Below are 56,652 nucleotides of genomic sequence, written 5' to 3'. Positions count from 1 at the left end.
CCAGGCGCCGGATCGTCCGCAGAAGCTTAGGCGGACTTGCGCAGGTTGCCGAACTTCTGGTTGAACTTTTCAACGCGGCCGGCGGTGTCCATGATCTTCTGCTTGCCGGTGTAGAACGGGTGGCAGGAGGAGCACACTTCCACGTTCAGGGGCTTGCCCATGGTGGACTTGGTGGTGAAGGTGGCGCCGCAGGAGCAGGTGACCTGGATGTCGTTGTATTCGGGGTGGATACCGGGCTTCATGGTGTGTCCTTTCGAGTCTCTTGGCCGGCGGTTGTGACCGGCCCCTGGAAAACGCGGGATTATCCCTGAACTTTCCAGTAGTTGCAAATGTTTTGTCGGGGCGCCGCCGGGCCTCAGCGGCCGCTGCGCATGGCGTCGAAGAACTCGGCGTTGGCCTTGGTGGCCTTGACCTTGTCCAGCAGGAATTCCATCGCTTCCAGGTCGTCCATGTTGTACAGGAGCTTGCGCAGCACCCACATCTTCTGCAGCACGTCGGGCTTCAGCAGCAGTTCCTCGCGGCGGGTGCCGGAGCGGTTCACGTTGATGGCCGGGTAGATGCGCTTCTCGGCCATGCGGCGATCCAGGTGGATTTCCATGTTGCCGGTGCCCTTGAACTCTTCGTAGATCACGTCGTCCATGCGGGAGCCGGTTTCCACCAGGGCGGTGGCGATGATGGTGAGGGAGCCGCCTTCCTCGATGTTGCGGGCGGCGCCGAAGAAGCGCTTGGGCTTCTGCAGGGCGTTGGCGTCCACACCGCCGGTCAGCACCTTGCCGGAGGCGGGCTGCACGGTGTTGTAGGCGCGGGCCAGGCGGGTGATGGAGTCGAGCAGGATGACCACATCCTTCTTGTGTTCCACCAGGCGCTTGGCCTTCTCGATGACCATTTCGGCGACGATGACGTGGCGGGTGGCCGGTTCGTCGAAGGTGGAGGCCACCACTTCGCCGCGCACGGTGCGCTGCATTTCCGTCACTTCTTCCGGACGCTCGTCGATGAGCAGGACGATCAGCTGCACGTCCGGATGGTTGGCGGTGATGGCGTGGGCGATGTGCTGCAGCATCACGGTCTTGCCGGACTTGGGCGGGGCCACCAGCAGGCCGCGCTGGCCCTTGCCGATGGGGGCGATCATGTCGATGACGCGGGAGGTGGTGTTCTCCTCGGCGCGGATCGGCCGCTCCAGGTGCAGGTGGGAGGAGGGGTGCAGGGGCGTCAGGTTCTCGAAGAGAATCTTGCTCTTGCACGCTTCCGGGGACTCGTAGTTGATCTTGTCCACCTTGACCAGGGCGAAGTAGCGTTCTCCGTCCTTGGGGGTGCGGATCTCGCCCTCGATGGTGTCGCCGGTATGCAGGTTGAAGCGGCGGATCTGGGAGGGGGAGACGTAGATGTCGTCGGTACTGGCCAGGTAGGAGGTTTCCGGGGAGCGCAGGAAACCGAAGCCGTCGGGCAACACTTCCAGGACGCCGTCGCCGAAGATGCTCTCGCCCTTCTTCGCATGCTTCTTGAGCAGGGCGAAGATCAACTCCTGCTTGCGCAGCCGGTTGGCGCCCTCGATTTCGTTGGTCGTCGCCATTTCCAGCAATTGGCTGACGTGGAGGTTTTTCAGTTCGGATAGATGCATGGCGTAGGGGGAGTGTCGAGTTTCAGGAAGGGCGGACGGAAGCCGCGTTGAAACGACAGGCAGTGGAAGGCAGACAGAGAAAGTGTCGGGAATCGAAGGTGCGGCGTGCGGGCCGGACCCGGTCAGGGCTGAAACGAAAACGGTCAGGGCGGGGGAGAGCGACGGTGCTTCTTGGCCCGGAGAACCCGGTGTGTTGCAGCCTGAAAGTCCAACCCTTAATCGCGCAGGTTTTTAGTGTTCGTATGCGCTAGGCGCCCTGGTGCGGCGCGGCCGGAACTTTCAGGCAGGCAGCCTAAAGACTTTACAGGTTGCTGTCAATAAAGGCGGTGAGCTGGGACTTGGAGAGGGCGCCGACCTTGGTGGCCTCGACGTTGCCGCCCTTGAACAGCATCAGGGTGGGGATGCCGCGGATGCCGTACTTGGCCGGGGTCTTCTGGTTGTCGTCGATGTTCAGCTTGGCCACCTTGAGCTTGCCGGCGTATTCGGTGGACACCTCGTCCAGGATCGGGGCGATCATCTTGCAGGGACCGCACCATTCGGCCCAGTAGTCCACCAGCACGGGTTGCTCGGACTGAAGAACTTCGGCCTCGAAGCTGTCGTCGGTGACGTAATGGATGTGTTCGCTCATGGAAAAAGCCTCGTTGGGAATCTAAGTCTTTGGAGATTGGGGGAAATGTGTCCGGCGCCGGAAGGGGCGGACAGGTTGGAACGGGCCTATCCTAACGAAAAACCACGGGCATGGGAAGTTGCCGTAAACTTCGTCTCCCGGGAATCCGGCGCCACGGCCCGACTTCAGGCGAAGGCCGGTTGCGTCTGGCAATTCCCGATTCCGCATGCCGATATTATTTCGAGATTCCCATGGCCTACGTCGTCACTGAAAACTGCATCCGCTGCAAGTACACCGATTGCGTCGATGTCTGCCCCGTAGACTGCTTCCGCGAGGGGCCCAACTTCCTCGCCATCGACCCCCAGGAATGCATCGACTGCTCCCTGTGCGTGGCCGAGTGCCCGGCGGAGGCCATCTTCGCCGAGGACGACGTGCCCGTGGAACAGCGGCACATGATCGAACTCAACGCCGAGCTGGCCCGCCAGTGGCCGGCCATCACCCAGCGCCAGCCGGCGCCGGCGGATGCGGACGAGTGGAACGGCAAGCCGGACAAGCTCAAGCTGCTGCAACGCTGAGCCGGGTCCGCCTCGATGTCCGCCCTGCAAATCCTGCCCCTGCCCGCCGGCCCCGGTTTTCTGCCGGCCGTGGCCCAGGGCGTCCTGGCCCTGGGCGCCGAGCGCGGCCTGGGCCTCAACCTGGCGTCCCTGCACGTCTGCGTCCCGGGCCTGCCCCTGGCCTCCCTGTTGCGCCGGGAGCTGGGCAGGGTGGCCGCCCAGCCCCTGCTGCTGCCGGTGTGCGACACCCTGGCCCGCTGGGCCGGGACCCAGGTGCTGCAGCCGGCCCCCCTGCCGGAGAGCGAGCGCCTGCTGCTGCTGCGGGCCGCCCTGGCCGAGCGCCGCTGGTTCGAGGAAGGCGCCCTGTGGGGCGTGGCCGGGGAGATGGCGGCCCTCTTCGACGAACTCACCGAGAATGCCCTGGCCCTGCCGGCGGACGAAGCCGCCTTCGTCGCCGAGCTGGAGGCGGCCTACGCCATCCGCCACAGCGTGCCCCTGGCCTTCGAGGCCCGGGTGGTGCATGAACTGTGGCGGGTCCTGGCCGGCCTGGGCCGGCCCGACGGCCCAGGCGCCTACGCCCTGCAACTGGCCCGCCTCGCCGAGGCTGCCGCGGCGCCCCTGGTGGCGGTGCTGGACGGTCCGCCGGAAACGGCCCTGAAGCCGGCGGAAAAGGCCTTCTACCAGCGCTACGCCGAGCGTCAGCCGGTGTTCCTCTACTACCCCATGCCGCGGCAGCAGGATGAAGCGCCTCTGATGCGCACCCTGGCCGCCGCCTGGCCCTTGCCCGATCCGGCTCAGGAGATGGCGCCCCTGCTGGAACGGGCCCACGCCCTGCCGGCCCGGGTACCCGCCAGCCCCCTGGCCGAGCGCCTGCAGATACTCGCCGCCCGGGGTCGGGAACAGGAGGCCCGGGGCGCTGCCGCCCTGGTGCTGCAATGGCTGCAGGAGGGCAAGCGGCGCATCGCCCTGATCGCCCAGGACCGCCTGGTGGCGCGCCGGGTGCGGGCCCTGCTGGAGCGGCGCGAGGTGCTGGTGGCGGATGAGACCGGCTGGAAGCTGTCCACCTCCCGGGCCGGCGCCGTCCTCGACGGCCTCCTGGAGACCGTGGCCGGCGCCGCCTATTACAAGGACGTGCTGGACCTCTTGAAGTCCCCCTTCCTCTGCGACGACCTGCGGGACAACGCCCGCAAGGGTGCCGTCTTCGCCCTGGAGCAGGCGGTGCGCCGGGGCGGCGTCAAGGCCGGCCTGGCCGGCATGCGCCGGGTGCTGCAGGCCGTGGATCAGCCCACCGCCGCCCAGGAGCGGGCCCTGGCCCTGCTCGATCGTCTGGAAGCGGCCCTCAAGCTGCTGGCCAGCCGCGATGCCACCCTGCCCGACTGGATCGCCCGCCTGGAAAAGGCGGTGGACGCCCTGGGCGCCCGCCAGCGCCTGCTCAAGGATGCCGCCGGGGCGGTGATCCTGGACCTGCTGGCCCAGCGCCGGGAGGAACTGGCGGAGAGCCGGGACCGCTTCCCCTTCCACGTTTTCCGCGACTGGCTCAACCGGGAGCTGGAAAGCGAAGTCTTCCGCGACCTCTCCATCGACAGTCCGGTGCTCATGACCCACCTGGCCGCCACCCGCCTGCGGCCCTTCGAGGCCGCCGTGTTGCTGGGCGGCGATGCGGGGCGCCTCAAGCCCGCCGAGCCGGCTGCCGCCTTCTTCAACCAGAGCGTGCGCCAGGAACTGGGCCTGCCCACCCGGGCCGTGGCCCAGGAACGCCTGCGTGCCGACCTGGCCCTGCTCCTGGCCAGCGTGCCCCAGGTGGCGGTGACCTGGCAGGAGGAACGGGACGGGGAACCCCAGTTGTTAGCGCCGGAGCTGGACCGCCTCGCCGCCCTGCACCGCTTCGCCTGGGGGAGCAGCCTGCAGGGCGCCGTGGCCGCCCTGGCCGATCCGCCGGAAGGCGACGAGGCCCGTCCCGGCCCCACCCGGCGGCCGGCGCCGGTGCTGGCGCCGGAGGCGGTGCCCCTCAAGTATTCGGTCAGCGCCTACACCGCCCTGGTGGGCTGCCCCTACCGCTTCTTCGCCCGCCACGTGCTGCGCCTCAACGAGCTGGACGAGGTCAGCGAGGAAATGGAAAAGCGGGACTACGGCCTGCTGGTGCACGAAGTGCTGGAACGTTTCCATAAACAATACCCGGTGCTGACCCCGGTGCCCGAGGCCGAAGCCCTGGCGGCCCTGCAGGCGCTCACCCGGGAGGTCTTCGCCCGGGCCCTGGCCGACAACTACCTGGCCCTGGGCTGGCGCCTGCGCTGGGAAAAGCGCCTCGCCGCCTATCTCGTCTGGCAGCGCCAGCGGGAGGCCGAGGGCTGGTACTGGCACGACGCCGAAACCAAGCAGAGTCGCCTCTTCCCCCTGGCCGACGGGGCCCAGGTGGAACTGCACGGCCGCATCGACCGCACCGATACCGGCCCCGACGGCTATTCCCTGCTCGACTACAAGACCCGCAGCCGCCAGGCCATCAAGTCCGGCCTGGAAGAGGACCTGCAGCTGGCCGCCTACGCCGCCCTGGTGGGCGAGGACGCGGAAGAGGCCGCCTACGTGGTGCTGGACGACGACAAGGTGGAAGCCCTCTCCGCCAGCGACGACCTGCAGGCCGACGCCCAGGCCCAGGCCGCGCGCCTGGTGCGGACGGTGCAGGCCATGCGGGCCGGCGCCTCCCTGCCGGCCCACGGCGTCGCCGCCCTGTGCACCTATTGCGAAATGTCTGGCCTGTGCCGCTACGAACATGTGGATGACATGAACGACGGCGTGAATGCCAGTGCCCCGGGGGAGCCCCGCCATGACTGATCCCCGCCAACTGGTGCTGGACGCCCTGGACCCCCGCCGTTCGGTGGTGGTGGAAGCCTGCGCCGGCAGCGGCAAGACCTGGCTGCTGGCTTCCCGCATCGTGCGTCTGCTGCTGGAGGGCGCCGCCCCCGGCGACATCCTGGCTATCACCTTCACCCGCAAGGCGGCCCGGGAAATCGAGGAGCGGGTCATGGGCTGGCTGCGGGACCTGGCGGCCATGCCCGATGCCGAGGCCACTGTTTTCCTTGCCGAGCGCGGCATGACAGCGGACGCCGGCCTGCTGCGCCGGGCCCGGGGCCTCTACGAGCGGGTGGCGGACGCCCAGCCGCCCCTCTCGGTGTACACCTTCCACGGCTGGTTCCTCCAGCTCATCGCCGCCGCGCCCCTGGTCTCCGGCCTGGCCGGCAGCAGCCTGGTGGAATCCACCGGGCGCCTGCTGGAAGAGCTGTGGCAGAACTTCGCCGCCGAACTGCAGGTCGATCCCGAAGGCGAACTGGCCGGCCATTTCACCGCCCTGCTGCAGGGCGCCGGCCTGGACAGCACCCGCAGCCTGCTGATGCGCCTGGTGGCCCGCCGCGCCGAATGGCTGGCCTATACGGGAGGCACCGAAAACGGCGTCGCCCATGCCCTGGAGCGGCTGCAACAGCTGCTCGGCGTCGGCGAACCGGGGGAGGGCCTGGAGGCCTTCTTCGCCCCGGGCTGGGAGGCCGACTACCACGCCTACCTGGGCTTTCTCGAACAGAGCGAAACCAAGACCGACCAGGCCCTGGTGGCGCCCCTGCGCGCCGCCCTGCAGCCGGGCGCGGCGCCGGAAGCGGCCTTCGCGGCCCTGGGCAGTGTGTTGCTGACCCAGACCGGCACCCTGCGCTCGCGCAAGCCCTCCGGCGCCCTCGACAAGCGCTTCGGCAGCGACGGCGCTGCCCGCTTCCTCGACCTGCACCAGCGTCTCGGCCAGTCCCTCCTGGCCACCCGGGAAGTGCTGCGGGCCGAACAGATTCTCGAGTTCAACCGCCACGGCCTCAGCCTGGGCGCCGCCTTCCTCGAGCGCCTGGAAAAGCACAAGCAGGCCCGCCGGCTGATCGACTTCGTAGACGCGGAATGGCAGGTGCTGCAACTGCTGCAGGACGAGGGCCACGCCGCCTTCCTGCAGGCCCGCCTGGACGCCCGCTACAAGCACATCCTGCTGGACGAGTTCCAGGACACCAACCCCCTGCAATGGCAGATCCTCCTGGCCTGGCTCGATGCCTATACCCATGGCGACGGTGGCGAGGCGCCCCGCCTGTTCCTGGTGGGGGACCCCAAGCAGTCCATCTACCGTTTCCGCCAGGCCGAGCCCCGGCTTTTCGCCACGGCGGCGGATTTCCTCGAACACAACTTCGGCGCCCGCCGCCTGGCCCAGGACGCCACCCGGCGCAACGCCCGGTCGGTGGTGGAGGTGGTCAATGCCCTCTTCAGTGTCGAGCCCGCCTTCACCGGCTTTCGCCCCCAGAGTTCCCTGGCCGGGCAGTTGCCGGGCCGGGTGGAGCTGCTGCCCCTGGTGAGCCTGGCGGAAGAGGAGGAGCAAAGCGCCGGCACCGCCCTGCGCGATCCCCTCACCACCCCGGCGACGGAAGCCAGGGACCCGCGGCGGGACGAGGAGGCGGCCCGCCTGGCAGCACGTCTGCAGCAGTTCATGGCCACGCTGCGGGTCAAGGAAGGGGAGGGCGAACGCCCGGCCCGCTGGGGCGACGTCATGCTGCTGGTGCGCAAGCGCACCCAGCTGGCCGCCTACGAGCGGGCCCTCAAGGCCGCCGGCATCCCCTATCTGGCGGCCTCCCGGGGCGGCCTGCTGCAGACCCTGGAAGCCCGGGACATCGCCGCCCTGTTTGAATTCCTGGTACTGCCCTCCGCCGACCTGGCCCTGGCCCAGGTGCTGCGCACACCCCTCTTCGCCGTGGGCGACGAGGACCTGCTGCAACTGGCCGCCGCCGGCCCCGGCCCCTGGTGGGAACGCCTCATGGGCCTGGCCAACCGGGGCGAGGCGAGGCCGCGCCTGGCCCGGGCCTTCGCCCTGCTGGACGGCTGGCTGAAGGCTGCCGACGTGCTGCCGGCCCACGATCTGCTGGACCGGGTCTTTCACCAGGGCGAGCTGCTGGCCCGCTACCGGGAAGCCGTACCGGCGGCCCTCTGGCCCGGGGTGGAAGCCAATCTGCTGGCCCTGCTGCAACTGGCCCTGGACCTGGACGGCGGCCGCTACCCCAGCCTGCCCCGCTTCATCGACGAGCTGTCCCGCCTGCGCGATGCGGATGCCGACGAGGCACCGGACGAGGGCATCGTCGAAGGTGACAGCAACGACGGCCAGGGCCGGGTGCGCATCCTCACCATCCACGCCGCCAAGGGCCTGGAAGCGCCCGTCGTCTGGCTGCTCGACGCCAATGCCGAGGGCGGCGGTCCCGCCGACGCCTGGAGCCTGCTGGTGGACTGGCCGCCGCAAGCGCCCCGGCCCGAGCACCTTTCCCTCTACGGCATCAAGGCCGACCGGGGGGCGGCCCGGGAGCCCCTGTTCGAGGGCGAGGCGAAGCTGGCGGAGCGGGAGGAACTGAACCTGCTCTACGTCGCCGTCACCCGGGCCAAGCAGGTGTTCGTCGCCAGCGGCAGCGCGCCGAAGAAGGGCGACTCTCCCGAGAACAGTCCCTACCAGCGCCTGGCCCGGGCCCTGGCTGCCCTGGGGGCGACGGCGGACGAGGCCGGCACCCTGGCCTACGGCGATCTTTCCCTGGATGCCATGGCCGGGAGTCAGGCGGGAAGCCAGTCTTCGCCGGGTCTGCCTGAACAATGGCGTCCTGCGCCGTTCCTGGCGGTGGAGCCCGTGGGCGAGCGGCGCCTGGGGCCGGGGGAGGACGCCCTCTTCGGCATCCTCCTCCACGGCTGCCTCGAGCGCCTTACCGCCGGCCTTGCCCTGGAGCCTGACTGGTGGCGCAAGGTGGGCGGCGCCACAGCCAGCGAAGCCGGCGGCGAGGAAGCCGAGGCCGCCGCCCGGCGCCTGATGGCCCGGCCCGAGCTGGCCTTCCTGCTCGACCCGTCCCTGGTGGCCCGCAACGAGGCCGAGATCAGCAACGCCGAAGGCCAGGTGAAGCGGGTCGATCGTCTGGTGGAAACGCCGGAGGCGGTGTGGGTGGTGGATTACAAGAGTTCCCGCGCCGACACCAAGCGCCTGGCCGAGTACCGCCGCCAGGTGGCGGAGTACCGGGAACTGCTGACGCCCCTCTATGGGCAGAAGCCCGTACGCGCCGCCCTGGTATTCGGCGACGGCACCCTGCTGGAGGTGCAAGAAATGCTGTCCGATTTGGGGTAAACGCCACTTTCCCTATTGCAGGGGATGAACTAACATCCGATCACTAATCCGGGTCCGGCCCTCCCCAGGTGCCGGAGACAATGAGACAGCGACGACAGCGAACATAAGCGACAAGGGGAACAGACATGCATGTGCGGGATATTCTGGCGATCAAGGGAACGGTGCTGTTCACGGCCATGCCCCAGCAGACCCTGGACAACGCCGTGGCCGCCATGGCCGAAAACGACGTGGGCTCCCTGGTGGTCATGGGCGGCGGCAAGATGGTCGGCATGCTGACCTTCCGCGAAGTGCTGAAGGCGGTGCACCGGCACAAGGGCAACCTGGCCAGCGTCAAGGTCGAGGACGTGATGCTCTCCGCGCCCATCACGGCCAGCCCCGATATGGAAACCAACGAGCTGCGCCACCTGCTCATCGAAAACCACCAGCGCTACGTGCCGGTGATGGACGGCACCACCCTGATGGGCGTGCTCTCCTTCCTCGACGTGGCCAAGTCCGTACTCGAGGAACAGAACTTCGAGAACAAGATGCTGAAGAACTACATCAAGAACTGGCCGGACGAGGAAGGCTCCGCCTGATCCGCCGCCGTAGCCTCCATGCCAAGCTGCCCGCCGCGCCTTCCAGGTCCGGCGGGCAGCGGCGTTTACGGCCCGGGAAAAGCCCGGGAGGTGCTCCGGAGCGCGGCCTGAGGAGCCTTTGCCGGGGCTGGCGGCGGGGCCGTGGCGATGGCCGCCGGGGGCCGGGTGAGGCGATGAATCGGCAGGGTCTAGGGGATTTCCCCCGGGCCCCGGCTGTCCCACTACCAAGGGGGTGAAACTCGGGTTACAATGATTTCAAACGGTCGTTTGAACCGTCAATAAGAAAACCCACAAGACCCTTGGCCACTGCCATAGGAGGAGACCAAACCATGGAAAAGATCTGGCTGCGGAGTTACCCGCAAGGCGTGCCGGAGTTTGTCGACGTCAACGAATTCAAGTCCCTGGGCCAGCTTTTCGAGCAGAGCTGTGCCCAGTACCGGGACCGGGTGGCCTACATCAATATGGGCGTGGGCATCACCTACGGCGAGCTGGACCGGCTCTCCCGGGACTTCGCCGCCTATCTGCAGGACGTGCTGAAGCTGCCCCAGGGCGCCCGCGTCGCCCTGATGATGCCCAACCTGCTGCAGTATCCGGTGTGCATGTTCGGCGCCCTGCGGGCCGGCTACGTGGTGGTGAACTGCAACCCCCTCTATACCCACCGGGAACTGGAACACCAGCTGAAGGATTCCGGCGCCGAAGCCATCGTCATCGTCGAGAACTTCGCCCACACCCTGGAGCAGGCCCTGCCCCTGGTGCCGGGCCTGAAGCACGTCATCGTCACCTCCCTCGGCGACATGCTGGGCCTGGTCAAAGGCACCGTGGTCAATCTGGTGGTGCGCCACGTGAAAAAGATGGTGCCGGCCTGGAAGCTGCCGCGCCACGTCAAGTTCAAGGCCGCCATGGCCCGGGGCAAGGGTGCCACCCTGCGTCCGGTGCAGGTGGGCCACGAGGACATCGCCTACCTGCAATACACCGGCGGCACCACCGGCGTGGCCAAGGGCGCCATGCTGCTCCACCGCAACATCATCGCCAACCTGCAGCAGGCCCACGCCTGGATCGAGCCTTTCCTGCACAAGGACCAGCAACTCATCATCACCGCCCTGCCGCTGTACCACATCTTCTCCCTGACGGCGAACTGCCTGACCTTCCTCAAGATCGGCGCCACCAATGTGCTGATCACCAATCCCCGGGACATTCCGGGCTTCGTCAAGGAACTGGCCCAGTACAAGTTCACCGTCATCACCGGGGTGAACACCCTGTTCAACGCCCTGCTCAACAACCCGGACTTCGCCAAGCTGGATTTCTCGGCCCTGCGCGCGGCCCTGGGGGGTGGCATGGCGGTGCAGAAGTCCGTGGCCCAGAAATGGCGCCAGGTCACCGGCAAACCCCTGATTGAAGCCTACGGCCTGACCGAGACCTCGCCGGCGGCCACCATCAATCCCCTGGACCTGGGCGAATTCAACGGCGCCATCGGCCTGCCCATCTCCTCCACCGAGATCGTCATCCGCGACGACCTGGGCAACGACCTGCCGGTGGGCCAGGCCGGCGAAATCTGCATCCGCGGCCCCCAGGTGATGAAGGGCTACTGGCTGCGCCCGGATGAAACCGCCACGGTGTTCTACGCCGACGGCTTCCTGCGCACCGGCGACGTGGGTGTCATGGACGAGAAGGGCTTCGTGCGCATCGTGGACCGCAAGAAGGACATGATCCTGGTGTCCGGCTTCAATGTGTATCCCAACGAGGTGGAGGCCGTGGTGGCCATGCATCCGGCGGTCATGGAAGTGGCCGCGGTGGGTGTGCCGAGCGAGCATTCGGGCGAGGCGGTGAAGATTTTCGTGGTGCTCAAGGACAAGTCGGTGACCAAGGAGCAGCTCATCGCCCACTGCAAGGAGAACCTCACCGGCTACAAGGTGCCCCATCTGGTGGAGTTCCGCGACGACCTGCCCAAGACCAACGTGGGCAAGATCCTGCGCCGGGCGCTGAAGGAAGCGGCCTGATCCGCCGCACCTGGTCCCATGAAAAAGGCCCCGCATGCGGGGCCTTTTGTTTTGGCCTTGGCGCCGGGATCAGACCACGCCCTGGGCCAGCATGGCATCGGCTACCTTGACGAAGCCGGCGATGTTGGCGCCGGCCACGTAGTTGATGCTGCCCTGCTGGCCCCGGCCGCTGCCGTGGCCGACGCAGGCGGCGTGGATGGAGAGCATGATCTGCTTCAGGCGCTGGTCCACCTCGTCCCGGGTCCAGGACAGGCGCAGGGCGTTCTGGCTCATTTCCAGGCCGGAGACGGCGACCCCGCCCGCATTGGAGGCCTTGCCCGGGGCGTAGAGGATGCCGGCCTCGAGGAAGGCATGGACCGCTTCCAGGGTGGAGGGCATGTTGGCGCCCTCGGCGACGCAGCGCACGCCGTTCTGCAGCAGGGTGCGGGCGTCGTTGCCGTCCAGCTCGTTCTGGGTGGCGCAGGGCAGGGCCACGTCGCAGGGAATGGACCAGGGCCGCTGGCCCGGCAGGAAGGTGAGGCCGAACTGGCGGGCGTAGTCCTCGACCCGGCCCCGCTGCACTTCCTTGATGTGGTGCAGGGCCGACCACTTCTCTTCGGTCATGCCGTCCGGGTCGTGCACGGTGCCGCCGGAGTCGGAAACGCTGATGACCTTGGCCCCCAGGCGCATGGCCTTCTGGGCGGCGAACTGGGCCACGTTGCCGGAGCCGGAGACGGTGACGCGCAGGCCTTCCAGGCCCATGTTGCGGGTGGCCAGCATGTTCTCGACGAAGTAGATGGTGCCGTAGCCGGTGGCTTCGGGGCGGATCAGGCTGCCGCCGTAGTCCAGGCCCTTGCCGGTGAGGACGGAGGAAAACTCCCCTTCCAGCTTCTTGTACATGCCGAACATGTAGCCCACCTCCCGGCCGCCGACCCCGATGTCGCCGGCCGGTACGTCGATGTCGGCGCCGATGTGCTTGTGCAGTTCGGCCATGAAGGCCTGGCAGAAGCGCATCACCTCCAGGTCGCTCTTGCCCTTGGGGTCGAAGTCGGCGCCGCCCTTGCCGCCGCCCATGGGCAGGGTGGTGAGGGAGTTCTTGAACACCTGCTCAAAGGCCAGGAACTTGAGGATGGAGAGATTGACCGAGGGGTGAAAGCGGATGCCGCCCTTGTAGGGGCCGATGGCCGAACTCATCTGGATGCGGTAGCCCCGATTGACCTGGACCTGGCCGGCATCGTCCACCCAGGGCACGCGGAACATGATGGCCCGTTCCGGCTCGACGATGCGTTCCAGCAGGCCCAGGCGGCGGTAGCGGGGATTTTCCTGGAGGAAGGGCCACAGGGTTTCCAGGACCTCCTTCACGGCCTGGAGAAACTCCGGCTGTTGCGGGTCCCGGAGCTGCAGGCGGGCAAGAAAGGAATCCAGGGTGTCGTTCATGGCGTGCTTTCGGAAGATGAAAAAACGCCGGGGATTATGCACCAATTTGGTGCACGTAGACGCCAAAAGCTCGGAATGCCCCTGGCCAGCAGGGCGCCGGGGTTTTCCTGTCGGGGCCAGGCAGCCGCATTTTCCTGCCAGCGCTGCGACCTTCCGCCGCCGCCTCGTTTTAAGACGGATCATGTTATTTCCCCGGCCGGATGGGGAGCATAGGGGCCCCTAGAGAAACCGGAGTGAACACATGAACAAGAAACCCCTCGTGACCGTCCTTTGCCTGCTGGCCCTGGCGGCGCCCCTGTCATCCAGCCTGGCGGCGGACCACAGCCATCACCACCACGGCGCCGCCACGCCGACCCTGCAGCTCAACCAGGGCCAGAAGTGGGCCACCGATGCGCCCCTGCGGGACGGCATGAGCCGCATCCAGGCTGCCATGGAGCCCCGTCTGGCGGAAATCCACGGCAACCGCCTGAACCGGGCCGGCTACGCCAAGCTGGCGGCGGGTCTGGAGCGGGAGGTGGGCGGCATCGTTGCCGCCTGCAAACTGGCGCCGGAAGCCGACGCCATGCTGCATCTGGTGCTGGCCGACCTGGGTGCTGGCATCGAGGCCATGGCCGGCAAGAGCAAGGGCGGCGATCCCCGCCGCGGCGCCGCCAAGGTGCTCGGCGCCCTGGAGGATTACGGCCGCTATTTCGACCACCCGGGCTGGAAGCCCATGGCCCACTGAGGCCGGTGCTTCAGGCCTCGAGGCTGCGCAACAGTTCCCGGCCCCAGGGCCAGTCGCCGAGGCCGCTGTCGGCATTGATGTGGCCGCAGTAGCCCGCGTCCACGAAGCGGCTGCCCCACAGGGCGGCGCACTGGGCGGCGAAGATGAGGTGGCCGTAGGGATCGTCCCGGCTGGCCACCACCAGGCTGGGAAAGGGCAGGGTGCTGCGGGCCAGGGGCGAGAAACCCCTGGCCTCGGCCGGAAAGGCCGGCCCCTGGGGGTCGGGGGGCGCCACCAGCAGGGCGCCTTGTACCGGTAGGCGGCTTTCTTCCGCCCAGCGGCTCACCAGCAGGCAGCCCAGGCTGTGGGCCACCAGGATGGGCGGGCTGGGTGCCGCCGCCACGGCCGCTTCCAGGGCATGGCGCCAGTCTATGTAATGGGGCGCCTCCCAGGATTGCTGCTCGACCCGGCGGAAACGGGGCTCGGCAGCCTGCCAGCGGCTCTGCCAATGGTCGGGCCCGGAGTTGCCGAAGCCGGGCACGATGAGGACGGGATGGGCATTGCTCATGGGCGCTTCCTGCCGTGCCCGGACAGCCGAACGCCCCGGCGGGCCGGGGCGTTCGGGAGCATCCGGGGTCAGACTTCCAGGTGCTGGTAGAGGGCGGTGGACAGGTAGCGTTCGCCGAAGGAGGGGATCACCACCACGGTCAGCTTGCCCTTGTTTTCCGGTTTCCTGGCGATTTCCAGGGCGGCCCACACCGCGGCGCCGGAGGAAATGCCCACCAGCAGGCCTTCTTCCGTGGCCAGGCGGCGGGCGGTGGCGAAGGCGTCGTCGTTCTTGACCCGTACCACGCCGTCGTAAACCTGGGTGTTGAGCACGGCGGGCACGAAGCCGGCGCCGATGCCCTGGATGGGGTGGGGGCCCTTGGCGCCGCCGGAGAGCACCGGGGAGGCATCGGGCTCCACGGCGAAGACCTGGACGCCGGGTTTGCGGGCCTTCAGCACTTCGCCGACGCCGGTGACGGTGCCGCCGGTGCCGACGCCGGCGACGAAAATATCCACCTGGCCGTCGGTGTCGGCCCAGATTTCCTCAGCGGTGGTGTTGCGATGCACTTCCGGGTTGGCCGGGTTCTCGAACTGCTGGGGAATGAAATAGCGGGAGTCGCTCTCGGCCAGCTCCTGGGCTTTCTTGATGGCGCCGCCCATGCCTTCGGGGCCGGGGGTGAGGATCAGCTCGGCGCCGTAGGCCTTGAGCAGCAGCTTGCGCTCCCGGCTCATGGTTTCGGGCATGACGAAGGCCGCCTTGATGCCGCGGGCGGCACAGACCATGGCCAGGCCGATGCCGGTGTTGCCGGAGGTGGGTTCCAGCACGATGGTGTCGGGCTTGATCTTGCCGGCGGCCTGGGCCGCGTCGATCATGGCCACGGCGATCCGGTCCTTGACGCTGTGGGCCGGGTTGAAATATTCCAGCTTCAGGGCCACGGTGCCCTCGATGCCGGCAGCGACGCGGTTGAGTTGGACCAGGGGGGTCTTGCCCACCAGCTGGGTCACATCCTTGGCGATTTTCATGGAATTTCCTTTGGGCGGTATGCGGAGAATGGCGCCAATCTAAACCATGGCGCCCGGCGAACAAAGATCAGGTGGGACTAAAGAGATAACGTCTGGTTATTTCGACCGCCCCGGCACCTCCGGGTTTTGATGCAGGTGAAAGACAAGCCGCGAGGGGGTGGTAGATGCTACGCTGCATCCAACGAAATTCCCGGACCCCGCTCAAACCATGCGCCCACGCCAGTTCCCCGCTTTTCCCTCCTGCGTCGCCGGAGACCGTGCCATGCCCTATGCCCTCCGCTCCCTGATCGGCCTTTGCATCGGCGTCGTCTTCAGCCTGTTCCTTTCCGTCTTCCTGGCGCCCCATGCCCACGCCCAGAGCCTGTCGCCGGACCAGCCGGTGCACGACGTGGCCCGCCTGGGCACGGCCGCCGAGATGCAGGCCCTGCTCAAGCGCCAGCCTAGCCTCAAGGACGCCCGCACCGACATGGGCTCCACCCCCCTGCACCTGGCCGCCACCAATCCGGACAGCGGCGTGGTCAAAGCCCTGCTGGCCGCCGGCGCCGACGTCAATGCCCGGGACGGGGAGGGCGCCACGCCCCTGCACCTGGCGGCCTACGCCGACAAGTCGGCCAACGCCACCCTGCTGCTGCAGGCCGGCGCCGACGTCAATGCGGTGACCAGCAACGGCCGCACGGTCACCAGCATGGGCCGCAAGACCATGGCCAACGAGGCGGTGGGCATCATTTCCCTGTGGATGCTCAAAGGCTGCAAGCCGGGGAAAGCCGGATGCTGAACCGCCGCCTGCTGCTGTGCCTGGCCCTGCTGGCCCCGGCCCTGCCCCTGCATGCCCAGGAGGGCGGGGCACCGGTGATCGAGATTTTCCACGAATCCGCCTGCCGTCCCTGCGGTGAATGGGAAGCCCAGTTGCGCGCCAACGGCTTTACCGTGCGCCGCAACGAAGTGGTGAGCGTGGCCTCCACCCGCCGCTGGCTGGCGGTGCCGGAGAATTTCGCCTCCTTCGTCACTGCCCGCACCGGCGGCTACATCATCGAGGGGCCGGTGCCGCCGGCCCTGATCCGCCAGCTGCTCAAGGAAAAGCCCGTGGCCCTGGGTCTGGCCCGGGCCGGCACGCCGGCGCCCGCCGGCCAGAGCGAGCTGATGTTCTGGGGCGGCCGTTCCGCCCCCTTCCCGGCGGCGCCCTGAGCCGCCGTTCCCGGGCCGGCGGTGGCCGGGCGGCGCCTTCTTGAGGTAGGCTGCGCCTTTTTTGCGACCTGGCAGCTTCCGTGATTTCCTATCAGCCTCCCCCCGATGCAGGCCTCGACCTGCTCTACGAAGACGGCGCCCTGGTGGTGGTCAACAAGCCGGCCGGCCTGCTTTCCGTGCCCGGCCGCGGCGAGGACAAGGCGGACTGCCTGGTGTCCCGGGTGCAGGCGGTCTTTGCCGACGCCATGATCGCCCACCGGCTGGACATGGACACTTCCGGCCTGCTGGTGCTGGCCCGGGGGCCGGCCATGCAGAAAAAGCTGTTCGAGATGTTCCGCGAGCGCAAGGTGAGCAAGCGCTACCAGGCGGTGGTGGCCGGCGTGCTGCAGGACAAGGAAGGGGCGGTGGATCTGCCCCTGATCGTGGACTGGCCCAACCGGCCCCGGCAGAAAGTGGATTTCCAGGAGGGCAAGCCTTCCCTGACCCGTTTTCGCCGCCTGGCCGCCGATGCCGCCGGGGACTGTTCCCGGGTGGAGCTGGAGCCAGTGACCGGCCGCACCCATCAGCTGCGGGTACACATGGCGGCCATCGGCCATCCCATCCTGGGGGACGAGTTGTATGCCGGGCCGGCCCAGGCGCGGGCCGAACGTCTGCTGCTGCACGCCTCCCGCCTCGAATTCCGCCATCCCATCACCGACGAGGCCCTCCGCTTCGAGTCGCCGCCGCCCTTCTGAAACCGGTGTCTTCCACGCCTCGGCCGTCCTTGCCGGGGAGGGCGCCGGGCGGGCCTGTGATAAACTCCGAAACCTTTCCAGCACAAGGTTTCTGCGCCCATGTCCGGCAATACTATCGGCACCCTGTTCACGGTCACTTCCTTCGGCGAATCCCACGGCCCGGCCATCGGCTGCGTCGTCGATGGCTGCCCTCCCGGGCTGGAGCTGACTGAGGCCGACATCCAGGCCGAACTGGACCGGCGCAAGCCCGGCACCTCCCGCCACGTCACCCAGCGGCGGGAGCCGGATACGGTGGAGATTCTTTCCGGCGTCTTCGAGGGCAAGACCACCGGCACGCCCATCGGCCTCCTGATCCGCAACCAGGACCAGCGCAGCAAGGACTACGGCAACATCGCCAGCACCTTCCGTCCCGGCCATGCCGATTACGGCTACACCCAGAAGTACGGCTTCCGCGACTACCGCGGCGGCGGTCGTTCCTCCGCCCGGGAAACCGCGGTGCGCGTGGCCGCCGGCGCCATTGCCCGCAAGTGGCTGCAGCAGCGCTACGGCATCAGCATCCGGGGCTGGATGAGCCAGCTGGGCCCCATCGAGATTCCCTTCGCGGACGCCGCCGCCATCGACGGCAATGCCTTCTTCGCCCCCAACGCCGCCATCGTGCCGGAGCTGGAGGCCTACATGGACGCCCTGCGCAAGTCCCTGGATTCGGTCGGCGCCAAGATCACCGTCACCGCCACCGGTGTGCCGCCGGGCTGGGGCGAGCCGGTCTATGACCGCCTGGATGCGGAAATCGCCTACGCCATGATGGGCATCAACGCCGTCAAGGGCGTGGAGATCGGCGCCGGTTTCGCCAGCATCGCCCAGAAGGGCAGCGAGCACGGCGACGAGATGACTCCGGCGGGCTTCCTCTCCAACCACGCCGGCGGCGTCCTCGGTGGCATTTCCACCGGTCAGGACATCGTGGTGAACATGGCCATCAAGCCCACCTCTTCCATTGCCCAGCCGCGCCAGTCCGTGGATGTGCAGGGCAACCCGGTGCAGGTGGCCACCGAAGGCCGCCACGACCCCTGCGTCGGCATCCGCGCCACGCCCATCGCCGAGGCCATGCTGGCCCTGGTGCTGATGGACCATGCCCTGCGCCACCGCGCCCAGTGCGGCGATGTGGTCTGCGCCACGCCCCGCCTGCCGGCCGCTCCCGGCCGCGGCTGATCGGTCCCCTGTCAGGCCCCGCGGCGAAGGCATGAGCCCGGGGCCTTGCATCCGGTAAAATCGCCGGATGCACCCATCCCTGCCGTACTGGCGCCTCTCCGGCTACTACTTCTTCCATTTCGCCTTCGTCGGCGTCTTCCAGCCCTATTTCGGGCTCTATCTCCAGTCCCTGGGCCTTTCCTCCTGGGAAATCGGCCTGATCCTGAGCCAGATGGCCCTCATGCGCCTGTGCTCCCCTGCCGTCTGGGGCTGGCTGGCGGACCACCTGCACGTGCGCATTCCCCTGGTGCGGCTGGCGGCCGGGGTCAGCGTGGTGGTCTTCAACCTGTTCTTCTTCGCCCAGACCCTGGTGCCCCTGCTCGGCGCCATGGCCCTGCTGGCCTTCTTCTGGTCGGCGGCCCTGCCCCTCATGGAAACCGTGGTCTTCGACCATCTCCACGCCGAACCGGCCCGCTACAGCCGGGTGCGCATCTGGGGCTCCATCGGCTACATCGTCACCGTGCTGGCCACCGGCGCCCTGCTCGATTACCTGCCGCCGGCCAGTGTGCTGTGGATGTCCTTCGCCCTCATGGGCGGCATCCTGGCCTTTGCCCTGCTGGTGCCGGAGAGCCCGACGCCGCCCCAGCACGTGGCGACGCCGCCCGTGTCCACCATCCTGGCCCAGCCCCGGGTGCGGGCCCTGCTGGGGGCCTGTTTTCTCATGTCGGCGGCCCATGGCGCCCTCTACCTGTTCTATTCCATCTACCTGGCCGACCACGGCTACAGCAAGATCCTGGTGGGCAGCCTGTGGTTTCTCGGTGTGATCGCCGAGATCGGCGTCTTCTTTTTCATGGCCCGCCTGCTGCGCCGCTTCTCCCTGCGCCAGGTGCTGCTGGCCAGCTTTGCCGCCGCCGTGCTGCGTTTCCTGCTCATCGGCTGGGGCGTGGATTCCCTGCCGGTCCTGCTCGGCGCCCAGCTGTTGCACGGCCTCACCTTCGGCGCCTACCATGCGGCGGCCATCGCCGCCATCAACCGCTGGTTTCCGGGGCGCTGCCAGGCCCGGGGTCAGGCCCTCTATTCCAGTCTCTCCTTCGGTGCCGGCGGCCTCCTCGGCGGCCTGGTCAGCGGCTGGACCTGGGACGGCCTGGGCAATGCCGCCACCTTCGGCATCGGCGCCCTGTTTGCCGTCTGCGGCCTGGTCCTGGTGGCCGGCTGGGTGCGGGACGAGTCAGCCCCGGCGGCCCCGGTGCGTTGAGTATTCACTTTCTTCCGGATTGATTGCGCCATGAACCTGCGTCCCTGGCTTCTTGCCTCCGCCGTCCTCCTCTTTACCGCCTGCCAGACGGTGCCCCTGACCGGGCGCAGCCAGCTGCTGCTGCTCGGCGAAGGGGAGGAGGTGCGGATGGGGTTGCGTTCCTACGAGGACATTCTGAAAAAGGAAAAGATTTCCGATGATCCGGCCCTCAATGCCCAGCTGCAGCGGGTGGGCAAGCGCATTGCCGCTGCCACGGGCAAGAACTACCAGTGGGAATTCAAGGTGGTGGAGAACGACAAGGCCATCAATGCCTTCTGCCTGCCCGGCGGCAAGGTGGCCGTCTATACGGGCATCCTGCCCCTGACCCGGGACGATGCGGGCCTGGCGGCGGTGGTCGGCCACGAGGTGGCCCACGCCATTGCCCGCCACGGGGGCGAACGCATGAGCCAGCAGATGCTGGTGGCCGGGCTGACGGCTGCGGTGGTGGTTTCCGCCAGCGACTCACGCAAGGCCAATATGTACGCCGGCCTGCTCGGCGCGGGGGCGGCGGTGGGCTACCTGCTGCCCTATTCGCGCCTGCAGGAATCGGAAGCGGACCGCATGGGCCTGATCTACATGGCCAAGGCCGGCTACGACCCCCATGCGGCCTTGGCCCTGTGGCAGCGCATGGCCGAGGAGAGCAAGCGGGAAGGCAAGCCGCCTGAGTTTCTTTCCACCCACCCGGCGGACAGCACCCGCATCCGCCAGATCCAGCAGTGGCTGCCCGAGGCCATGGGCTACTACGTGCCCCGCAGCGAAGCGGCCCCGGAGGCCGCGTCCGGAGCGGAGCGGGAAAAGGCGGGAGAGCCGGCGAAGGATGCCGCCAGGGAAGGCGCCGAGAAACCGGCAAAACGACGGAAATGAGACAGGGGTTTCCAGTCCCCCAGGCCCCGGGCGGCCCTGAAAACGCCTTTTTGCGATAAAATTTCCACCCTTTTCCCAAGGCCGGAACAAAAATGCCGCAAACCCTCTACGACAAGCTCTGGCAGAACCATGTGGTACATGAAGAAGCCGATGGCACTGCGCTGATTTACATTGACCGCCACCTGGTCCATGAAGTGACCAGCCCCCAGGCTTTCGAGGGTCTGAAGCTGGCCGGCCGCAAGCCCTGGCGCGTCTCCTCCATCGTCGCCACCGCCGACCACAACACCCCCACGGACCACTGGGAAGAGGGCATCAAGGACCCCATTTCCCGCCAGCAGGTGGAAACCCTGGACGCCAACATCCGTGAAGTGGGCGCTCTCGCCTACTGGCCCTTCAAGGACATGCGGCAGGGCATCGTGCATGTGGTGGGCCCGGAAAACGGCGCCACCCTGCCCGGCATGACCGTGGTCTGCGGCGATTCCCACACCTCCACCCACGGCGCCTTCGCCTGCATGGCCCACGGCATCGGCACCTCCGAGGTGGAGCACGTGATGGCCACCCAGTGCCTGATCCAGAAGAAGTCCAAGTCCATGCTGATCCGCGTCGAGGGCAAGCTGGGCAAGGGCGTCACCGGCAAGGACGTGGCCCTGGCCATCATCGGCAAGATCGGCACCGCCGGTGGTACCGGCTATGCCATCGAATTCGGCGGCTCCGCCATCCGCGGCCTCTCCATGGAAGGCCGCATGACCCTGTGCAACATGGCCATCGAGGCCGGCGCCCGCATGGGTTTCGTGGCGGTGGACGACACCACCATCAATTACCTGAAGGACCGCCCCTTCTCGCCCAAGGGCGAGACCTGGGACAAGGCGGTGGCCTACTGGCGCACCCTGAAGTCCGACGAAGGCGCCTGCTTCGACTGCACCGTCGATCTGAAGGCCGAGGAAATCCAGCCCCAGGTGACCTGGGGTACCTCCCCCGAAATGGTGGTGCCCATCGGCGCCACCGTGCCGGACCCGGCCAAGGAAGCCGATCCGGTGAAGCGCGAAGGCATGGAGCGGGCCCTGCAGTACATGGGCCTGACGCCCAATCTGGAAATCAAGAAGATCGCTATCGACAAGGTCTTCATCGGTTCCTGTACCAATTCCCGCATCGAGGACCTGCGCGAAGCCGCCGCCGTGGTGCGCGGCCGCCAGAAGGCTGCCAACGTCAAGCTGGCCCTGGTGGTGCCGGGCTCCGGTCTGGTCAAGCGCCAGGCCGAGGCCGAAGGCCTGGACAAGATTTTCGTTGCCGCCGGCTTCGAGTGGCGCGAGCCGGGCTGCTCCATGTGTCTGGCCATGAATGCCGACCGGCTGGAGCCGGGCGAGCGTTGCGCCTCCACCTCCAATCGCAATTTCGAAGGCCGTCAGGGCCCCGGTGGCCGTACCCACCTGGTGAGTCCGGCCATGGCCGCTGCCGCCGGCATCGCCGGTCATTTCGCCGACGTGCGTGACATTCTCTGAAGACCGAGGAGATTAGAGCCATGAAGAAACTGACCCTGATTCTCGCAGCCCTGGCTTTCCTGTCCGCCGGCTGCAACACCGTGCGCGGTATCGGCCAGGACATCGAAAAGGGTGGCGAGGCCATCCAGAAGGCGACCAAATAATGCAGGCATTCACCAAACTCGACGGCCTGGTGGCCCCCCTCGACCGTAACAACGTCGATACCGATGCCATCATCCCCAAGCAGTTCCTCAAGTCCATCAAGCGTTCCGGCTTCGGTCCCAACGCTTTCGACGAGTGGCGCTACATGGATCATGGCGAGCCGGGCATGGACAATTCCAAGCGGCCCCTGAATCCGAACTTCGTGCTCAACCAGCAACGCTACCAGGGCGCCTCCGTGCTGCTGACCCGCAGCAACTTCGGCTGCGGCTCCTCCCGCGAGCACGCCCCCTGGGCCCTGCTGGACTACGGCTTCCGCGTGGTCATCGCCGAATCCTTCGCCGACATCTTCTTCAACAACTGCTTCAAGAACGGCATCCTGCCCATCGTCCTGCCCAAGGCCGAGATCGATGCCCTGTTCGGCCTCACCGAATACACCCCGGGCTTCAAGCTGGTGGTGGATCTGGAGCAGCAGAAGGTGGTGCGCCCCGACGGTCACGCCATTCCCTTCGAAGTGGATGCCTTCCGTCGCGAATGTCTGCTCAACGGCTGGGACGACATCGGCCTGACCCTGCGCCATGCCGACAAGATCAAGGCCTTCGAGGAGCGCCGCCGGGCCGAACAGCCCTGGCTGTTTTCCTGATTCACCGCAGCTGTCCGAGTTACCACCGCGGCTTGCCGACTAACGTCGGGGCCGCGTTTTTCCGAGAGAGAACATGAGCAAGAAGATTTGTGTGCTGCCGGGTGACGGCATCGGTCCCGAAATCATGGCGGAAGCTGTGCGTGTGCTGGAAGCCCTGAACCTGGGTTTCGAGATGGAAACCGCCCTGCTCGGCGGCTGTGCCGTGGACGCCACCGGCAACCCTTATCCGGAAGCCACCCAAAAGCTGGCCCAGGCCGCCGATGCCGTGCTGCTGGGCGCCGTGGGTGGTCCCCAGTGGGACACCCTGCCCCGGGAACAGCGCCCCGAGCGCGGCCTGCTGGGCATCCGCAAGCAACTCAACCTGTTTGCCAACCTGCGCCCCGCCATCCTCTACCCGGAACTGGCCAATGCCTCCACCCTGAAGCCCGAAGTGGTGGCCGGCCTGGACATCCTCATCGTGCGCGAACTGACCGGCGACATCTACTTTGGCCAGCCCCGCGGCATCGAGGAGCGCGAGATCGACGGCCAGAAGCAGCGCTTCGGCTTCAACACCATGCACTACAGCGAATCCGAAATCCGCCGCATCCTGCGCGTGGCCTTCGAGGCCGCCCGCAAGCGCAACAAGAAGCTGTGCTCGGTGGACAAGATGAACGTGCTGGAAACCACCCAGCTGTGGCGCGACATCGCCAATGAACTGGCCCCCGAGTATCCGGATGTGGAACTGTCCCACATGCTGGTGGATAACGCCGCCATGCAGCTGGTACGCAATCCCAAGCAGTTCGACGTGATGGTTACCGGCAACATGTTCGGCGACATCCTCTCCGACGAAGCCTCCATGCTCACCGGCTCCATCGGCATGCTGCCCTCCGCCTCCCTGGACGCCAACAACAAGGGCCTCTACGAGCCCTCCCACGGTTCCGCCCCGGACATCGCCGGCAAGGGCGTGGCCAATCCCCTGGCCACCATCCTCTCCGCTGCCATGATGCTGCGCTACACCTTCAATATGGAAGAAGCTGCCGTGAAGGTGGAAAACGCCGTGAAGAAGGTGCTGGCCCAGGGCTACCGCACCGGCGACATCTACGAGCCGGGCACCACCAAGGTGGGCACCAGGCAGATGGGCGACGCCGTCCTGGCAGCCCTGTAATCTCAGGGAAAACCTTGATAGCGGCGGGGTGGTAAACCTCGCCGCCTGTGATACCGTTACATATTCATTAAGTTCTTACCCAAGGAAGCAGTGATGAAGCGAGTTGGTCTGGTTGGTTGGCGCGGTATGGTCGGTTCCGTCCTCATGCAGCGCATGGTGGAAGAGGGTGATTTCGCCCATATTGAACCGGTGTATTTCTCCACTTCCAACGCCGGCGGCAAGGCTCCGGTGTTCGGCGGCAAGGAAGCCGCGGCTCCCCTGCAGGACGCCATGTCCGTGGATGCCCTGAAGACCTGCGACATCATCATCACCTGCCAGGGTGGCGACTACACCAAGGAAGTCTTCCCCAAGCTGCGGGCTGCCGGCTGGAACGGCCACTGGATCGACGCCGCCTCCGCCCTGCGCATGGCCGACGACGCTGTGATCATCCTCGACCCGGTGAACAAGAACGTCATCCAGGACTCCCTGGCCAAGGGCGGCAAGAACTGGATCGGCGGCAACTGTACCGTTTCCCTGATGCTGATGGGCCTGGGCGGGCTGTTCCAGAACGACCTGATCGAGTGGGCCACCTCCATGACCTACCAGGCCGCGTCCGGCGCCGGCGCCCAGAACATGCGCGAGCTGATCGCCCAGATGGGGACCATCCACGCTTCCGTGGCCGACCTGCTGGCCGACCCGTCTTCCGCTATCCTGGAAATCGACCGCAAGGTGGCCGAAACCATCCGTTCCGACGCCTTCCCCAAGAAGAACTTCCGCAACACCCCCCTGGCCGGCAGCCTGATCCCCTGGATCGACGTGCCCGTGGAAAACGGCCAGTCCAAGGAAGAGTGGAAGGGCGGCGCCGAATGCAACAAGATCCTGGGCAAGCCCGCTTTCCGTAGCCAGGGCTCCATTCCCATCGATGGCCTCTGCGTGCGTATCGGCGCCATGCGCTGCCACTCCCAGGCTCTCACCATCAAGCTGAAGAAGGATGTGCCCCTGGACGAGATCAGCGACATGCTGGCCAAGGCCAACCAGTGGGCCAAGGTGGTGCCCAACGAGCGCGAGATTTCCGAGCGTGAGCTGACCCCCGCCGCCGTCACCGGCACCCTGACCGTGCCCGTCGGCCGTCTGCACAAGATGGCCATGGGTCCCGAGTACCTGGCCGCCTTCACCTGCGGCGACCAGTTGCTGTGGGGCGCTGCCGAACCCCTGCGCCGCATGCTGCGCATTCTGCTCGAAGCCTGATTCGGCCGGGAGCCAATACCAGAACCGGGGCCGAGAGCCCCGGTTTTGTTATACAAAAGGGATAACTACATTAGAATAAAGATTAGCTTGCATGGCTAACTTGCTGATGTTATTTTATTTCTTCCAAAATCGACGCTCAGGGTGGCGCCGTGGCCAAAACTAAAGATACCAATATGAAAATTCGTGCCTCGCTCCTGGCAACCGCGCTTGCGTGTATGCCTTTCGCGGCGGATGCGGCAGGGTTGGGAAAGATCACCGTTTATTCCGGTCTGGGGCAGCCCTTGCGCGCCGAAGTGGAGGTCTCCGCCACCAAGGCGGAACTGTCCAACATGACGGCCCGCCTGGCCTCCCAGGATGCCTTTGCCCAGGCCGGCATCGAATACGCTTCCACCCTGCTCGGCATCAGATTTTCCCTGGACCAGAAGGGCGCCCAGCCGGTCATCCGCATCAGTTCGGACAAGCCCATCAACGACCCCTTCGTGGACATGCTGCTGGAGCTGAGCTGGCCCTCCGGCCGCCTGGTGCGCGAATACACCTTCCTCCTCGATCCGCCGGAAATGGCCATCAAGGGCGGTGCCCAGGTGTCCACGGTCGAGGCCAAGCAGCCTCCCCGTCTTGAAACCCGTCCTCTGGCGCCCGTGGAAGAAAAGCCGGCCGCCCGGGCCGTGGAAGAGAAACCTGCCAAGGTGACTGCCAGCCGCAAACCCAAGGTGGCGGCGGAAGAAAAGCCGGTGGCAGAGGCACGGCCCGCCGCCGAGAAAAAGACCGCTGAGCAGCCCGCTGCTGCCGTGGGCAGCGTCGAGGTGAAGAAGGGCGACACCCTGCGCAAGATTGCCGGCGAGACCGTGCACGAGGGCGTCTCCCTGGAGCAGATGCTGGTGGGCCTGTATCGGGCCAACAAGGAGGCTTTTGACGGCGGCAACATGAACCGCCTCAAGGCCGGCAAGATTCTGGCGGTGCCGGACAAGGAGTCCGTCGCTGCTGTCTCCGAGAGCGAGGCGCGCAAGATCGTCTTCGCCCAGTCCTCGGACTGGAATGCCTACCGCCGCAAGCTGGCCGGGGCCGTGGCCCAGGAGGCGCCCAAGGACGACGGCGCCACCCAGGCCGTTGCCGGCCGCGTCACCGCCAAGGTGGAAGACAAGGCGGCACCGGCCGCTGCGCCCAAGGACCAGGTGAAGGTCGCCAAGACCGAAGGTCCGGCCACGGGCAAGGCCGGTGCCGGCAAGGCCAGCGAAGAGGACCTGATTGCCAAGGACAAGGCCCTCAAGGACGCCAATGAACGCATGGCGGCCCTGGAGAAGAACGTCAGCGAACTGCAGAAGCTGCTGGAACTGAAGAACCAGAACCTGGCCGATCTGCAGAAGCAGGCCGCGGCCAAGCCGGCCGCAGCGGCCCCGCTGCCCGCCGCCGCCCCTGCCAAGCCTGCCGAAGCGGCGCCGGTGGAACCGCCCAAGCCCGAGGTCAAGCCCGAACCGCCCAAGGTCGAGGAAGCCAAGCCCGCCGAGGCCGCCAAGCCGGAAGAAAAGCCGGCCGAAGCTGCTGCACCGGAAACCAAGCCTGAGCCCACGCCGGCACCGAAGCCGCCGGTGGTGGTGCCGCCGCCGGCCCCGGTGGAAGAACCCAGCCTGGTGGATGAATTGCTGGACAACCTGCCCCTCCTGGGCGGCGGCCTGGTCGCCATCGCCGGCCTCGGCGCACTGGCCGTGGTCCGTCGCCGTCGCCAGGCTCCCGCCGGCGAGGCCACCCTGCCGCCCACCAGCTCCCTGTCCCAGCCGAGCCTGGGCGCCAATTCCGTGTTCAAGAGCACCGGCGGCCAGAGCGTGGATACCTCCAACACCCCGGCCACCGATTTCAGCCAGGCCGGCCCCGGCACCATCGATACCGACGAAGTGGATCCGGTGGCCGAAGCCGATGTGTACATGGCCTACGGCCGGGATGCCCAGGCCGAGGAAATCCTTCTCGAAGCCATGCAGAAGGATCCCAAGCGCTTTGCCATCCACGTCAAACTGCTGGAAATCTACGCCAACCGCAAGGCCGTCAAGCAGTTCGAAACCCTGGCCAGCGAGCTTTACGCCCAGACCGGCGGCGTTGGCGCCGAGTGGGAAAAGGCTGCCGCCATGGGCGCCAAGCTGGACCCGGCCAACCCGCTCTACGGCGGCAACCCGGCGCCCGCGGCGACCGCGGCTGCTGCTGCCGATTTCGATCCCGATGCCACCATGATCGTCGGCGCCGAGCAGCTGAAGGACACGGTGACCATGCCCGGCACCCTGTCCCAGCTGGCTGAAGCCGCTGCCGAAGCGGAGCCCCTGCCGGTGGTGGAAGCGCCCCAGGAAGCGGCGGCCGAGCCGGTGCCCGATCTGGTCAGCCTGGACTTCGACCTGGGTCTCGAGGCTCCTGCCGCGCCCCAGGCCGATGCCGCTGCCGACGTCGCCGCCGAACCTGAAGCCGCCCTGCCCGGCGCCATGGACTTCGACCTGGATCTGGGCGCGGCCGAGCCCGCCCCGGCCGCCGCTGCCGAGCCCGAAGTGCTGGACTTCCAGCTGCCGGAAGCGGCCCCTGAGGCAGCCCCGGCGGCTCCTGCCGACAACATCATCGACTTCGACCTCGATCTGGGGGCCGGCGCCGAAGAGCCTGTTTCCATCACCGCGGAAGCTCCTGGCGGCGACCTGGACATCCAGCTGGATGACGAGGCCCTGCCGGTGGAAGAGGCGCCCCGCGCCTTCGATCTTTCCAGCATCAATCTGGACCTGGATGCGGCACCCGCGCCGGCTGCCGAGCCGGCCGCCAGTGCCGCCGACGACACCGTGGTGCTGCCGGAAGTTGCCGATGAAGCCCTCAGCCTGGATGACCTGGCTGCAGCCGCGGCCGAGACCACCCTGACGCCGGCGGCGGATGAAACCGTGGTCATGCCCGAGCTGGCGATGGAGGAGATGAGTGCTGCACCGGCTCCGTCCTTCGACTCCGCCGAAACCGTGGTCAATCCGGAACTGGGCGCCCAGCTGGAGGCTCAGCTGGAAGCCGAGCAGGCTGCCGATGCCGAGGGCGACGATGCCCGCTGGCAGGAAGTGGCGACCAAGCTGGATCTGGCCAAGGCCTATGAAGAAATGGGTGATCTGGAAGGGGCACGGGAACTGCTGCAGGAAGTGCTCGGCGAAGGCAATGCCGAACAGCAGGACGTGGCCCGCACCCTGATGGAGCGCGTCGGCAGCTGAGCGCCGTCGTCGTTCCGCCCCCTCCATGCCGCAGCCCGGGTATCCCGGCTGCGGCATTTGTTTTACAGTGCGGGCTTCGCACCCCCTGGTCCTCTTCTTGAACCGTTCCGCCTCGCCCTTGCCCGCTGCCATGCCGGCGACACCCTCCGCCCGTCATCCGGCCGTACGCCTGCTGCTGTGCCTGCTCCTGGCCCTGGCGGCCCAGGCCCTGCCGGCGCTCCTGGCGGCCGCCCTGGTCCTGCCTTTGCTGCGGGCCGACGGCGTGGCCGGGCGTTGCCGCACCCTGCTGCGGCGCACGCGCTGGCTGCTGCTTTCCCTCTTTCTCGTCTTCGCCCTGGGCACCCCGGGCACGCCCCTCTACGACCACGCCTGGAGCCCTTCCCGGGAAGGGGTGTTCCTCGGTCTGGAACAGTGCCTGCGCCTGGCGACGGTGCTGCTGGCCGTCTCCTGGCTGTTGCACACCACCCGGCCGGCGGCCCTGGCCCAGGGCCTGCTGACCCTGTTGCAGCCCCTGCGCTATCTGGGGCTGGCGCCGGAGCGGGGCATTGCCCGCCTGCTGCTGGTGATGCGGCACGTGGATTCCGCCGAAGCCTGGCCCCGGGGCCAGGACTGGCGCCGTTTTCTGGAGATGCCGGCCCAGGAGCAGGAAAGCATCCTGGAGGTGGAACTGCATCCCCTGGCAGGCCCTGACCGCCTGCTTCTCGCCGGCATGGGCCTCGGCATCCTCGTCCTGCTTGCCTCTCCGCTGTGGTTGCCATGAGCGAATCCACTATTCTTTCCGCCACCACCCCGGGCCGCATCGCCCTGGGCCTGGAGTACGAGGGCAATGCCTTCCACGGCTGGCAGACCCAGCCCGGCGGTCGCACCGTGCAGGATGCCCTGGAGGCGGCTCTGGGCGCCATTGCCGGGGTGCCGGTGGCCACCACCTGCGCCGGCCGCACCGATACGGGCGTCCATGCCACGTCCCAGGTGGTGCATTTCGACGCGCCCGTGTCCCGGCCCGAATCGGCCTGGGTGCGGGGCGTCAATTCCCATCTGCCCGACGGCGTCGCCGTGCGCTGGGCCCAGGCCGTGCCCGCCGATTTCCATGCCCGCTTCTCCGCCCGGGGGCGGCGCTACCGCTACCTGCTGCTCAACCGCCCGGTGCGGCCGGGTTTGGCCGCCGGCCGGGTGGGCTGGTTCCATCTTCCCCTGGACGTGGCGAAAATGCAGGAGGCCGCCGACCTGCTCCTGGGAGAACACGATTTCTCCACCTTCCGCGCCGCCGAGTGCCAGGCCAAGACGCCGGTGAAGGAACTGCGACAGGCCCGGGTCAGCCGCCAGGGCGAGCTGGTAGTGTTCGACTTCGAGGCCACCGCCTTCCTGCACCACATGATCCGCAACCTGGTGGGCAGCCTGGTCTATGTGGGCAAGGGCAAGCACGAGCCGGCCTGGATCGGCGAACTGCTGGCGGCCCGGGACCGGCGCCTGGCGGCCCCCACCTTCAGTCCCTCCGGCCTCTACCTGGCCGGCGTCAGCTACGAACCCCACTGGGGCCTGCCGGAGACCACGGTGCTGCCCCAAATCTGGAGCCTGGAACCATGACGAGCGCCACCCATGCCCGCACCAAGACCCGCATCAAGATCTGCGGCCTGACCCGGGAGGCGGACGTGGATGCCGCCGTGGCCGCCGGCGCCGACGCCATCGGCTTCGTCTTCTACCCGCCCAGCCCGCGCTACGTCACGCCCGAACGGGCGGCGGAACTGGCCCGGCGGCTGCCGCCCTTCGTCGCGGCGGTGGGGCTGTTCGTGAACCCGGAACCGGCCCAGGTGGAGGCCGTGCTGGCCAAAGTGCCCCTGGAGGTCCTGCAATTCCACGGCGACGAGACGGAAAGCCAGTGCCGGCGCTACCTGCGGCCCTACCTCAAGGCGGCCCGCGTAAGGCCCGATCTGGATTTGGTACAATACGCGGCTGCTTACCCTTCGGCCCGGGCCATCCTGCTGGATGCCTTCGTCGATGGTTACGGCGGCGGCGGCAAGACCTTCGACTGGTCCCTCATCCCGGCCGGCCTGGCCCAGAGCATCGTGCTTTCCGGCGGCCTGGACGGGGACAATGTGGCGGAGGCGGTACGGCGGGTGCGCCCGGCGGCGGTGGATGTGTCCTCCGGCGTCGAAGCGGCCAAGGGCATCAAGGATGCCGCCAAGATCCGGGCCTTCATCGCCGCCGTTCGCAGTGCCGACAACGATTGATTTGACGAACTGATTTATGCGCAAGAAACCGGGCGGACATACTCGCACTCACTGGCGCCACCACCTGGCGGACCACACCTGAGAGACGGCGGCTGACTAAGCAGTCCCCGTCCTTCTCAACGTTCGTCTTCTGGAGTCCTACCATGTCCTACAACCTGCCCGACGCCTCCGGCCACTTCGGCCCCTACGGCGGCATCTTCGTCTCCGAAACCCTCATTGCCGCCCTCGAAGAACTGAAGGCGGCCTATGCTCACGCCTGCACCGATCCTGCCTTCCAGGCCGAGTTCGACTACGAGCTGAAGCACTACGTGGGCCGTCCCAGCCCCATCTACCATGCCAAGCGCTGGTCCGAGCTGCTGGGCGGCGCCCAGATCTACCTGAAGCGGGAAGACCTGAACCACACCGGCGCCCACAAGGTGAACAACTGTATCGGCCAGGCCCTGCTGGCCAAGCGCATGGGCAAGCCAAGGGTCATCGCCGAGACCGGCGCCGGCCAGCACGGTGTCGCCACCGCCACCGTGGCTGCCCGCTACGGCTTCGAGTGCGTGGTCTACATGGGCTCCGAGGACGTCAAGCGCCAGGCCGCCAACGTCTATCGCATGAAGCTCCTGGGCGCCACCGTGGTGCCCGTGGAGTCCGGCTCCAAGACCCTCAAGGACGCGCTCAACGAAGCCATGCGCGACTGGGTCACCAACATCGAGAACACCTTCTACATCATCGGCACCGTGGCCGGTCCCCATCCCTATCCCATGATGGTGCGGGACTTCCAGACCGTCATCGGCAAGGAGGCCCTGGTGCAGATGCCGGAGATGGCCGGGCGCCAGCCCGACGCGGTGATCGCCGCCGTCGGTGGCGGTTCCAACGCCATGGGCATCTTCCACCCCTACATTCCCCATGAGAGCGTCAAGCTGATCGGCGTCGAGGCCGCGGGGGAGGGCATGGATACCAACCGCCATTCCGCCAGCCTGCAGAAGGGCCGCCCCGGCGTGCTGCACGGCAACCGCACCTACCTGCTGCAGGACGAGAACGGCCAGATCACCGAGACCCACTCCATCTCCGCCGGCCTCGATTACCCCGGCGTCGGCCCCGAGCACGCCTGGCTGAAGGATTCGGGCCGGGCCGAATACGTGGGCATTTCCGACAGCGAAGCCCTGCAGGCCTTCCATGACCTGTGCCGCTTCGAGGGCATCATTCCCGCCCTGGAGTCTTCCCACGCTCTGGCCTATGCCGCCAAGCTGGCCCCCTCCCTGGCCAAGGACAAGATCCTGCTGGTCAATCTTTCCGGCCGCGGCGACAAGGACATGCACACCGTCGCCGAAAAGTCCGGCATCCAATTCTGAGAGCCCGCCCCATGTCCCGCATTCAACAGACTTTCGACGCGCTCAAGGCCCAGGGCAAGAAGGCCCTGATTCCCTTCATCACTGCCGGCGATCCCCATCCGGCCCTCACCGTCACCCTGCTGCACACCCTGGTGGAAGCCGGCGCCGACGTGATCGAGCTGGGCGTTCCCTTCTCCGATCCCATGGCCGACGGCCCCACCATCCAGCGCGCCTCCGAGCGGGCCCTGGCCAAGGGCGTCAGCCTGCGCCAGGTGCTGGCCATGGTCAGCGAATTCCGCGAGAAGGACGGCGAGACTCCCATCGTCCTCATGGGCTACGCCAACCCGATCGAGGCCATGGGCATGGAAACCTTCGTCGCCGCCGCCGCCGAGGCCGGTGTGGACGGCGTGCTGGTGGTGGACTATACCCCGGAGGAAAGCGCCGCCTTCTGCGCCGCCATGAACGCCCGGGACCTGGACACCATCTTCCTCCTCGCTCCCACCTCCACCGATGCCCGCATCAATCAGGTGGGCCAGCTGGCCCGGGGTTACGTCTATTACGTTTCCCTCAAGGGGGTGACGGGCAGCGGCGCCCTCAACTTCGACGAAGTGGCCGAACGCATTCCCAAGATCCGCGAAGCCACCGGCCTGCCCGTGGGCGTCGGCTTCGGCATCCGCGATGCGGAAACGGCCAAGCGCATCGCCGGCATGGCCGACGCCGTGGTGGTGGGCAGCCGCATCATCGAGGAAATGGAAAAGTACCCGGATGACGCCGTGGCCCGCGTCAAGGGCCTGGTGGCCGACATCCGCCGCGGTGTGGATGCCGCCAGCAAGTAATTTTTTAGCCACAGAGGGCACAGAGGACACAGAGAGTAAAACCGACAGGACAGTCATGCCGCGAGGGCTTTTGATCAGGCCCTGTCGCGTTGTCCAGGAATTGTTTTTAACTCTGTGATCTCTGTGCCCTCTGTGGCCAACCCGAATTTAAAAAAGTACCGGAGAACGCCATGAGCTGGTTGCAGAAACTGCTGCCCCCGAAGATCAAGCGTGAAGGCGCGCCGCGCAAGTCCAACCTGCCGGAAGGCCTGTGGCGCAAGTGCCCGTCCTGCGAGGCGGTGCTCTACGCCACCGACCTGGAAGGCAACCTGCACGTCTGCCCCAAGTGCGGCCACCACAACCGCCTCAATTCCCGGGAACGCCTGGACCTGCTGCTGGACCCGGAAGGCCGTTTCGAGATCGGCGCCGAAGTGCTGCCGGTGGACAGCCTCAAGTTCAAGGACAGCCGCCGTTATCCGGAGCGCCTCAACGACGCCACCGAAGACACCGGCGAGACCGATTCCCTGGTGGTGATGCAGGGCGCCATCAAGACCCTGCCCGTGGTCGTGGCCTGCTTCGAATTCAACTTCATGGGCGGCTCCATGGGCTCCGTGCTGGGTGAGCGCTTCATCCGCGGCGTCCAGGTGGCCCTGGAGCAGAACGTGCCCTTCATCTGCATCACCGCCTCCGGCGGCGCCCGCATGCAGGAAGGCCTGTTCTCCCTGATGCAGATGGCCAAGACCACCGCTTCCCTGACCAAGCTGTCGGAAGCCGGCCTGCCCTTCATTTCCGTGCTCACCGATCCCACCATGGGCGGTGTCTCCGCCTCCTTCGCCTTCCTCGGCGACGTGGTCATCGCCGAGCCCAATGCCCTGATCGGCTTTGCCGGTCCCCGGGTGATCGAGCAGACGGTGCGGGAAAAGCTGCCGGAAGGCTTCCAGCGCTCCGAGTTCCTGCTGGAAAAGGGCGCCATCGACCTGATCGTGGACCGCCGCGAAATGCGCGACAAGATCGCCCAGCTGCTGGCCCTGCTGCAGAAGCTGCCGGCGGCTGCCTGAAAATCTTTTTTGCCACAGAGGGCACAGAGAACACAGAGAGTTTCCGCTCCGTGCGTAAGGGCGGAGAAAACTGTGTGGGCCTGTGCCCCGGGAGGCAACAGGGACGCCATTCTTCAGCCTGCCATGGCCGAAGTCCGCGTCCCTCTTGCCTTCCCGGGTAGGTGCTTATGACTTTCCTCTGTGATCTTTGCGTCCTCTGTGGCTAGCCTTTCTATGTCATCCCCCACCACCCTGTCCGACTGGCTCACCCATCTCGAATCCCTCCATCCCAAGGGCCAGGCCGGCATCGAGCTGGGCCTGGAGCGGGTGGCCCGGGTCAAGGCGGCCCTGGGGCAGACGGAGTTCTGCCCGGTCGTCACCGTCGGCGGCACCAACGGCAAGGGTTCGGTCTGCGCCTATCTGGAGAACATCCTGGACCGGGCCGGCTGCAAGGTGGGCTCCTACAGTTCCCCCCATCTGCTGCGCTACAACGAGCGGGTGCGCCTCAACGGCCAGCCGGTGGCGGACGAGGCCCTGTGCGCCGCCTTTGCCAGGGTGGAAGCGGCCCGGGGCGATGAGGCCCTGACCTATTTCGAATTCGGCACCCTGGCCGCCTGGGAAGTCTTCGCCGCCGCCGGGGTCGAGGCCATCGTCCTGGAAGTGGGCCTGGGCGGCCGCCTCGACGCGGTGAATATCTACGAGCCGGACGTGGCCGTGGTCACCGGCATCGCCCTGGACCACACCGACTGGCTGGGCCCCACCCGGGAAGACATCGGCCGGGAAAAGGCGGGCATCTTCCGCCCCGGCAAGCCCGCCATCTGCGCCGACGCCAAGCCGCCCCAGTCCCTGCTGGACCACGCTGCCGCCATCGGTGCCGAGCTGAAACTCATCGGCCGCGACTTCGGTTTCGAGAAAAGCGCCGAGGACCGCCTGCAATGGCGCTACTGGCTGCGCCAGGGCGAGGCCCTGCAGCGCCGCGCCCTGGCCTTCCCCGGCCTGCGCGGCACGGCCCAGCTGGCCAACGCCAGCGCCGCCCTGACCGCCCTGGAATACCTCAAGGACCGTCTGCCCGTTTCCATGGGCGCCATCCGCGCCGGCCTCATCGAGACCGAGCTGCCCGGCCGCTTCCAGGTACTGCCCGGCCAGCCGGCGGTGGTCCTGGACGTGGCCCACAATCCCCAGTCGGCCCAGGTGCTGGCCGACAACCTGGGCAATATGGGCTTCTACAACCGCACCCACGCGGTGGTGGGCATGCTCGGCGACAAGGACATCGCCACCACCCTGGCCGCCCTCAAGGGCAAGGTGGATACCTGGCTGCTGGCCGACCTGGCGGTGCCCCGGGGCGCCTCTGCAGTGCAGCTGGCGGAGGCCGTGGCCGGCCTTGGCGGCGAGGTGCACTGCCACGATTCCCCCTACGCCGCATGGCAGGCAGCCCTGAAGCAGGCTGCCGAGAATGATAGAATCCTGGTTTTCGGATCCTTCCATACGGTGGCCGGTGTGCTGCCCCATGTGGGCCAGCGACATCGCCAACCGGGTCAAACCCCCAGCTAAAGGTGCTTCGGGCATGCAAGTGACGGACAGTGACGCACAACTGCAACTGAAAAAACGTGCCCGGCGCCGCCTGGTGGGGGCCGTGGCCTTCGTCACGTTCGCCGCCATCGTGCTGCCCATGGTCATGGACCAGGCGCCGCCGCCGCCCACCCCCGACGTGCAGATCCGCATCCCCGGCCAGGACCAGACCGCCTTCAATCCCCAGGCCCTGACGCCGCCGGCGCCGGCCAAGCCCGCCGCCCCGGCCAGAACCGAACCGACGCCGCCACCCGTGGTCGCCGCGGCTCCGGCCGCCGAGGCCCCTGCCAAGCCGGCAGAAAAGCCCCCCGTCGCCACGCCCGCCCCGGTAGAAAAGCCTGCCGCCAAGCCCGTGGACAGGACTGCGGAAAAGCAGGCGGCGGAGAAGGCTGCCGCCGACAAGGCCGCCGCTGCCGAGAAGGCCAAGGCCGAGGCCGAAGCCAAGCGCGCCGCCGCCCTGCTCGGTGCCGGCAAGCCCGAAGCCGCCAAGCCGGCGGCCGCGGCCGGCCAGCACGTCATCCTCATCGGCGCCTTTGCCAACCCCGGCAACGTCAAGGTGCTGCAGACCAAGCTCAACGAAATCGGCGTCAAGTCCTACACCGAGAACCTGGATTCCCCCCAGGGCGCCAAGACCCGCGTGCGGGCCGGCCCCTTCCCGAGCAAGGAAGCGGCGGAAAAGGCCCTGGATAAAATGAAGAAAATCGGTGTCAACGGCATCGTCTCCGCGAAATAAGCACGACCGGCAATGACCGCACTGGACTTTGCCATCATCGGCATCATCCTGGCCTCCCTGCTGCTGGGCGCCTGGCGCGGCGTGGTGGGCGAGATCATCGCCCTGGTGGCCTGGATCCTCGGCTTCCTCGCTGCCCGGGCCTTCGGTCCGGAAGCCGCCCAGGTGTTCCTCTCCGGCCTCATCGCCGATCCGGTGTGGCGCCTGGTGGCCGGCTACATCCTGGTCTTCGTCGGCGTCCTGCTGCTGCTGGCCCTGCTGCGGCTGGCGGTGCGGGGCCTGATCCGGGCCCTCGGCCTGGGCCTGGCGGACCGGCTCCTGGGCGTGGTCTTCGGCGTGGCCCGGGGCGCCCTGATCGTGTTGTTGCTGTTTGCCGCCGGGGGCATGACCTCCCTGCCCAAGGCGAGCTGGTGGGCCCAGGCCCAGTTGGCGCCGCCCTTCGAGACGGCGGTGCTGCTGGCCAGGCCCTGGCTGCCCGACGAGGTGGCGAAAAGGATCAAGTACCGGTAGCCTCCGGCTTCCGGCCCAAGTTTTGTAACAGACAGGTGGTGTTCTATGTGCGGTATTCTCGGGGTCGTCGCGACCACGCCGGTTAACCAGCTCCTTTACGATGGCCTCATGGTGCTCCAGCACCGGGGCCAGGACGCCGCGGGCATCGCCACGGCGGAAGGCAATACCTTCCACATGCACAAGGGGCCGGGGCTGGTGCGGGACGTGTTCCGTACCCGCAACATGCGGGCCCTCCCGGGCAACTGGGGTATCGGCCATTGCCGTTATCCCACGGCAGGTTCCGCCTGGAACTTCGCCGAGGCCCAACCCTTCTACGTCAATTCCCCCTTCGGCCTGACCCTGGCCCACAACGGCAACCTGACCAATGCTGAAGTGCTGAAGGAGGAAATGTTCGTGCAGGACCTGCGCCACGTGAACACCAACTCGGATTCCGAGGTGCTGCTCAACGTCCTGGCCCATGAACTGCAGGCCGCCGCCAAGGGCGCCCGCCTCGATCCGGACATCATCTTCCGCGCCGTCGCCGGCGTGCATCGCCGGGTCCGCGGCGCCTACGCCGTGGTGGCCATGATCGCCGGCTACGGCCTGCTGGCCTTCCGCGATCCCTTCGGCATCCGTCCCCTGGTGATGGGCCGCAATCCGGTGGAAGAGGGCTACGAATACCTGATCTCCTCCGAGTCCGTGACCCTGGATACCCTGGGCTTCGAGGTGATGCGCGACATCGCCCCGGGCGAGGCCGTCTTCATCGACCTGCAGCGCAACCTCTCCAGCCGCCAGTGTGCCGACAAGCCGGTGTACGCCCCCTGCATCTTCGAATACGTCTATCTGGCCCGCCCCGACTCCCTCATGGACGGCGTCTCCGTCTATGAAACCCGTCTGCGCATGGGCGAGTTCCTGGCCGAGAAGGTGAAGCAGGTGCTCAACCCGGCCGACATCGACGTGGTCATTCCCATTCCCGACTCCTCCCGGCCCTCCGCCATGCAGCTGGCCCAGGCCCTCAACATTCCCTACCGGGAAGGTTTCGTGAAGAACCGCTACATCGGCCGCACCTTCATCATGCCGGGCCAATCCACCCGCAAGAAGAGCGTGCGCCAGAAGCTCAACACCGTCTCCCACGAGTTCAAGGGCAAGCGGGTGCTGCTGGTGGACGACTCCATCGTGCGCGGCACCACCAGCCGGGAAATCGTCGAGATGGCCCGGGCCGCCGGCGCCCTCAAGGTGTACTTCGCCTCCGCCGCGCCGCCCGTGCGCTACCCCAATGTGTACGGCATCGACATGCCGACCCGGGGCGAACTCATCGCCACCGGCCGCACCGACGACGAGATCGCCAAGGAAATCGGCGCCGACGCCCTGGTGTACCAGGAGCTGGACGCCCTCAAGGCCGCCGTGCGCGCCCTCAATCCGGAGCTGACCTGTTTCGACACCTCCTGTTTCGACGGCACCTACGTCACCGGCGACATTACGCCGGCCTACCTGGACAAGGTGGAGAACGGCCGTGGCGGCAAGGGCAAGTCCAGCAACGAGGATGACAGCAATGCCACCCAGCAGCTGGACCTGAACCTGATGGGCAACAACGCCGAACACTGAGCGCCCACCGGAGCAGAGAAAAAACCACCAGGCCCGTTCCGGATTTCCCGAACGGGCTTGGTCATTAAGGAACCCCCATGAGCATCGACAGCAACAACGACTGGCAGCTGGAAACCCTGGCGGTGCGCGCCGGCCAGGAGCGCAGCCAGTTCAACGAGCATTCCGAGGCGCTGTACCTGACCTCCAGCTTCGTCTTCGAAAATGCGGCCCAGGCCGCCGCCCGCTTCTCCGGCGAGGAGGAGGGCAACGTCTATTCCCGCTTCTCCAACCCCACCCTGAGCCTGTTCCAGGACCGCCTGGCCGCCCTGGAGGGGGCCGAGAGCGCCATCTGCACCGCCAGCGGCATGTCCGCCATCATGTCCCTGGTCATGGCCCATCTGAAGGCCGGTGACCACGTGGTGGCCTCCGCCGGCCTCTTCGGCGCCACCATCCAGCTCTTCAACAACATCCTGGCCCGCTTCGGCATCAGCACCACCTACGCCAGCCAGACCCGGCCGGAAGAGTGGGCCGCCGCCATCCGTCCCGAAACCAAGCTGTTCTTCCTGGAGACGCCCTCCAACCCCCTGACGGAAGTGGCCGATATCGCAGCCCTGGCCGAGATCGCCCACGCCAAGGGCATCCTGGTGGCGGTGGACAACTGCTTCTGCACCCCCGCCCTGCAACGGCCCCTGGAACTGGGCGCCGACCTGGTGGTGCATTCGGCCACCAAGTACCTGGACGGCCAGGGCCGGGTCCTGGGGGGCGCCGTGGTGGGCTCGAAGAAACTCACCGAAGAGGTCTTCAAGTTCCTGCGCACCGCCGGGCCGACCCTCTCCGCCTTCAACGCCTGGGTCCTGGCCAAGGGCCTGGAAACCCTGAAGATCCGCATGGCCGCCCAGTCCGCCAATGCCCTGGAGCTGGCCACCTGGCTCGAAGCCCATCCCAAGGTGGCCCGGGTCTTCTACCCCGGCCTGGCCTCCCATCCCCAGCACGCCCTGGCCATGCGCCAGCAGAAGAGCGGCGGCGCCATCGTCTCCTTCGAGGTCAAGGGCAGCAAGCCGGAGGCCTGGAAGGTGGTGGACAACTGCCGCCTGCTCTCCATCACCGCCAACCTGGGCGACGTGAAGACCACCATCACCCACCCGGCCACCACCACCCACGGCCGCATCAGCGCCGAGGCCCGGGCCACCGCCGGCATCGGCGACGGCCTGCTGCGCATCGCCGTCGGCCTGGAAGCGGTGCAGGACCTGCAGGCCGATCTGGAGCGGGGCCTGGCCCAGCTCTGAGGCCGTCGGGACGGCCTTGCCGGCCGCTCGCCGCCGATGGAAAAAGCCCCCGCTTGCCGGGGGCTTTTTCTTTGGCAACCACGCATTTGATCTGCCATCCCGGAGAGAGCAAAGCGCCCTCCCCAAAGGGAATGGGTTCGCGCTGCTGGAGACCGCAAATAACATTGCCCCAGGAGGCAATAGGGACGGGCATGTTAGCCGTGCCATGCCGGAGAAGGCCGTCCTTGTTGCCTCTCAGGCATGGTGGCTTTTACCCCCGAAACAGGCGCGGACTACCGGCAAATGCCCAGGGCAAGTTAAGCATGTAAATCCCCTTTCTTTGGTAATGGCGGGGACCGACCTAGCGGTGATGATGGCCCCGGGGCGGCGGGCCGCCGTGCCAGTTCCCCGGCCCCGGGCCGTAGCCGGGTCCCGGATGGTGGTGGTGGCGGGGCTGCCAGTTGCCCTCGTTGAAATGCCAGTGTTGGTGACGCTGCTCCCAGCGGCCCGGCACGTAAATGTAGCCCGGGCGCTGGCGCAGCCAGCGGCCTTCCAGCCAGACGTAGTTGTAGCCGTCCCAGGCCCAGTAGCCCGGGGCCCACAGATAGCCGCCCCGGGGCGGCGGCATGACTTCGTAGCGTGGCGGCGGGGGCGGGGTGCCGATTTCGATGCCGATGGCCAGGCCGGCAGGCATGGCCCGTACCGACCATTGATCGGCCCGGGCCGGCGCCGTCACCAGCAGGGTGGCGGCCAGGGCCAGCAGCAGGCGGGCGAGGCGGGGCGGGATGAAACGGGGGGTCAGCATGGCAGTCTCCGCAGCGGGAGACAGGAGGTCTCCCTTGGCGGAAATAACGCCGGGCCCCGGCGCCCCGTTGAGTCCGGACACAATTTGTTGCCATTGGGCCGGCGGCAGGCGCCGGCGTCGCCTCACCCGTACGGCCTGTCCGCCGTGCCGGGCTGGAGATCGAGTACTGCTGCGCTCTTCAGCCCTGTTCCAGACGGCCACCGCCGAGGGCCTTGTAGAGGCCGATGGCGTTGCGGATGTCGTCCCGCCGCAGTTCCAGCAGGCCCAGTTGGGAGGCGTAGGCCTGGCGCTGGGCGTCGAGCAGTTCCAGGCGGCTGTCCAGGCCGGCCCGGTAGCGCAGGGTGGACAGCTCCCGGCGCCGCTCGGCGCTGGCCACGGCCCGCTCCTGGGCCTGTATCTGGCGGCCGAAGGTGGCGCTGCCGGCGAGGCCGTCGCGCACTTCGCGGAAGGCGGTCTGGATGGCCTTCTCGTACTCGACCACGGCGGCCGAGCGGCGCAGTTCGGCCAGCCGCAATTCGGCCCGCAGGCGCCCGCCCTGGAAGATGGGCTGGCTGATCTGGGGAGTGAAGGCCCAGGTCTGGTGGGCGCCGGCAAAGAGGCTGCCGAAGGAGGGGCTGATGGCGCCCACGGACAAGGTCAGCAGCAGGCGCGGGAAGAAGGCGGCGCGGGCGGCGCCGATGTCCGCGTTGGCGGCGATGAGGGCCTGTTCCGCCTGCTGGATGTCGGGCCGGTGGGCCAGCAGGTCCGACGGCAGTCCCGGCGGCAGCTGGGTCAGCACCGGTTGTTGGGCCAGGGGCGTGGGCGGCGGCAGGTCCGCCGGCGGCTCCGTGCCGAGCAGCAGGGCCAGGCCGTTGCGGGCCTGGGTCAGGGCCCGCTGGCGGCTTTCCAGATCGGCTTCGGCGGTGGCGACCTGGCCTTCGGCCTGGGCGATGTCCAGGCCGCTGCTCTGCTGGGCCAGCTTCAGCTTGCGCGCCAGGTCCAGGGACTGGCGCCAGTCCGCCAGGGTCAGTTCGGTCAGGCGCAGTTGCTCGTCGGCCAGGCGCTCGGCGAAATAGGCCTCGGCCACGGCGCCGATGAGACTGAGGCGGGCGGCCCGCAGGCCGTGTTCGCTGGCAAGGTAGCGAGCGAAGGCGGCTTCCGAGAGGGAGCTGATGCGGCCGAACAGGTCCACCTCGAAGGCGCTGATGCCCAGGCTGGCGGAACGGGTCTCCTGGATGGCGGTGCTGTTGCCGCCGTCGCTGGAGCTGCGCTGGCGCGAGCCTTCCAGCCCGGCATCGACGCCGGGCACCCGGTAGCTGCGCTGGATGTCGTACTGGGCCTGCACCTGGGAGACGTTGAGCACGGCCAGGCGCAGGTCCCGGTTGTGTTCCAGGGCCACTTCGATGAGGCGCTGCAGGCGCGGGTCGCCGAACATGCGGCGCCAGCCGATGGCGGCGGCGGAGGTGTTTGCCGGATTTTCCACCGCCTCGCCCGCCGGGGCGATGCCGTAGGTATCGGGCACGGGCAGGGCCGGCTTTGGCAGCGTCGGCGCCAGGGAACAGCCGCCGAGGGCCAGGAGGAGGGAAAGGCTGAGGGGAGATAAACGCATGGTCAATCCTTGTTCCAGCGCTGGCGCAGGCGTTGCAGGGTGGCGGAGGCGGCCAGCCGTTCGCTCAGGCTGAGGACGAAAACGAAATACACCGGCACCAGGAACACGGCCAGCACGGTGGCGGTGAGCATGCCACCGAAGACGCCGGTGCCGATGGCGTGCTGGGTCTCGGCACTGGCGCCGCTGGCCAGCATCAGGGGCACCACGCCCAGGGCGAAGGCCAGGGAGGTCATGAGGATGGGCCGCAGGCGCAGGCGGGCGGCCGCGGCGGCGGCCTCGATCAGGCCCATGCCCTGCTCGTGCAGCTGCTTGGCGAACTCGATGATGAGGATGGCGTTCTTGGCCGAGAGGCCGATCACCGTGATCATGCCCACCTTGAAGAAGACGTCGTTGGGCATGCCCCGGGCGTACACCGCGAAGACGGCGCCGATCAGGCCCAGGGGCACCACCAGCATCACCGCCAGGGGGATGGTCCAGCTCTCGTATAGGGCCGCCAGCACCAGGAACACCACCAGCATGGAGAGGGCCATCAGCAGCGGCGCCTGGGCCGCCGACTGGCGCTCCTGCAGGGACTGGCCGGTCCACTCCACGGCGAAGCCGGGCGGCAGCTTCGCCGCCAGGCGCTCCATCTCGGCCATGGCCTCGCCGCTGGAAGCGCCCGGGGCGGCGCTGCCGGCAATGCGCACGGCCGGATAGCCCAGGTAGCGTACCAGCTGCAGCGGCGCATCGCTCCACTGGGGCGTCACCACCTCGCTCAGGGCAACCATGCCGCCGGCGTTGTTGCGCACGTGCAGGCGCAGGATGTCCTCCACCTGCATGCGGGAACGGGCCTCGGCCTGGATGATGACCTGCTGCATGCGCCCCGCATTGGGGAAGTCATTGACGTAGAGGGAGCCCATGGCGGTGGACAGGGTGTCGCTGATGTTGGCGAAGGAGACGCCCAGGGCCTCGGCCTTCTGCCGGTCGATGTCGAGGCGGACGCTGCTGCCCGGCGGCAGCCCTTCCGGATAGACGCCGGTCACCAGCTTGCTTTCCGCGGCCATGGCCAGCAGCTGCTGCTGGGCCGCCATGAGGGCGGCGTAGCCCTGGTTGGCCCGGTCCTGCAGGCGCATGGAAAAGCCGGACGAGGTGCCCAGCTCCTCGATGGCCGGCGGCATCAGATTGATGACCATGCCTTCCCGGGCCACGCCCATGGCTTCCTGGGCGGCCATCACCTCGGCGGGGGCGGTGGCGCCCTGGCGTTCGTGCCATTCCTTGAGGGTGGTGAAGATGATGGCGGCGTTGGGGCCGGAGCCGGAGAAACCCCAGCCGAGCACGGCCTGCACCGCCTCGATGCCGGGACGGCCGACGGCATGGGCCTCGAAGGCCTTGACCACGTCCAGGGTGCGCTCCGTGGTGGCATCGGAAGGCAGCTGGATGGAGGTGATGAAGTAGCCCTGGTCCTCCTCCGGCAGGAAGGCCGACGGCAGCTGCCAGAAGCCCAGGGCCAGCACCCCGGTGATGGCCAGGAAGACGGCCATGGCCCGGCCGCTACGCCGCACCATGGCGACCACCCGGGTTTCGTAGCGGCCGGTCATGCGCTCGAACATGCGGTTGAACCAGCCGAAGAAGCCGCCCTTCTCGTGGTGGGCGCCGTCCACCGGCTTGAGCAGGGTGGCGCAGAGGGCCGGCGTCAGGGTCAGGGCGAGGAAGGCGGAGAAGAGGATGGAAACCGCCATGGAAAGGGTGAACTGGCGGTAGATGACGCCGACGGAGCCGCTGGCCAGGGCCATGGGAATGAATACGGCGATCAGCACCAGGGTGATGCCCACCACGGCGCCGGAGATTTCCTTCATGGCCTTGAGGGTCGCCTCCCTGGGCGACAGCCCCTCGCTGGCCATGAGGCGCTCCACGTTTTCCACCACCACGATGGCGTCGTCCACGATGATGCCGATGGCCAGCACCATGCCGAACATGGTCAGCACATTGACCGAGAAGCCGGTGGCCAGCATCACGGTGAAGGTGCCGAGCAGGGCGATGGGGGCGACGATGGCGGGAATGAAGGTGTAGCGCACGTTCTGCAGGAACAGGTACATCACCAGGAACACCAGCAGCATGGCTTCGAGCAGGGTCTGGGCCACCTTCTCGATGGAAATCTGCACGAAGGGCGCCGTGTCGAAGGGCACCGAATAGCTCATGCCCGGCGGCATGGTCTTGGCCAGTTCGGCCAGGCGCGCCTTGACCGCGGCCGAGGTGCGCACCGCATTGGCGCCGGGGGACATCTGCACCCCCAGGGCGGCGGCCAGCTTGCCGTTCTCCCGGTTCGATTCGCCATAGCTCTGGGCGCCCAGGGCGACCCGGGCGACGTCGCCCAGCACCACCTTGGAACCGTCCGGATTGGCCCGCAGAACGATGGCGGCGAACTGCTCCGGGGTCGTCAGCTGGCCCTGCACCGAGACCGGGAAGGTGACCCGCTGGCCTTCCACCGTGGGGGCGCCGCCGACCCGGCCCGGGGCGATCTGGGTGTTCTGCTGGGTCACGGCGTCGCTCAGGTCGCTCATGGACAGCTTGTAGGCGACCAGCTTGGCCGGGTCCACCCAGATGCGCATGGCGGCTTCGGAGCCGAACAGCTGCACTCGGCCGACCCCGTCCACCCGCCGCAGTTCCTCCACCATGTTGCGCGCCATGTAGTCGTTGAGGGCCACCTCGCTGTGGCGGCCGTCGTCGGACTTGAGGCTGATGAACATGAGGAAGGAGGAGGCCGCCGATTCGAACTTGAGGCCGTTCTGCCGCACCACGGCCGGCAGGCGCGGCTCCACCGTCTTGATGCGGTTCTGCACGTCCACCTGGGCCAGCTCCGGGTTGGTGCCCGGCTTGAAGGTGGCGGTGATCTGGGCGAAACCGGAGGTGTCGGTGGAGGACTCGAAGTAGAGCAGGTTCTTGACGCTGGAAAGCTCCCGCTCGATCAGCCCCACCACCGCGTCGTTCATGGTCTGGGGCGTGGCGCCGGGATACACGGCGTAGATGCTGACCATGGGCGGCGCCACCGTGGGGTAGCGGGCGATGGGCAGCTGGGGAATGGCGATGAGGCCCAGCAGGATGATGAAGAGGGCGATCACCCAGGCGAAGATGGGGCGCCGGACGAAGAAGGCAGGCAGTCTCATGGCGCCACCGTCTTGCCGTCGGCGGCCAGGGCCCAGGGCTGGGCCGAGACGGGCATGCCCGGCTGCAGCCGGTCCTGGCCTTCGACGATGACCCGCTCGCCGGCGGCGAGGCCGCTGCGCACCAGGTACTGGCGTTCCACCAGCTTGCCCAGTTCCACGTTCTTGACCCCGGCCTTGCCGTCCTGGCCCACCACCCAGACCCGGGCCTGGCCGGTGGAGGAGCGGGACACGGCCTGCTGCGGCACCAGCAGCCCCTGGATGTCGCCGCCCTGGGGCACCCGGGCCCGCACGAACATGCCCGGCAGCAGATGCCGCTCCGGATTGTTCACCCGGATGCGGATGACCACGTCGCCGGTGCCCGCATCCACATTGATGCCGGAAAAGAGGATGTGGCCGGAGACCGGATAGGGATTGCCCTGGGCGTCGAGGATTTTCACGTTGCCGTCCTTGCCGCCATCGCTGCTGGTGCTCTGGCCGGCGGACTTGCGGATGGCTTCCAGCATGGAGGCCGGCTGCCGCACATCCACATAGACCTGGTCGATCTGCTGCACCCGGGCCATGGGGTTGGCGTCGCTCTGGCCCACCAGGGCGCCCTCGGTCACCAGCTCCTCGCCGATGCGGCCGGCGATGGGGGAGCGGATGGTGGCGAAGTCCAGGTCCAGTTGCCGGCGCGCCAGGGCTGCCTTGGCCTGGGCCACGTCGGCCGAGCTCTGGTTGTACTGGGAGAGGGCGTCGTCGAAGAGCTGCTGGCTCACCGCATCCGCATCCACCAGGGGCTTTAAGCGGTCCACCTGCAGCTTGGCCCGCTCCATGGCGGCGATGGCCCGCTTCAGGGCCGAGGCGGCACTGTCCACCTCGGCCTTGAAGGGGGCCGGGTTGATCTGGAACAGGGGCTGGCCGGCCTGCACTTCGGCGCCCTGCTCGAACAGTCGGCGCAGCACGATGCCGCCCACCTGGGGCCGGATTTCCGCCGTGCGCAGGGCGCTGACCCGGCCGGGCAACTCGTCTTCGAGATGGACCGGGCGCGTTTCCACGACGATGGTGGATACAATGGGCGGCGGCATTTCCTGGGGAGCTTCCCCGCCGCCGCAGGCGGCCAGGGTGAGGGCGAACAGGGAAACAAGGAACGGCCGCAGTTGCGGTAAGCTTTTTTTCATGGCTTGGGGCTGGGTCCTGCGAAGGGCAGGGACGGCATAGTGATGACCGGGCCAGTGTAGGCGGATGAAATTGACTATCCGTGGTGGAAATGTGGAGAAATGATGGAGAAGCGCCCAGGAAGGAAAGGGACATTGCCGGAAGCATCGGCACCCCGGCTGCGCCCGGAAAATGGGAGGCGGCGGTGAATTCCCCGGCGGCCCTGGTCCTCGTTGCCGAGGACGAACCGGAAATCGCCGACATCCTGCGGGCCTATCTGGCGCGGGAGGGGCTGCGCAGCGCCCACGCCGCCAATGGCCGGGAGGCCCTGGAACTGCACCTCTCCCTGCGGCCCGACCTGCTCCTGCTGGACGTGCGCATGCCCCTCCTGGATGGCTGGCAGGTGCTGGCCGAGGTGCGCCGCCGCGGCAGCACGCCCATCATCATGATCACCGCCCATGACCAGGATGTGGACAAGCTCTCGGCCCTGCGCATGGGCGCCGACGATTACGTGGTCAAGCCCTTCAATCCGGCCGAGGTGGCGGCCCGGGCCCGGGCCGTGCTGCGCCGCACCCTGGGCGGCGGGGAGGGGAATGGGGGAGCCGGCGTCCTGCGCACCGGTCCCCTGGAAATCGACCTGGACGCCTTCCGCGTCAGCGTCCGCAGCGAGCGGGGCGAACAAGCCCTGGCCCTGACCCTGACCGAGTTCCGCCTGCTCGCCCATCTGGCCCGCATGCCGCGCCGGGTCTTTTCCCGCAGCGAGCTGCTGCACGCCTGCCTGCCGGAGAGCGATGCCCTGGAACGGACTGTGGACAGCCACCTGAGCAAGCTGCGGCGCAAGCTGGAGGAGGCCGGGGTCGGCGGCCTGCCGGTGAGCGTGCGCGGCGTCGGCTACTGCCTGGAAGGGAATGCCTGATGTTTCCCGGCGGTCTCAGCCGGCAGCTGGTCATCTCCATGTCGGCGGTGGCCCTGGGGGTGACCCTGTTCATCCACGTCAGCTTCTACATTTTCTACGCCGTGGCCATGGAGGTGAATCCGGCCATGGTCTCCTCCACTCCCGATGCCTGGCCCCCCACCGGCCCCGAATGGGGCTGGATGATCGGGGTCACCCTGGTGGGGCTGCTGGGGGCCGTGTATACCGCCTCCCGCCTGGCCCGACGCATCCTGCAGCCCCTCAACTCGGTAGCCGACAGCGTGCGTCGTCTGGCCCACGGCGACCTGGATGCCCGGGCCGAGGCCGGTGCCAATCCGTTGGGCGAGACCGCCGTCCTGGTGCGGGATTTCAACGCCATGGCCGAGCGCCTGCAGCGCATGAGCAGCGAGTTTTCCACCTGGAACGCGGCCATCGCCCACGAGCTGCGCACGCCTGTGACCATCCTGCGCGGGCGTCTGCAGGGGCTGGCGGAGGGCGTCTTCGAACCGGACCCGGTGCAGTTCCACAGCCTGCTGACCCAGGTGGAAGGCCTGTCGCGGCTGATCGAGGACCTGCGGGTGCTGAGCCTGGCCGACAGCGGCCACCTCAATCTGCACCTGGAGCGCAGCGACCTGGCGGCGGAAATCCTGCGCATCGCCAGCCTGCTGGAGCCGGAACTGGTGGCCGCCGGCTTCCGCCTGCGCCTGCGGCTGGAAGCGGCGCCGGTGCTGTGCGACGTCACCCGCATCCGGCAGATCGTCATGGCCCTGCTCGACAATGTGCGGCGCTACGCCCAGCCGGGGGAGATCACCATTTCCTGCCGCCTGGGGGAAGGCGCTTTTGTCTTCCAGATCGAGGACGACGGACCCGGGGTGCCGGAAGAACTGCTGCCCCATCTGTTCGACGCCTTCCAGCGCGGCGACGATTCCCGCAGCCGGGCCAGCGGCGGCAGCGGCCTGGGCCTGGCGGTGGTGCGGGCGGTGGTGGAGGCTCACGGCGGCCGCATCCGCTGCCTGCGGGGCAGCCGGGGCGGCGCCCTGTTCGAGGTGGTGCTGCCCCAGGCTTAGACCCGGGGCGGGGGCCTCATTCGTGGCGCAGGGCCTCGATGGGGTCCAGGCCGGCGGCGCGGCGGGCCGGGACGTAGCCGAAGATGACGCCGATGGCGGCGGAGAAGCCGAAGGCCAGCAGGTTGATGCCCGGATTGAAGAGGAAGGGCATGCCCATCAGGGCCGAGAGGCCGAGGCAGGCGAGCAGGGCCAGAATGATGCCGACCAGGCCGCCGAAGGCGGAGAGGGCCACGGCCTCGATGAGGAACTGCAGCAGCACCTCGTTCTCCAGGGCGCCGATGGCCAGGCGGATGCCGATTTCCCGGGTGCGTTCGGTGACCGACACCAGCATGATGTTCATGATGCCGATGCCGCCCACCAGCAGGCTCACCGCGGCCACGGCGCCGAGCAGGGTGGTCATGGTGCCGATGGTGCCGGAGAGGGCTTCGGCGATCTGCTTGGTGTCCATCAGGTTGAAGTTGTCGTCGTCGTTCTCCGCCAGCTTGCGCCGTTCCCGCATCAGCTGCCGGATCTGTTCCATGACCCGGGGGGAACTGGCGCCGTCCTTGAGGGACAGCATCAGGGTGGAGACGTCCTGGGTCTTGCCGGTGAGGCGGCGCTGGGCCGTCACCAGGGGCATCAGCACCACGTCGTCCTGGTCCATGCCCATGGCGCCCTGGCCCTTGCTGGCCAGGATGCCGACGATCTCACAGGAGAAGTTCTTCACCCGCACCGCGTTGCCGAGGGGGCTCTGGCCGGCGAAGAGCTTCTGCTTGACGGTGTTGCCGATGACGCACACCGCCTTGCCGGCGCGCATTTCCTCGTCGCTGAACTGGCGGCCGGCGGCCAGCTTCCAGTTGCCGGCGACGAAATAGGCGTTGGTGCTGCCGGTGACGCTGGAAGACCAGTTCTCGGCGCCGGCCACCAGGGTCACGGTGCTGCTCACCACCGGCGCCACGGCCTTGAGGGAGGGCACCTGGACGAGCAGGGCCTCCACGTCGGCGGCGCGGAAATTGGGGGCGCCGGCGCTGTCCCGTCCGGGGCCGAGGCGCTGGCCGGGGCGCAGGATGAGCAGGTTGCTGCCGAGGCTGGAAATCTGCTCGGCCACCATGCGGGTGGCGCCGTTGCCCAGGGTCACCATGGTGATGACGGCGGCGACGCCGATGACGATGCCCAGCACCGTCAGGAAGGAGCGCATCAGGTTGCGGCGGATCTCCCGCAGGGCCAGGAGGATGGCGTTCAGGAACATGGGGCGGGCTCCGCGGTACGTTCGTCGCTGGCCACCCGGCCGTCCACGAAATGGACGATGCGGCTGGCGTAGGCGGCCATGTCGGGCTCGTGGGTGACCATGGCGATGGTGATGCCCTGTTCCCGGTTCAGCCTCACCAGCAGTTCCATTATTTCGTGACTGCGCTGGCTGTCCAGGTTGCCGGTGGGCTCGTCGGCGAGGAGCACCAGGGGATTGGTGACGATGGCCCGGGCGATGGCCACCCGCTGCTGCTGGCCGCCGGAAAGCTCGGCCGGGGTGTGGTGCTCCCAGCCGTTGAGGCCGACCCGGGCCAGGGCTTCGCGGGAGGCCCGGTGCCGCGCTTCCGGCGACTCGCCGCGGTAGAGCAGGGGCAGTTCCACGTTCTCCTGGGCCGAGGTGCGGGCCAGCAGGTTGAAGCCCTGGAAGACGAAGCCCAGGTAGTGGCGGCGCAGCAGGGCCCGCTGGTTGCGGGAGAGATCCTGCACCGGCACGCCCTGGAACAGGTAGTCGCCGCTGCTGGGGCTGTCCAGGCAGCCGAGGATGTTCATCACCGTGGATTTGCCCGAGCCGCTGGGGCCCATGACGGCGACGAAGTCCCCTTCGGCAATATCCAGGTCGACGCCGCGCAGGGCCTGGAACTCGGCCTGGCCCTGGCCGTAGGTCTTGGTGATGCGGCGGAACTGGATCAGGGGCGGCGCCGCGCCGTTGCCGGAACTCACGGGCGCATCTCCTGGTATTCGGTGATGACGGCCATGCCCGGCTGCAGGTCGCCGCCCAGTATCTCCGTATAGCGGCCGTTGCTGACCCCCGGGGTGACGGCCACGGCCACCGGCTGGCCCTCCTGCAGCACCCACACCTGGGTGGCGGCGGCGCCGTTGTCCTTGCGCTTCTTCTCCGGCTCCCGGGGCGGCCCGGGCATGAGGCGGGAGAGGAAGCTGCGCTGGTCGCCGCCGGCCGCCTGGGGCGGGGTGAAGCGCAGGGCGGCGTTGGGCACCAGCAGGGCTTTGTCCCGGCTGGCGGTGATGATCTCGGCGGTGGCGGTCATGCCCGGGCGCAGGGCCAGGTCGTTGTTGGCCACCTTGAGCACGGTTTTGTAGGTGACCACATTGTCGGTGGTGGTGGAACCGATGCCGACCCGCTGGATCTGGGCCGGGAACTTGCGCCCGCTCCAGGCGGAGACGGTGAAGCTGGCCTGCTGCCCCACCTGCACGCTGCCCACGTCGGCCTCGTCCACCTTCACCTGCAGTTCCATCTGGGTCAGGTCTTCGGCCAGGGAAAAAAGCACCGGGGTGGTCATGGCGGCGACCACGGTCTGGCCCGGTTCCACCTTGCGCGTCAGCACCACCCCGTCCACCGGGGAGCGGATGGTGGCCTTGGCGATATTGGTCTCGTCCGACTTCAGGGTGGCCCGGGCCTGGGTCACCGTCGCCCGGGCGCTGGCCTCGTTGGCCTGGGCCCGCAGCAGGGTCGCTTCCGCCGTTTCCAGTTCGGTCTTGGCCGGCACCTTGCCGCCGGACAGCTCCGCCACCTGGCGCATGCGCGAGAGGCTGGCCCGGGCCTCGGCCACGGTGGCCACGGCCTGGGCCACGCTGGCTTCGGCGGCGGCCACGGCGGCCTGGGACTTGACCACCTGGTCCTTGAGCTTGGAGGTGTCCAGCTGGGCCAGCAGCTGGCCCTTTTTCACCTGCTCGTTCTCCTGCACCAGCACCGACTCCAGGGTGCCGGAAAGCTCGCTGCCCACGTCCACCGACTTGGTCGGCGCCAGGGTGCCGCTGGCGGAGACGGTGACCACCAGGGGGCCGCTGTCCACGGTTTCCGTGAGGAACTGGCCCTGGCTCTTCTTGCCGCCGGAAAGAAGCAGGGCGAGGGCCAGCACGGCGATGGCGCCCCCCGCCAGGAAGCGCTTGGGATAACGCTGCCAGAGGGGCTGGGCGCCGCTGCCGGCGGCCTTCTTGAGGAGGTCCTGGAGGGCGCCGTTGTGGTTGTCCTGGGGCGAGGTCATGGGGCGGTCTTTTCCTGTGTCGAAAGGGGAGTGGCAGCGGCAGCAGCGATGGCGTCTGCCGGGGCCTCGGGGGCGCTCCAGCCGCCGCCGAGGGCCTTGTAGAGCTGGATTACGGCGCTGAGCACGGCCAGGCGGGCCGTGGCCAGGCTGTCCTCGGCGCTGAGGCGGGTGCGCTCGGTGTCCAGCACCTTCTGGAAGTCCGTCAGGCCGGCCTGGTACATCTGCCGTGCCAGCTGGGCTGCGTTGCGGGCCGCTTCGGCGGCGCGGCGGCGGGTGGCCTCCTGCTCCCGGCCGGCGGCGTAGGCGGCCAGGGCGTTTTCCGTATCTTCCAGGGCCGTCAGGATTTTCTGCTCGTAGGCGATCAGGGCCTGTTCCTGGGCGGCGTCCTGCACCGCGATGCGGCTCTTCAGGCGGCCGCCGTCGAACAGGGTGGCGGCTAGGGTGCCCGCCAGGGAGCGGGCCACGGTGCCGCTGCCGCCCAGGGCGCCGGAGGTGAGGGCCTGCCAGCCGAAACTGCCGCTGAGGGTGAAGCTGGGATAGCGTTCCGCCACCCGGGCATGGACCCGGGCCGTTTCCGCCGCCAGGGTGCGCTCGGCGGCGCGCACGTCGGGGCGGCGGCGCAGGGCGTCGGCGGGAATGGCGACGGCAATCTCCCGGGGCGCCGCCGGCAGGGGGTGGGCGCTGTCGAGCCGCTCCTGCAGGCTGCCTGGGGTCTGGCCCAGGAGCACGGCCAGGCGGTTCTGGGAAGCGCTGACGTTGCTCACCAGGGCGGGAATGGTGGCCCTGGTCTGTTCCAGGCTGGTGCGGGCCTGTTCCACGTCCAGTTCGGTGGCCAGGCCGGCCTGCTGCCGCCACTGGGTGATCTCCAGGGTTTCGGCCTGGCTGGTGGCGTTGTCCCGGGCGATCTGCAGGCGCTCCTGGTAGGTGCGCAGCTCCACGTAGTTGCGCGCCACCTCGCCCACCAGGGTGACCCGGGCGTATTCCAGGGTGGCGGCCTGGGCGGCCACGTCCGCATCGGCGGCGCTGACGTCCTGGCGCACCACGCCGAAGATGTCCGGCTCCCAGCTGGCGTCGAAGCCCGCGTCGTAGATGGTGGTGCGCCGGCTGCTGCCGCCGCTGACGGCGGGGCTGGCCTTGCTGCCGGTGGCGCCGGTGGAGGCGCTAAGTCCCGGGTAGTAGTCGGCGGCGGCCAGGTCCCGGCTGGCCCGGGCGCTGCGCAGCTTGGCCTGGGCGCTGCGCAGGTCCGGCGAGGCGGAGAGGCCCTGGGCGATCAGCTGGTCCAGCAGCGGATCGTTGAAGCGGGTCCACCACTGGGCCAGCACGGCGGCCTCATCGGCCTCGGTGGTGGCCTCAGCGGTTGTCTCGGCCCGTGCCGGGGCGGGGCTGTGCCATTGCTCCGGCACGCTTACCTGCAGGCGGCGCTGCTCCAGGTCCGGCGCCGGGGTGAACAGGGTGCAGCCCCCCAGGCTGCCGGCCAGGGCCAGCAGGAGCAGGGCGCGGCCGGCGGGGCGGCGGAGGAAGGGGGGCGGGGAGAGCGGCATGGGATTCCGGTGGAGGCGACGGTGGGCCAGGACAGTGGTGGAGAAGAGCGGAACGGCGGGTGCCGACGGGACGCTGCGGCGGCCCGGATTGGCCGCGGGCAAGCCGCTGGCAGGCAGTTCGCCTGGGGGCCGCAAGCGGCTCGGATGCGGCCCGGTGATTGAATCTTAACAATTATCCCCGGGCCTGCCGGGTGGCCGGCGGCCGTTTTTGCAGACATTTACATCCGTGTAAGCGAAGGTTTCCGGCAACCCGGGGGCGAATGGCGGCCCGGGGGGCGGGGGACCGTGCTACACTGCGCGCCTCGCGTCGCCGTAATCAGTCACGGCGGGCGTCGTGATTTCGTTGAAATCCCTCCGGCCGGGCCCTCTGCCCGCCGCGTGAATTACCCCATCCCCGTAGTTCGCCTCGACTGGTTCGTGCCGCAGCGCACGCAGGGCCCAAGGGCTACCCACCAGGAGCATCCATGCTGTTTACCGATCTCGGCCTCAAGGCCGAAATCCTGCGCGCCATTGCCGAGCAGGGTTACACCGAACCCACCCCCATTCAACAACAGGCCATTCCCGCCGTCCTCGCCGGCCGCGACCTGATGGCCTGCGCCCAGACCGGCACCGGCAAGACCGCCGGCTTCACCCTGCCCATCCTGCAGTTGCTGTCCCAGGCCCAGGCCGGCGAAAGCCCCCTCAACCGCCTGGCGCGCAAGCCCCGGGTGCTGATCCTGGCGCCGACCCGGGAACTGGCCCTGCAGGTGGAAGAAAGCGTCCGTACCTACGGCCAGCATCTGCCCCTGAAGTCCATGTCCATGTTCGGCGGTGTCGGCATGAATCCCCAGATCGCCGCCCTGAAGCGCGGCGTGGACATCTTGGTGGCCTGCCCGGGCCGCCTGCTGGACCACATCAACCAGCGCACCCTGGACCTTTCCGGCATCGAAATCCTGGTCCTGGACGAAGCCGACCGCATGCTGGACATGGGCTTCATCCGCGACATCCGCAAGATCCTGGCCCTGCTGCCGCCCAACGGCAAGCGCCAGAACCTGCTCTTCTCCGCCACCTTCTCCGACGAGATCAAGGAACTGGCCAGGAGCTTCCTGCACGATCCCCAGTCCATCGAAGTGGCCCGCCGCAACACCACCGTGGAAACCGTCAGCCAGAAGGTCATCCACGTGGACCGGGAAAAGAAGAAGGACGTGCTGCTGCACCTCTTCGAGAACCGGGGCTGGAACCAGGTGCTGATCTTCACCCGCACCAAGCACGGCGCCGATGCCCTTTCCCGCCGCCTGGACAAGGAAGGCATCCGCTCCGCCGCCCTGCACGGCAACAAGACCCAGGGCGCCCGGGTGCGGGCCCTGACCGAGTTCAAGGAAGGCAAGCTGGTGGCCCTGGTGGCCACCGACATCGCCGCCCGGGGCATCGACATCGACCAGCTGCCCTACGTGGTGAACTACGAGCTGCCCAACGTGGCCGAGGACTACGTGCACCGCATCGGCCGCACCGGCCGCGCCGGCGCCGAAGGGGAGGCCATCTCCCTGGTCTGCCATGACGAGCGGGACAACCTGCGCAGCATCGAACGCCTGATCAAGAAGGACCTGGAGAAGGAGGTGCTGCCCGGCTTCGAGCCCAGCGCCAACCCGACCCCGGCACCGCCCCAGAACCGCGGCGGCCAGCGCCAGGGCCAGGATCAACGCCAAGGTCAGCGCCAAGGTCAGCGCCAAGGCCAGCGCCAAGGCCAGCGCCAAGGCCAGCGCCAGGGGCAGGGCCAGCCGGGCCGTAGCTTCGGCAACAACGGCGGCGGCAACCGCAGCGGCGGTAACGGCGGCAGTGGCGGCCGTGGCCAGGGCGGCGAAGGCCGCAGTCGCAGCGGCGGCGGTGCCGCCAGCGGCAACGGTGGCACGCCCCGCAGCGGCGGCAACCACCGCAACGGCACCCGGCACCACTAAGCCAGGGCGATCCCCATGAAAAAGGCCGGCGCAGTAATGCGCCGGCCTTTTTTTCGTCTGGCGCCGGGGCGGCACCTTGGTCGCCCCGGCCGTTCAGGAGAGGTCGGGCAGATCGAGTCCCCGATCCCACGGCGCCGGATCGCCGGCAAAGCGCTCGGCGAGGAAGTCCACCAGCAGGCGCAGGGCCAGGGGCTGGTGCTGGCGGGAGAGGTAGATGGCGTGGATGCCCAGCACTTCAGGTTCATGGTCCGGCAGCAGGGGCACCAGGCGACCGGCGCCCAGGTCGTCCCCCAGGTAGTAGGTGGGCAGCATGCCGATGCCGGCGCCACACAGCACGGCCCGCCGCAGCACCGCCGTCTCGTTGGTGTGGAAGCTCCAGTTCACCGGCGCCGCAAGGTCGGCGCCGTTGCGCGTGAACCGGTACTGCTTGCCGATGCCGAAGGCGTGGGCGATGCAGCGGTGCCGCTGCAGGTCCTCGGCTGTTTCGGGCTTGCCATATCGTTCCAGGTAGGCGGGCGCGGCACACAGCAGGGAGCGGCAGCGGGCCAGGGGCCGCGCGATCATGGCCGGGTCCAGGGTGTTGGTGATGCGTACCGCCAGATCGACCCGTTCCGCCACCAGGTCGGTGGGCTTGTCCCCCACCGAGAGGACGATTTCCACCTGCTCATGCTGCCGCTGGAAGTCCGCCAGGGCTGCCGTCAGCTGGGCATCGGCAAAGGAGCCGGCGGTGGTGACGCGCAGCACCCCGGCCGGCTCCCGGTTGCGGGCCGCGGCCAGGTGCCGGGCCTCGGTGGCGATCTCCAGCAGTTGCCGGCAGGAGGGCAGGGCGGCGAGGCCGGCGTCGGTGAGGCTGACCTTGCGCGTGGTCCGGTGCAGCAGGCGGGCGTCGAACCAGTCCTCCACCGCCGCCAGGTAGCGGCTGACCATGGCCGCCGACATGTCCAGGTGCTCGGCGGCCTGGGTCAGGCTGCCCCGGTCGGACACTTCAACGAAGACGCGTACGGCGGTCAGGCGGTCCATTTGATCGATTCGTGCAATAAATAATCAACTGTATCGAACTTTATCAACCATTTTGCAATAGATAAAGTTCGCCCTGTCATCACAACCCATCCATGCACGGAGACTTCCATGTTTTCCCTCAAGCGCATTGCCCGCTTCGCCATTCCCGCCCTGACCCTCTGCATCGTCGCCCCCGGCCATGCCCAAAGCCAGGGTGCCGCCCGGACCCCGGCGCCGCTGCAGGTACAGGTGTACAACGCCGACGGCCACAGCTTCCACGTCAATGCGGTGGTGGTGAGCGGCAAGAGCGAAGCCGTGGTCATCGACACCGGCTTCACCCGGGCCGATGCCCTGCGGGTGGCGGCCAATGTGCTGGACAGCGGCAAGACCCTGACGACCATTTTCATCAGCAATGCGGACCCGGATTTCTATTTCGGCGCCGAGGTGCTCAAAGCCCATTTCCCCCAGGCCCGGGTGCTGACCACGCCGGCGGTGCGGGAAAAGATCCAGGCCAGGATGGCCGCCAAGGTGGCCTTCTGGGGGCCGAAGATGGGCGCCAACGGGCCCCGTCAGCCGATCGTGCCGGAACTGCTGCAGGGCACCCGCCTCAGCGTCGACGGCGAGACCGTCGAAGTGCGCGGCACCAGCGGCGAGCTGGCCCACCGCCCCTATGTGTGGATTCCGTCGCTGCGGGCCGTGGTCGGCAATATCGCCATCTTCGGCAACCTGCACGTGTGGACCGCCGATACCCGGACGGCGAGCCAGCGCCAGGCCTGGTTTGCCCAGCTGGACGAGATCGAGGCGCTGCAGCCCGCCCTGGTGGTGCCGGGCCACATGGCCCCCGGCACGGCCCTGGGCGCCAGCGCCATCGCCTACACCCGTACCTACCTGCAACGCTTCGACGCGGAAGCTGCCAAAGCCTCCAATGCCGCCGA

48 protein-coding genes (1 of these 48 cut by a window edge) are annotated in these 56,652 nt (G+C 68.0%); 33 read left to right on the top strand and 15 right to left on the bottom strand.

Annotated elements, in window-relative coordinates; all coding sequences use genetic code 11:
* Positions 1 to 26: 26 nt before the first annotated feature.
* The 3 genes from rpmE to trxA all read right to left on the bottom strand — a co-directional run bounded on the left by rpmE (position 27) and on the right by trxA (position 2,246).
* The gene (gene rpmE / locus AC3QLZ_RS05090) at positions 27 to 242 is read right to left on the bottom strand and encodes a 50S ribosomal protein L31 (RefSeq protein ID WP_014238231.1); all 216 of its coding nucleotides are present in this window, start codon (positions 240 to 242) and stop codon (positions 27 to 29) included.
* Between the two features lie 113 nt (positions 243 to 355).
* A complete protein-coding gene (gene rho, locus AC3QLZ_RS05085) occupies positions 356 to 1,618 on the bottom strand; it encodes a transcription termination factor Rho (RefSeq protein ID WP_014238230.1) in 1,263 nt (420 codons plus the stop codon).
* Positions 1,619 to 1,919: 301 nt separating this feature from the next.
* Complete coding sequence (gene trxA / locus AC3QLZ_RS05080) at positions 1,920 to 2,246, bottom strand: thioredoxin TrxA (RefSeq protein WP_014238229.1); 327 nt, start codon at positions 2,244 to 2,246, stop codon at positions 1,920 to 1,922.
* Positions 2,247 to 2,476: 230 nt separating this feature from the next.
* Between trxA and fdxA the strand changes: the two genes are divergently transcribed.
* The 5 genes from fdxA (at position 2,477) to AC3QLZ_RS05055 (ending at position 11,514) form a co-directional block, all read left to right on the top strand.
* Positions 2,477 to 2,800, top strand: coding sequence for a ferredoxin FdxA (gene fdxA, locus AC3QLZ_RS05075; protein ID WP_014238228.1), 324 nt, complete (start codon positions 2,477 to 2,479; stop codon positions 2,798 to 2,800).
* 15 nt (positions 2,801 to 2,815) lie between these two features.
* Positions 2,816 to 5,608, top strand: coding sequence for a PD-(D/E)XK nuclease family protein (locus AC3QLZ_RS05070; protein ID WP_492783447.1), 2,793 nt, complete (start codon positions 2,816 to 2,818; stop codon positions 5,606 to 5,608).
* On the top strand, positions 5,601 to 8,942 hold the full coding sequence (locus AC3QLZ_RS05065) for a UvrD-helicase domain-containing protein (protein WP_492783446.1): 3,342 nt from the start codon (positions 5,601 to 5,603) through the stop codon (positions 8,940 to 8,942). The genes AC3QLZ_RS05070 and AC3QLZ_RS05065 overlap by 8 nt, the downstream gene beginning before the upstream one ends.
* Positions 8,943 to 9,067: 125 nt before the next feature.
* A complete protein-coding gene (locus tag AC3QLZ_RS05060; RefSeq protein WP_014238225.1) occupies positions 9,068 to 9,517 on the top strand; it encodes a CBS domain-containing protein in 450 nt (149 codons plus the stop codon).
* Between the two features lie 329 nt (positions 9,518 to 9,846).
* The gene (locus AC3QLZ_RS05055) at positions 9,847 to 11,514 is read left to right on the top strand and encodes a long-chain-fatty-acid--CoA ligase (RefSeq protein WP_492783445.1); all 1,668 of its coding nucleotides are present in this window, start codon (positions 9,847 to 9,849) and stop codon (positions 11,512 to 11,514) included.
* A gap of 69 nt (positions 11,515 to 11,583) precedes the next feature.
* Here the strand turns inward: AC3QLZ_RS05055 and gdhA are convergent, their stop codons facing one another.
* Positions 11,584 to 12,930 (bottom strand): NADP-specific glutamate dehydrogenase, encoded by a 1,347-nt coding sequence (gene gdhA, locus AC3QLZ_RS05050; RefSeq protein ID WP_205229944.1) that lies wholly within the window; start codon positions 12,928 to 12,930, stop codon positions 11,584 to 11,586.
* A 241-nt stretch (positions 12,931 to 13,171) separates the two neighbouring features.
* Between gdhA and AC3QLZ_RS05045 the strand changes: the two genes are divergently transcribed.
* A complete protein-coding gene (locus AC3QLZ_RS05045; RefSeq protein WP_014238222.1) occupies positions 13,172 to 13,654 on the top strand; it encodes a hypothetical protein in 483 nt (160 codons plus the stop codon).
* 10 nt (positions 13,655 to 13,664) lie between these two features.
* Here AC3QLZ_RS05045 and AC3QLZ_RS05040 read toward each other — a convergent pair whose 3' ends face one another.
* Positions 13,665 to 14,201: an RBBP9/YdeN family alpha/beta hydrolase gene (locus tag AC3QLZ_RS05040; RefSeq protein WP_492783444.1), complete on the bottom strand. Its 537-nt coding sequence runs from the start codon at positions 14,199 to 14,201 to the stop codon at positions 13,665 to 13,667.
* 68 nt (positions 14,202 to 14,269) lie between these two features.
* Positions 14,270 to 15,202 carry a cysteine synthase A gene (gene cysK, locus AC3QLZ_RS05035; RefSeq protein ID WP_014238220.1) on the bottom strand — a complete coding sequence of 311 codons (933 nt, stop codon included), beginning with the start codon at positions 15,200 to 15,202 and terminating at the stop codon, positions 14,270 to 14,272.
* A 262-nt stretch (positions 15,203 to 15,464) separates the two neighbouring features.
* On the opposite strand from cysK, the gene AC3QLZ_RS05030 reads away from it, so the two are divergent.
* The 23 genes from AC3QLZ_RS05030 (at position 15,465) to AC3QLZ_RS04920 (ending at position 39,384) form a co-directional block, all read left to right on the top strand.
* Positions 15,465 to 15,977 (top strand): ankyrin repeat domain-containing protein, encoded by a 513-nt coding sequence (locus tag AC3QLZ_RS05030; RefSeq protein ID WP_416244077.1) that lies wholly within the window; start codon positions 15,465 to 15,467, stop codon positions 15,975 to 15,977.
* On the top strand, positions 15,971 to 16,387 hold the full coding sequence (locus AC3QLZ_RS05025) for a DUF411 domain-containing protein (protein ID WP_130458849.1): 417 nt from the start codon (positions 15,971 to 15,973) through the stop codon (positions 16,385 to 16,387). The genes AC3QLZ_RS05030 and AC3QLZ_RS05025 overlap by 7 nt, the downstream gene beginning before the upstream one ends.
* Before the next feature lie 80 nt (positions 16,388 to 16,467).
* Entirely contained in the window at positions 16,468 to 17,121 is a 654-nt protein-coding gene (locus AC3QLZ_RS05020; RefSeq protein WP_152088870.1) for an RluA family pseudouridine synthase, read from the top strand.
* A gap of 99 nt (positions 17,122 to 17,220) precedes the next feature.
* On the top strand, positions 17,221 to 18,327 hold the full coding sequence (gene aroC, locus AC3QLZ_RS05015; protein WP_492783443.1) for a chorismate synthase: 1,107 nt from the start codon (positions 17,221 to 17,223) through the stop codon (positions 18,325 to 18,327).
* A gap of 67 nt (positions 18,328 to 18,394) precedes the next feature.
* Positions 18,395 to 19,561, top strand: coding sequence for an MFS transporter (locus tag AC3QLZ_RS05010; RefSeq protein WP_492783442.1), 1,167 nt, complete (start codon positions 18,395 to 18,397; stop codon positions 19,559 to 19,561).
* Positions 19,562 to 19,591: 30 nt separating this feature from the next.
* Positions 19,592 to 20,464, top strand: a complete 873-nt coding sequence (locus AC3QLZ_RS05005) for a M48 family metallopeptidase (protein WP_492783441.1) — start codon at positions 19,592 to 19,594, stop codon at positions 20,462 to 20,464.
* 92 nt (positions 20,465 to 20,556) lie between these two features.
* Entirely contained in the window at positions 20,557 to 21,963 is a 1,407-nt protein-coding gene (gene leuC / locus AC3QLZ_RS05000) for a 3-isopropylmalate dehydratase large subunit (RefSeq protein ID WP_130458845.1), read from the top strand.
* Between the two features lie 20 nt (positions 21,964 to 21,983).
* Positions 21,984 to 22,106: an entericidin A/B family lipoprotein gene (locus AC3QLZ_RS04995; RefSeq protein ID WP_014238212.1), complete on the top strand. Its 123-nt coding sequence runs from the start codon at positions 21,984 to 21,986 to the stop codon at positions 22,104 to 22,106.
* Complete coding sequence (leuD, locus tag AC3QLZ_RS04990) at positions 22,106 to 22,744, top strand: 3-isopropylmalate dehydratase small subunit (protein WP_109040228.1); 639 nt, start codon at positions 22,106 to 22,108, stop codon at positions 22,742 to 22,744. The genes AC3QLZ_RS04995 and leuD overlap by 1 nt, the downstream gene beginning before the upstream one ends.
* Before the next feature lie 73 nt (positions 22,745 to 22,817).
* The gene (gene leuB / locus AC3QLZ_RS04985; RefSeq protein WP_026687254.1) at positions 22,818 to 23,888 is read left to right on the top strand and encodes a 3-isopropylmalate dehydrogenase; all 1,071 of its coding nucleotides are present in this window, start codon (positions 22,818 to 22,820) and stop codon (positions 23,886 to 23,888) included.
* A gap of 93 nt (positions 23,889 to 23,981) precedes the next feature.
* Positions 23,982 to 25,115, top strand: coding sequence for an aspartate-semialdehyde dehydrogenase (asd, locus tag AC3QLZ_RS04980; protein ID WP_026687255.1), 1,134 nt, complete (start codon positions 23,982 to 23,984; stop codon positions 25,113 to 25,115).
* Positions 25,116 to 25,357: 242 nt separating this feature from the next.
* Complete coding sequence (locus AC3QLZ_RS04975) at positions 25,358 to 28,327, top strand: motility hub landmark protein FimV (RefSeq protein WP_492783440.1); 2,970 nt, start codon at positions 25,358 to 25,360, stop codon at positions 28,325 to 28,327.
* Positions 28,328 to 28,424: 97 nt separating this feature from the next.
* Complete coding sequence (locus tag AC3QLZ_RS04970; protein ID WP_492783439.1) at positions 28,425 to 29,087, top strand: CbiQ family ECF transporter T component; 663 nt, start codon at positions 28,425 to 28,427, stop codon at positions 29,085 to 29,087.
* Entirely contained in the window at positions 29,084 to 29,911 is an 828-nt protein-coding gene (truA, locus tag AC3QLZ_RS04965) for a tRNA pseudouridine(38-40) synthase TruA (protein ID WP_492783438.1), read from the top strand. The genes AC3QLZ_RS04970 and truA overlap by 4 nt, the downstream gene beginning before the upstream one ends.
* Entirely contained in the window at positions 29,908 to 30,555 is a 648-nt protein-coding gene (locus tag AC3QLZ_RS04960) for a phosphoribosylanthranilate isomerase (RefSeq protein ID WP_014238205.1), read from the top strand. Before truA ends, AC3QLZ_RS04960 begins: the two co-directional genes overlap by 4 nt.
* Positions 30,556 to 30,698: 143 nt before the next feature.
* Complete coding sequence (gene trpB / locus AC3QLZ_RS04955; protein ID WP_014238204.1) at positions 30,699 to 31,895, top strand: tryptophan synthase subunit beta; 1,197 nt, start codon at positions 30,699 to 30,701, stop codon at positions 31,893 to 31,895.
* A gap of 11 nt (positions 31,896 to 31,906) precedes the next feature.
* Positions 31,907 to 32,710 carry a tryptophan synthase subunit alpha gene (gene trpA, locus AC3QLZ_RS04950; RefSeq protein WP_205229933.1) on the top strand — a complete coding sequence of 268 codons (804 nt, stop codon included), beginning with the start codon at positions 31,907 to 31,909 and terminating at the stop codon, positions 32,708 to 32,710.
* 170 nt (positions 32,711 to 32,880) lie between these two features.
* Complete coding sequence (accD, locus tag AC3QLZ_RS04945) at positions 32,881 to 33,747, top strand: acetyl-CoA carboxylase, carboxyltransferase subunit beta (RefSeq protein ID WP_014238202.1); 867 nt, start codon at positions 32,881 to 32,883, stop codon at positions 33,745 to 33,747.
* A gap of 213 nt (positions 33,748 to 33,960) precedes the next feature.
* Positions 33,961 to 35,277, top strand: a complete 1,317-nt coding sequence (folC, locus tag AC3QLZ_RS04940) for a bifunctional tetrahydrofolate synthase/dihydrofolate synthase (protein ID WP_205229932.1) — start codon at positions 33,961 to 33,963, stop codon at positions 35,275 to 35,277.
* 13 nt (positions 35,278 to 35,290) lie between these two features.
* Entirely contained in the window at positions 35,291 to 36,028 is a 738-nt protein-coding gene (locus tag AC3QLZ_RS04935) for an SPOR domain-containing protein (protein WP_492783437.1), read from the top strand.
* A gap of 12 nt (positions 36,029 to 36,040) precedes the next feature.
* Positions 36,041 to 36,535, top strand: a complete 495-nt coding sequence (locus AC3QLZ_RS04930; RefSeq protein ID WP_014238199.1) for a CvpA family protein — start codon at positions 36,041 to 36,043, stop codon at positions 36,533 to 36,535.
* Between the two features lie 45 nt (positions 36,536 to 36,580).
* Positions 36,581 to 38,119 carry an amidophosphoribosyltransferase gene (gene purF / locus AC3QLZ_RS04925; protein WP_014238198.1) on the top strand — a complete coding sequence of 513 codons (1,539 nt, stop codon included), beginning with the start codon at positions 36,581 to 36,583 and terminating at the stop codon, positions 38,117 to 38,119.
* 77 nt (positions 38,120 to 38,196) lie between these two features.
* Positions 38,197 to 39,384, top strand: a complete 1,188-nt coding sequence (locus AC3QLZ_RS04920) for an O-succinylhomoserine sulfhydrylase (protein WP_492783436.1) — start codon at positions 38,197 to 38,199, stop codon at positions 39,382 to 39,384.
* A 340-nt stretch (positions 39,385 to 39,724) separates the two neighbouring features.
* Here AC3QLZ_RS04920 and AC3QLZ_RS04915 read toward each other — a convergent pair whose 3' ends face one another.
* The 4 genes from AC3QLZ_RS04915 to AC3QLZ_RS04900 all read right to left on the bottom strand — a co-directional run bounded on the left by AC3QLZ_RS04915 (position 39,725) and on the right by AC3QLZ_RS04900 (position 46,056).
* Complete coding sequence (locus AC3QLZ_RS04915) at positions 39,725 to 40,168, bottom strand: hypothetical protein (RefSeq protein ID WP_492783435.1); 444 nt, start codon at positions 40,166 to 40,168, stop codon at positions 39,725 to 39,727.
* A 178-nt stretch (positions 40,169 to 40,346) separates the two neighbouring features.
* The gene (locus AC3QLZ_RS04910) at positions 40,347 to 41,756 is read right to left on the bottom strand and encodes an efflux transporter outer membrane subunit (RefSeq protein ID WP_492783434.1); all 1,410 of its coding nucleotides are present in this window, start codon (positions 41,754 to 41,756) and stop codon (positions 40,347 to 40,349) included.
* Between the two features lie 2 nt (positions 41,757 to 41,758).
* Entirely contained in the window at positions 41,759 to 44,899 is a 3,141-nt protein-coding gene (locus tag AC3QLZ_RS04905; protein WP_492783433.1) for a multidrug efflux RND transporter permease subunit, read from the bottom strand.
* A complete protein-coding gene (locus tag AC3QLZ_RS04900) occupies positions 44,896 to 46,056 on the bottom strand; it encodes an efflux RND transporter periplasmic adaptor subunit (RefSeq protein WP_492783432.1) in 1,161 nt (386 codons plus the stop codon). The genes AC3QLZ_RS04905 and AC3QLZ_RS04900 overlap by 4 nt, the downstream gene beginning before the upstream one ends.
* 182 nt (positions 46,057 to 46,238) lie before the next feature.
* Between AC3QLZ_RS04900 and AC3QLZ_RS04895 the strand changes: the two genes are divergently transcribed.
* On the top strand, positions 46,239 to 46,949 hold the full coding sequence (locus tag AC3QLZ_RS04895; protein WP_492783431.1) for a response regulator: 711 nt from the start codon (positions 46,239 to 46,241) through the stop codon (positions 46,947 to 46,949).
* Positions 46,949 to 48,013 (top strand): ATP-binding protein, encoded by a 1,065-nt coding sequence (locus tag AC3QLZ_RS04890; RefSeq protein ID WP_152088886.1) that lies wholly within the window; start codon positions 46,949 to 46,951, stop codon positions 48,011 to 48,013. The genes AC3QLZ_RS04895 and AC3QLZ_RS04890 overlap by 1 nt, the downstream gene beginning before the upstream one ends.
* A gap of 16 nt (positions 48,014 to 48,029) precedes the next feature.
* Here AC3QLZ_RS04890 and AC3QLZ_RS04885 read toward each other — a convergent pair whose 3' ends face one another.
* From AC3QLZ_RS04885 to AC3QLZ_RS04870, 4 genes are read right to left on the bottom strand one after another with little or no spacing between them, the layout of a single operon-like run.
* Entirely contained in the window at positions 48,030 to 49,241 is a 1,212-nt protein-coding gene (locus tag AC3QLZ_RS04885) for an ABC transporter permease (RefSeq protein WP_152088887.1), read from the bottom strand.
* Entirely contained in the window at positions 49,232 to 49,960 is a 729-nt protein-coding gene (locus AC3QLZ_RS04880) for an ABC transporter ATP-binding protein (RefSeq protein ID WP_492783430.1), read from the bottom strand. The genes AC3QLZ_RS04885 and AC3QLZ_RS04880 overlap by 10 nt, the downstream gene beginning before the upstream one ends.
* Positions 49,957 to 51,243 carry an efflux RND transporter periplasmic adaptor subunit gene (locus tag AC3QLZ_RS04875; protein WP_492783429.1) on the bottom strand — a complete coding sequence of 429 codons (1,287 nt, stop codon included), beginning with the start codon at positions 51,241 to 51,243 and terminating at the stop codon, positions 49,957 to 49,959. The genes AC3QLZ_RS04880 and AC3QLZ_RS04875 overlap by 4 nt, the downstream gene beginning before the upstream one ends.
* Entirely contained in the window at positions 51,240 to 52,784 is a 1,545-nt protein-coding gene (locus tag AC3QLZ_RS04870) for an efflux transporter outer membrane subunit (protein ID WP_492783428.1), read from the bottom strand. The genes AC3QLZ_RS04875 and AC3QLZ_RS04870 overlap by 4 nt, the downstream gene beginning before the upstream one ends.
* Positions 52,785 to 53,248: 464 nt before the next feature.
* On the opposite strand from AC3QLZ_RS04870, the gene AC3QLZ_RS04865 reads away from it, so the two are divergent.
* Positions 53,249 to 54,718 (top strand): DEAD/DEAH box helicase, encoded by a 1,470-nt coding sequence (locus AC3QLZ_RS04865; protein WP_492783427.1) that lies wholly within the window; start codon positions 53,249 to 53,251, stop codon positions 54,716 to 54,718.
* Positions 54,719 to 54,811: 93 nt separating this feature from the next.
* Here AC3QLZ_RS04865 and AC3QLZ_RS04860 read toward each other — a convergent pair whose 3' ends face one another.
* Complete coding sequence (locus AC3QLZ_RS04860) at positions 54,812 to 55,738, bottom strand: LysR family transcriptional regulator (RefSeq protein WP_492783426.1); 927 nt, start codon at positions 55,736 to 55,738, stop codon at positions 54,812 to 54,814.
* 108 nt (positions 55,739 to 55,846) lie between these two features.
* Here AC3QLZ_RS04860 and AC3QLZ_RS04855 point away from each other — a divergent pair, with 108 nt between their 5' ends.
* A protein-coding gene (locus tag AC3QLZ_RS04855; RefSeq protein WP_492783425.1) for an MBL fold metallo-hydrolase crosses the window boundary here: on the top strand, positions 55,847 to 56,652 show its 5' portion. Its footprint extends 97 nt past the window's final position; 806 of the gene's 903 nt are visible here — the first part of the coding sequence; its start codon is at positions 55,847 to 55,849; the stop codon falls past the right edge of the window.

The sequence above is a fragment of the Azospira sp. MPR-LB4 genome, from assembly GCF_058809525.1.
This window is presented reverse-complemented; position numbering and strand designations above follow the sequence as displayed.

Excerpts from the sequence above, each read along its gene's own strand:
- fdxA (WP_014238228.1), top strand. The coding sequence starts at position 2,477 with ATGGCCTACGTCGTCACTGAAAACTGCATCCGCTGCAAGTACACCGAT.
- AC3QLZ_RS05005 (WP_492783441.1), top strand. The coding sequence starts at position 19,592 with ATGAACCTGCGTCCCTGGCTTCTTGCCTCCGCCGTCCTCCTCTTTACC.
- AC3QLZ_RS04900 (WP_492783432.1), bottom strand. The coding sequence starts at position 46,056 with ATGAAAAAAAGCTTACCGCAACTGCGGCCGTTCCTTGTTTCCCTGTTC.
- AC3QLZ_RS04915 (WP_492783435.1), bottom strand. The coding sequence starts at position 40,168 with ATGCTGACCCCCCGTTTCATCCCGCCCCGCCTCGCCCGCCTGCTGCTG.
- trxA (WP_014238229.1), bottom strand. The coding sequence starts at position 2,246 with ATGAGCGAACACATCCATTACGTCACCGACGACAGCTTCGAGGCCGAA.
- AC3QLZ_RS04960 (WP_014238205.1), top strand. The coding sequence starts at position 29,908 with ATGACGAGCGCCACCCATGCCCGCACCAAGACCCGCATCAAGATCTGC.
- AC3QLZ_RS04930 (WP_014238199.1), top strand. The coding sequence starts at position 36,041 with ATGACCGCACTGGACTTTGCCATCATCGGCATCATCCTGGCCTCCCTG.
- rho (WP_014238230.1), bottom strand. The coding sequence starts at position 1,618 with ATGCATCTATCCGAACTGAAAAACCTCCACGTCAGCCAATTGCTGGAA.
- leuD (WP_109040228.1), top strand. The coding sequence starts at position 22,106 with ATGCAGGCATTCACCAAACTCGACGGCCTGGTGGCCCCCCTCGACCGT.
- AC3QLZ_RS04875 (WP_492783429.1), bottom strand. The coding sequence starts at position 51,243 with ATGACCTCGCCCCAGGACAACCACAACGGCGCCCTCCAGGACCTCCTC.
- AC3QLZ_RS05010 (WP_492783442.1), top strand. The coding sequence starts at position 18,395 with ATGCACCCATCCCTGCCGTACTGGCGCCTCTCCGGCTACTACTTCTTC.
- accD (WP_014238202.1), top strand. The coding sequence starts at position 32,881 with ATGAGCTGGTTGCAGAAACTGCTGCCCCCGAAGATCAAGCGTGAAGGC.
- AC3QLZ_RS05045 (WP_014238222.1), top strand. The coding sequence starts at position 13,172 with ATGAACAAGAAACCCCTCGTGACCGTCCTTTGCCTGCTGGCCCTGGCG.
- AC3QLZ_RS05030 (WP_416244077.1), top strand. The coding sequence starts at position 15,465 with ATGCCCTATGCCCTCCGCTCCCTGATCGGCCTTTGCATCGGCGTCGTC.
- AC3QLZ_RS05065 (WP_492783446.1), top strand. The coding sequence starts at position 5,601 with ATGACTGATCCCCGCCAACTGGTGCTGGACGCCCTGGACCCCCGCCGT.
- AC3QLZ_RS05025 (WP_130458849.1), top strand. The coding sequence starts at position 15,971 with ATGCTGAACCGCCGCCTGCTGCTGTGCCTGGCCCTGCTGGCCCCGGCC.
- AC3QLZ_RS04860 (WP_492783426.1), bottom strand. The coding sequence starts at position 55,738 with ATGGACCGCCTGACCGCCGTACGCGTCTTCGTTGAAGTGTCCGACCGG.
- AC3QLZ_RS04910 (WP_492783434.1), bottom strand. The coding sequence starts at position 41,756 with ATGCGTTTATCTCCCCTCAGCCTTTCCCTCCTCCTGGCCCTCGGCGGC.
- truA (WP_492783438.1), top strand. The coding sequence starts at position 29,084 with ATGAGCGAATCCACTATTCTTTCCGCCACCACCCCGGGCCGCATCGCC.
- AC3QLZ_RS04905 (WP_492783433.1), bottom strand. The coding sequence starts at position 44,899 with ATGAGACTGCCTGCCTTCTTCGTCCGGCGCCCCATCTTCGCCTGGGTG.
- AC3QLZ_RS04870 (WP_492783428.1), bottom strand. The coding sequence starts at position 52,784 with ATGCCGCTCTCCCCGCCCCCCTTCCTCCGCCGCCCCGCCGGCCGCGCC.
- trpB (WP_014238204.1), top strand. The coding sequence starts at position 30,699 with ATGTCCTACAACCTGCCCGACGCCTCCGGCCACTTCGGCCCCTACGGC.
- gdhA (WP_205229944.1), bottom strand. The coding sequence starts at position 12,930 with ATGAACGACACCCTGGATTCCTTTCTTGCCCGCCTGCAGCTCCGGGAC.
- AC3QLZ_RS05070 (WP_492783447.1), top strand. The coding sequence starts at position 2,816 with ATGTCCGCCCTGCAAATCCTGCCCCTGCCCGCCGGCCCCGGTTTTCTG.
- AC3QLZ_RS05060 (WP_014238225.1), top strand. The coding sequence starts at position 9,068 with ATGCATGTGCGGGATATTCTGGCGATCAAGGGAACGGTGCTGTTCACG.
- asd (WP_026687255.1), top strand. The coding sequence starts at position 23,982 with ATGAAGCGAGTTGGTCTGGTTGGTTGGCGCGGTATGGTCGGTTCCGTC.
- purF (WP_014238198.1), top strand. The coding sequence starts at position 36,581 with ATGTGCGGTATTCTCGGGGTCGTCGCGACCACGCCGGTTAACCAGCTC.
- folC (WP_205229932.1), top strand. The coding sequence starts at position 33,961 with ATGTCATCCCCCACCACCCTGTCCGACTGGCTCACCCATCTCGAATCC.
- AC3QLZ_RS05040 (WP_492783444.1), bottom strand. The coding sequence starts at position 14,201 with ATGAGCAATGCCCATCCCGTCCTCATCGTGCCCGGCTTCGGCAACTCC.
- AC3QLZ_RS04885 (WP_152088887.1), bottom strand. The coding sequence starts at position 49,241 with ATGTTCCTGAACGCCATCCTCCTGGCCCTGCGGGAGATCCGCCGCAAC.
- leuB (WP_026687254.1), top strand. The coding sequence starts at position 22,818 with ATGAGCAAGAAGATTTGTGTGCTGCCGGGTGACGGCATCGGTCCCGAA.
- rpmE (WP_014238231.1), bottom strand. The coding sequence starts at position 242 with ATGAAGCCCGGTATCCACCCCGAATACAACGACATCCAGGTCACCTGC.
- AC3QLZ_RS04865 (WP_492783427.1), top strand. The coding sequence starts at position 53,249 with ATGCTGTTTACCGATCTCGGCCTCAAGGCCGAAATCCTGCGCGCCATT.
- AC3QLZ_RS04920 (WP_492783436.1), top strand. The coding sequence starts at position 38,197 with ATGAGCATCGACAGCAACAACGACTGGCAGCTGGAAACCCTGGCGGTG.
- AC3QLZ_RS04935 (WP_492783437.1), top strand. The coding sequence starts at position 35,291 with ATGCAAGTGACGGACAGTGACGCACAACTGCAACTGAAAAAACGTGCC.
- cysK (WP_014238220.1), bottom strand. The coding sequence starts at position 15,202 with ATGAAAATCGCCAAGGATGTGACCCAGCTGGTGGGCAAGACCCCCCTG.
- trpA (WP_205229933.1), top strand. The coding sequence starts at position 31,907 with ATGTCCCGCATTCAACAGACTTTCGACGCGCTCAAGGCCCAGGGCAAG.
- AC3QLZ_RS04995 (WP_014238212.1), top strand. The coding sequence starts at position 21,984 with ATGAAGAAACTGACCCTGATTCTCGCAGCCCTGGCTTTCCTGTCCGCC.
- AC3QLZ_RS05055 (WP_492783445.1), top strand. The coding sequence starts at position 9,847 with ATGGAAAAGATCTGGCTGCGGAGTTACCCGCAAGGCGTGCCGGAGTTT.
- AC3QLZ_RS04890 (WP_152088886.1), top strand. The coding sequence starts at position 46,949 with ATGTTTCCCGGCGGTCTCAGCCGGCAGCTGGTCATCTCCATGTCGGCG.
- leuC (WP_130458845.1), top strand. The coding sequence starts at position 20,557 with ATGCCGCAAACCCTCTACGACAAGCTCTGGCAGAACCATGTGGTACAT.
- aroC (WP_492783443.1), top strand. The coding sequence starts at position 17,221 with ATGTCCGGCAATACTATCGGCACCCTGTTCACGGTCACTTCCTTCGGC.